This is a genomic window from Prevotella sp. DNF00663 (assembly GCF_001553265.1).
Classification (GTDB): Bacteria; Bacteroidota; Bacteroidia; order Bacteroidales; family Bacteroidaceae; genus Prevotella.
On sequence record NZ_KQ960659.1, the window covers coordinates 1 to 57,671 of the forward strand.

The window sequence follows — 57,671 nt, forward strand, 5'->3', positions numbered from 1 at the left end:
CTAAAGCTTTTCTTATCCCGAACTCGCGTATTTTTATATGTGGGTTGCACATCGGGCTGCTTACAAATCGTAAGTGAATCATCTATTCCGTCGTTAAATTCCAAATTATCGACAAGAGCGACTGGCTGAGTCGTAGCTTTCATCATTTTCTTCACTCGACGTTTCATCGCCCCGCGCAAAACCTCATAGGGAATATCACTCAAAAAACTATCAGCACCATTATTATAGAACACTTCGAACACAGCCGAATGCTCGCCACTCAGTGCCGGCCCCAGCACCGATGAAGCCTCGATCTCACCTTGAAGCGAAGTCCGAGCGCCATGCGACAGATATCGCAACAGTGTTGAATAGTTATAAGAATCGTTCATCAATGCGCCCAAATCCATCATATCACTCTCTTCCATCACCTCGTGTGCAGTCATATCGTAAGTAATGAAGCGAATCCTACTTTCAGCTTTCTGCGATGAGAGTGCCTCTGGCTGACAATCATATTCTACACGGAACGAGATAAAACGTTCGGGTGAGAAACCTAGCTGTTGCACTTTACAACGCACATAACAAAATTTCCGGTCATCGGGAAGCGAATCCAACTGCCCTACTACCGGCTGCCCTAATCGATTCAGGAAAGCCTTTCTGCTCTGTTCTACGCTTCCTGCATATTGTCCAAAAGCTATCCTGCAAAGTTTGGCTTGCAACGAATCGGCTCGCTCACCATTGAGCAAACGCGGCCATTCCAATTCCATATCCACCACGTTCATCTCTTGTCCATGTCTAAGAAACATGTGTTGGCGATCGTAACTTATCAAATATCGGGTAGCAGAGTTTTGAGAGAATGTGGCAACTGCGAATAAAAGTAGCCCACACACCATGGCAATTCGCTTCATTTATCTATCTATTTCCAAGTTATTTATCCAGTTCCATATTACCCGTAAAGCCTATCCTGTCGCGTTGACGGGCATAAGCCATTATCGACGCGCTGCCATTGTCAAACACTGACAACACATATTGCAATTGGTCTTCCTTATTATCCGTATCAATCACAATCTCTTTCAGCCCCCTTTTCACCTCTCGTTCGGTATATCCCACAATCTGAGCTACAAAGTTAAGTCCCTTCCCTCCACCATAAGGTATGTTGTAAGCACGCCCAAAATAAGGCAGATAAGAATGAAGCGTATCCCCCTTGACCGTTAAGCTATATCCGAAATCCAATCGGCGACTCGGTCCCACGGCCGGCTGCATATAGTCCACCGTAATGGTATAATGGCGATCGTTCAAAGCCTGTTCCACCTGCTGTGCCGTGCGCTGTCGCAACACCACCTTCTCTTCCGCAGTCCTTGGCGTACCGCACGAAACCAACAACATCGCCACAAAGGTCATCAAATATAATTTCTTCATCATACGTATATCATTTTAAATTTAACAATTTGTGGGTCTTCCGTGACTCCATAAGGACAAATTAAGCACATCCATACGTATCATTCTCACATCTATACCCACTCCCACAAAGATATATATTAATGTTTATAACAACAAAAAATCGCCTCGATCTTTACATCTGATAAAACAATAAAAATTAAAAACAATGTGGCACTATATATATCACCCAGCAGCCAATAATTACTTAACCTTTAACTTCATCGACTTTCATTTACAAGCACTTCACCTCTCACTCCACTATTCTTCACTCTCAAACTACTGCTACGGCTCCGCAACATCCTTGCTTCGGCTCTACAACATCGCTGCCGAGTTCATGCAACAAGCTTGAAAAGTCCCTGCAACACACTTAGAGTGAAGAGTTAGGAGTGGAAAGTGGGGATTTACAACTTTCATTATGATATGAAATATATAGCAAAAAACTAATGAGCAAGCTGATAGTGGGAAGTTAATTGCAAGATTTACAAGTAAGAATGAATACAGTTGATAACCATAATTTGATTGCGAACACAATATGTAATACTCCTACAGATTCTTATTAAGGGTAAGCTGTTATGACCTAGGAATGAAAAATTAGGAAGATAAAAAAGAAAAAGGGACTGTCAGACAGTCCCTTTTTACTTAAAATGAAGTCGGGATTACTGGACTCGAACCAGCGACCTCGCGCCCCCCAGACGTGTGCGCTACCAACTGCGCTAAATCCCGAACTCTTATTTGTGACTGCAAAGGTATGAATTAGTATAGACATCTGCAAATTTACACGCCACTTTTTCTATGCTTTTTTGATTTCAGCCACCGACTTCCACTATGCCAACACGAAAAAGCAGCAGTTTATTTTGTGTTTCATGGTTTTTCGTTTACCTTTGTATTTACATTATATATAAATAGGTAGATGAAGAATAATATATTTTTATGGCTATGTTCAGGACTTCTTTTATTGGCCTCTTGTACTAAGGACGACGTCGTGGCAACCCCTAAAACCGGCGAGCCGACAACCACCAAACAAGACGACGACAAAGCAACCATCACAGATACTTATACATATCAACTGCCCATTATCTTCCACGTGTTTTATCAAGACGCTACCAACATGACGCAACATGTGAAGGCCGAGCGATTGAAGACAATGGTGGGCTATCTCAATGAATTATATAAGGGCGGTGTTTACGGTTCGAGTAGTGCCGTCAACGTAAATTTCCAACTGGCTCAGAAAGACGAGAAAGGCAACTTACTCAGTACCCCCGGTGTGGAATATATCCAATGGACAGGCGAGTATCCCATCGACTTCCAGAAGTTTATGTCGGCTAAAAGTAACGTACAATATCTGTGGGAACCGAACGATTACATCAATATCATGGTCTATCCATTCAAGACCGACGACGGCGAACAAAAGAGCGGAACACTCGGTATCAGCCATCTGCCCCTCATGCCAAAGGCTCTGACCGACTCGCTGGAGGGCTTGAGTCGCGTGGACTATACGTCGTTGAGCAAGAAAAATCTTAGTTATCCCTTCTGTACATCTATCAATAGCGATTATATCTACGACGAATCCACGCGCTATACGGCTGCCGACAAGGGCGCCAAAGGGTATCAATTTTCATCGGTAGACGTCAATGTGACGCTAGCACACGAACTAGGTCACTACTTGGGACTACACCATGTGTTCACCGAAAACGACACAGCGACATTAGATAGTTGCGCCGATACCGACTATTGCAAAGACACTCCAAGCTACAACCGAGTGGAATACGAGAAACAATTGAAGGACTATTTAGCCACACTCAATGGCCAACAGTTCGACCTTTATAAGATGTTGGAACGCCAACCGTGTACAGGTGCACCGTTCCGAGCATCTAATTTCATGGACTACGATTTGAATCTAGGCTTTCAATTCACCGACAATCAGGTGAAACGCATGCGCACCGTGCTCTACTACGGATTACTGATTCCCGGCCCCAAAAAGCCATTAAACAAGGTTCGGGGCATCATTGCACCCCCTGAGGGCGTCGTCAATCTGCCTATGAAACTTCGTAAATAATCCGAAAGAATCATATCCTAACACATGATATACGACATTATCGCTCCGCAACAATTGCAGGCCAACATCACGCCTCCGGCTTCTAAGAGCATCAGCAACCGCGCGCTGATTATCCATGCATTGTCAGGAGGCAACATATTACCGGATAATTTATCCGACTGTGACGACACCGATGTCATCTTACGCATTATCGATGATCTGCCGGAAACCGTGGATATCAAGGCCGCTGGAACAGCTATGCGCTTCATGACGGCCTATCTAAGCGTCATGGAGGGTGAGCATTCCATTACCGGAACAGAACGCATGAAGCACCGTCCCATCAGTGTACTGGTCGATGCACTGCGCTATCTAGGTGCCGACATCACTTATGAAGGTGAAGAAGGATTCCCACCACTCCGCATCAAGGGCCATACCTTAGAAGGCGGACAGCTCGAAATACCGGGCGATATCAGTTCGCAATACATTTCGGCACTACTCATGATAGGACCGGTATTGGCTCGTGGACTTGAATTACGCATGACCGGCGAGATTGTATCGCGCCCTTATATCGACCTGACATTGTGCACAATGCGCGAGTTTGGAGCCGAAGCCGACTGGTCGGACGTGGACACTGTCACCGTCAAACCACATCCCTATACACAAAAGCCTTACCGTATTGAGAGCGATTGGAGCGCTGCCTCGTATTGGTATGAGATGATGGCACTCACGAAAGACACCGAGGCGGTCGTCAACTTAACTGGTCTGATGGATGCAAGCAAGCAAGGTGATTCTGTGGTAAAATACATATTCTCGCTCATGGGCGTGAAAACTACTTTTGAATCGACCCAACAAGGCGAATTGACAACAGTCAAATTATCACATCATCGCTGCATGTTGCCCCGACTTGATTACGATTTTACAGGATCTCCAGACCTTGCCCAAACGGTCGTTGTGACCTGTGTGCTCATGGGAATCCACTTCCATTTCACGGGATTAGCAAGTCTGAAGATTAAGGAGACCGACCGCATTGAAGCCCTCAAACAAGAACTTCGCAAGTTGGGCTACGCCATTCAATCGCATAACGACAGCGAATTGTCGTGGGAAGGTGAACGATGTGAACCAACATTCGAACCGATAGACACCTACGAAGACCACCGTATGGCCTTGGCATTTGCCCCTGCCGCCCTCGTTTTAGAGCATATCAAGATTCGCAACCCGGAGGTTGTCAGCAAGTCGTACCCGCATTATTGGGACGATTTACAAGTTGCCGGATTCCGCATTATCAAACAAGATTAACGATTATGATATATCTCATACTCATTCTTATAGCCCTAGGAGTGTTCACAGCACTGCTGGGAATCATCTCTTCCCATCGTGGTGGAGGCGACGACATCGTACATCCGGCCACGGCAAGTTGTGCCACTTGCACTGGCGATAATGATATGTGCGAACAAGATTGCATGCTCGAAGCTGCAACGAAAGATATAGAATACTTCGACGATGAGGAACTCGATGCCTATCACGACCGTCCTTCCAACCAGTATTCTGACACAGAAGCCGATGAGTTTTCGGAGATTATGTACACCATGAAACCCGAAGAAGTGAAGGCATGGAACCGTAGTCTCATCCTCAGAGGCATCAATATGCCCGACCAAATCAAGGATGAATTCATAGCATTAGCCGAATAATGGATATTCTCAGTTATAGTTTCTTCCAGAATGCACTGCTCGGTAGTCTGCTGGCGAGCATTCTTTGCGGATTCGTAGGAACGTATATCGTGACACGCCGGCTGGTATTTATCAGTGGGGGAATTACCCATGCGTCGTTTGGCGGAGTCGGACTGGGCGTGTATTTAGGTATCAACCCGATACTCTCGGCCATGATTTTCTCGGTTTTAAGTGCCTGTGGTGTACAATGGATGTCGCACCAAGGCGATACTAGAGAGGATTCAGCCATAGCCGTCTTTTGGACCTTTGGCATGAGTGTGGGTATCATCTGCAGCTTCCTAACGCCCGGTTTCATGCCCGACTTATCTTCTTTCCTCTTCGGAAGTATCCTCACCATCGACACGCCCGACCTGTGGTTACTCGGCTTGCTCACCCTTTTGACCATCGCAATATTTACCATTTTCTACCGACAGATACTCACTGTTTCGTTCGATTCTTATTTTGCGCGGTCGCAAAAGCTACCTGTCGATTTCATCGAATACATGATGATGATACTCATTGCCATGACCATCGTCGCCACATTGCGCATGGTCGGCATCGTATTGGCGATTAGTTTACTCACCATTCCGCAAATGACTGCCAATCTATTCACCTTCAATTTCAAGCGCATCGTGGCTCTCAGCATCCTCTTCGGATGGATAGATTGCTTGTTGGGACTGACACTTTCCTATAGTCTCAACGTACCATCGGGCGCTTCCATCATCTTTATGAGCATCATCATTCTTGTCATCATGAAAGTATTTGTAACACTTCGGTCGAAGTGGATTGTCCAACAAGCCCTCTCACAAAGCTGAAAACAAGTTGCCGACATATCGCCCTTACCCTGCCTATGATGGCATTTATGATCTTGGCAGGTTGCTCCACGCAGCATAATACTGCCAAGTCGAGATGGTGGCATGCTTTCAATACACGCTACAATGTGTATTACAACGGTAGCCAAGCCTACATAGACGGCTCTTTGGAAAAAGAGAATGGCAACGTAGACAACTTCACCGAGCTCATTCCTCTCTATCCTGTTAGCAACAAGAATAGTCGCGAACTGGGCAAAATGAACTTCGACAGAGCCATCGAAAAGAGCAAGAAAGCCATCCATCTGCATAGCATCAAGCGCCGACCGGAGTGGAATCCGGGACGTCATAAGACTGCTAAAGATATTGAATGGTTGAGTCGTCGCGAATACAATCCGTTTCTTTGGAAGGCTTGGATGCTCATGGGGCGTGCCCAATTCCATGAAGGTGCGTTCGACGATGCAGCTTCCACATTCGTTTATATGAGTCGCCTCTATCGCTCGCAACCCGCCATTTACGGAAAAGCACGGGCTTGGTTGGCCAAGGCCTACATTGAAGAAGGGTGGCTATACGATGCTGAAGACGTCATTCGCAACATACAACGCGACTCTATTCATTGGACAGCCCAAAAGGAATGGGACTATACCTACACCGATTACTACATCCATACGGGGGAATACGACAAGGCTATTCCCTACTTACAACGGGTGATTCGCCATGAGATGCGGCGCAAGCAACGGGCTAGAGAGTGGTATCTGCTAGGTCAACTATTGGAACTTCAGGGCAATAAAGCGGAGGCCTTAAAGGCTTATCAGCACGTAATCCGACTAAATCCGCCATACAATTTGGAGTTCAATGCACGCATATCAATGACGAAGGTAATGTCCGAAGGCCCGTCGGACAAAATGATTTCGTACCTCAAGCACATGGCCTCATCGCCCAACAATGCCGAATATCTCGACCAAATATACTATGCCATCGGCAACATTTACCTTACACGGCGCGACACCTTGCACGCTATTGACGCCTACGAACAAGGCAACGAAAAGGCTAAACGCAGCGGAATAGAGAAAGGAGTGCTCCTTTTGAGATTAGGAGACTTGTATTGGAACCGCGAGAAATTTGCTGATGCCCAGCGTTGTTACAACGAGGCTTTGGGCTTACTCGACCAAGATCGCAAGGATTATAAGCAACTATCAGAACGCACCAAGGTCCTAGACGAGTTGGTACCCCATACCAATGCCGTAGAATTACAGGATTCCTTGCAACGTTTGGCACTCATGTCCGATACCGATCGAAACAAGATTATCGACCAAATCATCAGCGATTTGAAGAAGAAAGAGCGTAAAGAACGTGACATGCAGGCTGAAATGGCCAGACAACAAAGTGGTGGTCAAACCGAATCGGGTCCAATCTCAACACCCCAAACACGACCTACAACTCCACAAAACAGCAAATGGTATTTCTACAATCCGATGGCTGTGGCACAGGGAAAAGAGACTTTCCAACGCCTATGGGGCAAGCGCGACAACGTAAACAACTGGCAACGCATCAACAAAACTGTTGTGCATGCCGACGGAAACACCAATACTTTACCTGCTGATTCTACACTCCAAAGGCAGGAATACCACACTCAAACACACCAAAATGCCGACAGTGCAGCTGCCGATCCGCACACTCGTGCTTATTATCTCGCCCAAATTCCATTATCCGCAGAGCAGTTAGCAGCTAGCAATAAGCTGTTGGCCGACGGTCTTTTCGGCTCCGGTGTCATCTTTAAAGATAAGATGGACCACCTATCTCTAAGCGAACGCACCCTCATCAGGCTCATTACGCATTTTCCAAAGTTTGAGAAAATGGACGAAGCCTACTATCATCTCTTCTTACTTTATTCTCGATTAGGACGTAAAGACCGCGCCCAAACCTACTTGGAGCTGTTGAAACACAACCATTCCAAAAGTGAATGGACGCGCCTCATAGCCGATCCAAACTTCGAAGAGAATGCTCGACAAGGCGAACAATTGGAAGATTCGCTCTATACAGCCACTTATAACGCCTTCCGTAACAACCGTTACAACGAAGTCAGCAACAATATTTCCATCTCCGACAGGCGTTTCCCCACTGGAGCCAATCGCGACAAATTCCTCTTCATCGGAGCACTTAACAAACTCAACAACGGCCATCTCGACGAGTGCCTACGCGACCTGAATATGCTCGTAGAGAAATATCCGGAGAGTCAGCTCAGCACCATGGCCGGCATGATTATCAACGGTGTGAAGGCAGGCAGGCAGGTTAGAAGCGGCCATTTCGACATGAGTGACATGTGGAATCGCCGCAGCGTGGTGCTCAACGAAAGCGACACAACACAGATACAAGGCTTCTCGACCGAGCGAAATACCCCATTCGTCTTCATGATGGTGTATCATCCTGACTCCATAAAGGAGAATCAATTACTCTTTGAACTGGCAAAATACAACTTCACCAACTATCTGGTACGCAACTTTGACATCAAGATTGAAGATGCCGACGGCCTTCGTCGTATGATGGTAACAGGCTTCCGAAACTTCGATGAAGCTTTACAATATGCTCGACAACTGCGCCAACAAGAGCATATCAACGCACTAAAAGGCAACGCACATCCTGTTATCATCAGCGACATCAATCTTCCCTTACTCGGTACACAGTTCAGTTATGCCGACTATGAAGCCTTCTATGCGAAACATTTCGCCCGGCTCAAAGTGTCGCTCTATCAACTCTTGACCGAGCCGATAGAGATAACAACAGACAAACAGCAGCCAGCCGCACCAAAAACAGAGGAAGAAATAGACCGCATACTCGATCAAAGCGACGACATCAACAATGGTATTTTCATCCCATTAGAAGATGAGAAACCTAAAACACAAGTTCCCAATACGGGCACAACGATTCCGCTTGAACCTGTTAAACCAACACAGCAGCCATCCAAGGGAGGCATCACCATCCCGATAGGTCAACCCGTAAAGCAACCAACGGTCGACAAAAACGCGCTACCAACAGTGAAACCCAAACCACTCCCCCAGCCTGCCAAACCTCGAAAAGAGAATACTGGCATCTACTTCGACAATGGTTTGCCGAAGACAGAGAGTAAGAAAAAGGGTACACAAGAGAACGAAAAAGATAAGAAAAAGTCCAAGCCGCTAGACTTGGAAGACGAATATTACGACTTAGATGGATTCTAGAATATGAGCAATGGATTGTTACTTTGGGTGGACGACGAGATAGAATTGCTACGCGCCCACATTCTCTTCCTCACCAAGAAAGGCTACGAAGTAGAGACCACCAACAACGGCAGCGACGCCATAGACATGGTTTCGCAACGCACTTACGACCTTATCTTACTCGATGAGATGATGCCCGGTCTCTCCGGATTGGAGACTTTGCAGCGCATCAAGGAGATTTCGCCGGCCACACCGGTTGTTATGGTGACGCGAAGTGAAGAAGAGAATATCATGGAACAGGCTATCGGGAAAAAGATAGCCGACTATCTCATCAAGCCGGTGAATCCCAATCAGATACTCCTATCACTCAAAAAGAACATCCATAGTCGCGAGATTGTAAGCGAAGTAACACAGACCGGCTACCAACAAAACTTCCAACAGATTTCCATGCAAATGCAAGACTGTCGTACACACGATGATTGGACAACACTTTATCGCCGACTGGTGCACTGGGAATTGGAACTAAGCCACGCCGACAGTGCCATGACCGACATGCTACGTATACAGAAAGACGAGGCCAATCAGGGCTATGCCAAATACGTCAAACAGCATTATATGGACTGGATGGAGCAATTAGCACAGGCTCGCAAGACGGGACAACAGGCCACAGACAGACCTCTGATGAGCCCCGACATTTTCAAACACAGTGTATTTCCACCGCTCGACCAAGGCGAAAAAGTGTATCTCGTGGTCATAGACAACTTTCGTTACGACCAATGGCGTACTATCATGTCCGATCTCAGCGACCAGTTTGAAATCAGCGAAGACCTCTATCAATCCATCCTACCCACTGCTACTCAATACGCACGTAACGCTATTTTCAGTGGATTGATGCCTGCCGAAATAGCTCAAATGTACCCGGAACTGTGGGTAGATGAGGAAGAAGACGAGGGAAAAAACCTGAAAGAAGACGAGTTGATAGCCACACAAATAGCGCGTTTTCGCCGTCGTGACACGTTCAGCTACCATAAAATCAATGACTCAGACGGTGCAAAAGACTTCATGAGTCATCTCAACGAACTAGAAAACTACGATCTAAACGTAGTTGTTGTGAACTTTATCGACATGCTATCCCATGCTCGTACCGAGTCGCGTATGGTACGCGAACTTGCCAAAGACGAAAGTGCCTACCGCTCCATCACACGAAGTTGGTTCAGACACTCGGTGCTGGCTGACCTCTTCAAGCACCTTGCCGGGCAGTCATGTCGCGTCATCGTTACCACCGATCACGGTAGTATACGTGCCCAAAAGCCAGTAAAAATCATCGGCGACCGCAACACCAACACCAATCTGCGGTATAAGTTGGGACGCAATCTAGCCTACGACGACCGACAACTGTTCGTCATTAAAGAGCCACGCAAGGCTCTATTGCCTTCACCCAACATCAGTACGAGTTACGTATTTGCTACAGGCGACGACTTCTTTGCCTATCCCAACAATTACAACTATTACGTGTCGTACTACAAAGACACGTTCCAACATGGTGGCATCTCTATGGAAGAGATGCTCATACCGTTGGTAACACTCACTCCACGCAAACGTTAATTCCTTGATACATGCAAGAACAACTATTATTATACTTGACACGTGGTATCGCTTTCATACTTGGTATAATTGCTGTTACCGTGATGATAAAGCGATTCATCAACAATTGGCGCTCTGTACGTCCATTGGCTTTAGGGCGCAATATCAACACGCCTGTCACATGTTACTACCCGGACAACTTGACAAAATTTCTATATCGTGTATTCTTTGACCCTCAAGATATCAATTTTACTTCTTATTATACAGCCATAGGACTGATAACTCTCTCCCCCGCCGAGTTTTTTAGTATCATGATAACTGTTAGCTTCATGCTGCTAGTCATGATATATAAATTAGGGAAACTCATTGTACACTATCGCCGGTTAAGCTCTAAGATACCCGCAGTGGAATTATCTGCCGAGGGTATCAGACTCATTACCACCCTAAACGATGCTGCTGTATGCTATATGGAAGATAGTTGGAGCAATGTAAAGCGGGTATTCCTATATCGCCATTACGCCAAGATTATAACCAAGAAGCGTACATATTATGCTTTTCATGATACCCACGACCTTGATGTCAGAGACAAAATAGCCATGCACTTCAAACGCAATAGAGATGAACTCGTGTTTGAAAAGTCCGTTCAGCCATCTTCACCCAATCTATTATTGACCGTGCTATGCTTTGTTATTGGACCCATTCTCAGTATTCCACTCTATATTATCTACAATAGAGAAGATACGAAAAGTGCGCGAATATATCTTATCGCGAGTTTAATTCTCCCAATAATTGTTAGTATATTTTACTGTGTCAGTACTTCTTAGCAATGAAACAACAAATTAAAATCACAGAATATGAAAATTAAAATCGACTCATTAGACAACATCCACGAGGCTGCCAAACAATTTATCGAGCACATGGGCGAAGGTAAAGTATTCGCTTTCTACGGTAAGATGGGTGCCGGAAAAACCACATTCATCAAAGCTATATGCGAAGAGATGGGCGTGGAAGACGTCATTACATCACCCACTTTCGCCATTGTCAACGAATATCGGTCGAACACAACCGAAGAAATTATCTACCATTTCGACTTCTATCGCATCAAGAAACTGGAAGAAGTCTACGACATGGGATATGAAGATTACTTCTATAGTGGAGCCCTCTGTTTCTTGGAATGGCCCGAACTCATCGAGGAAATACTTCCCGGCGATGCCACGAAGGTGACTATCACGACCGAAGAAGACGGTTCTAGGAGCGTGGAGTTTTAACCTCTCCCCCGTCCCCTCTCCCAAGGGGACGGGGGAGATAAAGTATCTCTTCGCAAGACAACTATTGGGAAAGATGAATACATTCTGCAACTAAATAACATGCCGACAAGTACTCCACCGTAAGCAACAATACCTTAACTTCTAACCCATAGATTCCCCACTCCTCACTCATAACCCCTCACTCATAACTCATCATTCCTCACTTATCACTCCCAAATCGTCTACTTGTCAACCTGTCAACTTATCTACTACCAGACTGCATCGTTCCGGCAACATTGCTGCCTCAACTTTGCAGCATCGCTGAACAGGCTTAACAGTAATGCTGCCACAACCTTGCAGCCAATTAAGTTTGTAAGTTTTTGATTTTAGGAGTTCTTGAGTCATAAGACAAAACCGCAGACTATATAGGGCGAGCTCTATTCTCTCCTCATATCAACACTTCCTCTTATTTTCCCCAAAACGTGCCGACGAAATTGACGGAACCATATTTATCGGTAATAACATAGGCAAACGGATGGTCACAATAGAACTTTACTTGATCCGGCCGAGGATTTTCTACCGTGGCACTCAACACAGCTATCTCGGCAGTTGTGACAGATTGTGCTTCCGTCTTCTTCTCTGCCACAATTAACTTCGACTTTTGTTTCACCTCCTTTATATAGAGTGGTACCTGACCTTCAGTCATCTTAGAGAAGTCAGCTGCCGCTCCAAAAGCAATTCCAAGCCCCATTGACACCAGATAATCATTGAGTGTATAAGACGTCTCCAATGCCATGCGCGGCAAAGCCAACTCAACCTGTGCCATTTTGTGCATATTCTTCTGTAACAATCCCCATGACTTTGTATCCAATTGACGAACGACTTTTGCCAACACTACACCCTCTTTGGGCAGTAATACATACATGTGATAACCGGCCGTATAGGGTATTTGCAAGATTCGGAAGTCACCGGCATCGTAGTATAATAACTGACGCAGCGTATTATGCATCATCTGTACCTCAGCAATCTTCTGTTCGCCATCAAAGAAAGGGGCATCGGGTTCTGTATCAGCAGCATCGAATGGATACTTCCAAAAACCGTGGAAACGAACTTCGGAAGTCAATGTGATATTCTGCTTCTCAACACTTCGCATGCTCGCAAAATAATACTTTGTTGCATTTTCTTTAAATGCGGGCGATAGAACGAGACCATCCGGCACGTCTATCGTATTGGCAACCTCTGCAAACGACCACTTTGGTTCCTGTTTGCCATGCCCCCTATAAGCTTGACTCAACATCATTTCATGCTGCAAGACACGCATCTGTAGTGAGTTGTCAAAGCCCAATACCCGCTCAAATGCCTTACGCGTATCTCCGACCGCACCATCATTGATGATACTAAGGGCATAGGTGAGCCCCTGCGGAGAAAGGAAAACAGACTTCTTCGATGTCTTATTAAACAGTTGTTTGAAGAGTTGAAAGGCCATTCGATTGTTCGTTTGCTGCACCAACGCACTGTCTTTAGCCGACGGTGCACGCGAGTCAAGAAAGTCTTGAGCAACCTTGTCAAGTCGCATATTTAGCACTGTGACACTGTCTTTATCTACCTTTTGAGTACTCATCTTTGGCTTGCAACCAATTGTCAATAGGCAACTAAGGCTCGCAAACCCAAACATAGACATGATAAACTTCATTCTTTTCATACAAAATACTGTTTTGATTACATCGCAAATATACGAAAAAGCCCAGCAAACCATAGGTTTACCGGGCATAATATCTGTTAATACGATTTACTTAACTAGAATGACAAGATACTTACTTGTACTCCAGAAGAGATTAGGATTCGTGATACGTAACACGTATTGCTTATTAGCATCCGTGGTCAAAGTGTAACTGCTAGACGGATGAGTGGTCATAACCTTAGCCGACTTGCTATACAGTTTGATGGTGTTGTCTACACGAATATCAATCTTAGTGAAGTAACTCTTGTTGAAATTGGCCTGTAATACCTTACCATCATCGAGAATACGCTGCTCTTTCAACTCTTTCTTCGTACCGAAAACATACCAAGCCGTGTTGAGTTGCTTGTCTTGTGCGCTGATGGTCTGGCTCTTAGAATTACTCTCAGAAGCCAAGTTGTTCACATTCGTATTAAGGTTATTGATGGTCTCATCAAGCTCTGAGATGTGAATATCCTTTGCATCGAGTTCGGCTCTAAGCTGTTGCAACTGTTGATCTTTCTCATCCAACTGCTTCACCAAATTCTCTATTGTACTCTGCATCTGCGTACCCTGCATACTACTTTGACTCACCTGATTACGCAATTTAGCAATGAGTTCGCGGTTACGCTTCATAGTCTGAGAGATAAACTGGATGTTCTCACGAATCTGTTGAGATTTGTTAGCACCCTCACCATCCTTGACAATGCTGACTCTATTTTCTGCCTCATTGATTTCGCGGAATCCTTCCTGAATCTCATTCAGCGTTGCCATCATATCATTCACCTCATCATCTTTCTGAGCAATGATTCTCTGAAGTGAATCGGTTTGTGCCATATCGGCGAGACCCGACTGCGGTTTACCCTGTTTGCACCCCGTCAGCGTCAACATAAATGCGCCTGCTACTAACAACAAAAACTGTTTCATATTATTTATTCCTTTGTTTTTTTATTTGCTTTTGCATCTGCTCCAGCCAATACTATCACGATTTCACCTCGTGGTTCTGTAACTGTGAAATGCTCTATTACCTCTTTTAAAGAGCCACGTACGTGCTCTTCGTGTACTTTGGATATTTCTCGTGCCACACTCACCTGTCGCTCTTCACCGAAGAACTCTGCGAATTGCTGTAACGTCTTGAGCAATCGATAGGGCGATTCATAGAACACCATCGTACGCGTCTCGGCCTGTAATGAGAGTAAACGTGTCTGCCTACCTTTCTTCTGCGGTAGAAATCCTTCAAAACAGAAGCGGTCGCAAGGCAATCCCGATGACACGATAGCCGGTATACAAGCCGTTGGCCCGGGAAGCGTTTGTACCTCTATGCCGGCATTAGCAGCCTCGCGAGCCAAATAAAATCCGGGGTCGCTGATGCCCGGTGTGCCCGCATCGCTAATGAGAGCCACGTTTTGCCCAGTCTTGAGTCGCTCTACAATTCCATCGGCTGTGCCATGCTCGTTGAACTTATGATGTGACATGAGTCGATTCTTGATGTCGAAATGCTTCAACAAAATGCCCGACGTACGCGTGTCTTCGGCAAGAATGAGATCGACCTCTTTCAAGATTCTGATCGCACGCATTGTCATATCTTCCAAGTTTCCTACAGGCGTAGGCACAATGTACAATATACCCATACTGGTCACAAATGTAGTTAAATAATCTATTACCGCAAAAAAAGCCACTGTTTCTTTGCAATTTTTAAAACGTCTTCGTAATTTTGCGTCTATATGACAAACAATATGATAGTGGAATCACACCGTCCCGGACGCATAGAAGTGGTGTGCGGTTCCATGTTCTCAGGTAAAACAGAGGAACTCATCCGTCGCATGAGACGAGCTAACTTTGCCCATCAAAGAGTAGAAATATTCAAACCTGCGATGGACACGAGATATTCTGAAGAGGACGTAGTGAGCCATGATAAAAACGTAATCAAGTCTACTCCCATCGAATCTTCGGGTTCGATACTGCTATTGGCAGAGGATATTGACGTGGTAGGTATCGACGAAGCGCAATTCTTGGACGATGGTTTGGTCAATGTTTGCAACCAATTGGCTAATCGAGGAGTGCGAGTTATCGTAGCCGGACTGGACATGGATTATCAAGGAATACCTTTCGGACCGATTCCAGCTCTATGTGCCATTGCCGATGAAGTGACCAAAGTGCACGCCATCTGTGTAAAGTGTGGAGCCTTGGCTTACGTCAGTCATAGACTGGTGAAGAGCGATAAGCGCGTCATGCTGGGCGAGCAAGAGAAGTACGAACCGCTATGTCGTGACTGCTATCAGAAAGCTTTGGAAGAAGAAGTATCAATATAAACTGAATGAGAAAGGAGATAACATTCGACAAATTCATCCGGTGGACAGGCACAGGACTGCTCATCATCGGTGTGCTCTACATGGTTAACTACCTCAGTAGTGTACTACTGCCATTCTTTATTGCATGGCTTTTCGCCTATTTATTATATCCACTGGTTAAGTTTTTCCAGTATAAATTGCACGTCAAAGTACGTGCATTAGCCATTCTACTGACCATGCTTGTGGTGCTGTTGGTTATCGGTCTCTTAGTCTATATGATTATTCCGCCCATGATTGAACAGTTTAATAAACTGGGAGATTTTATCAGTCTTTGGGCACATAAGACGGCACACACCAACAATCTCACCAATTATATATCGCATTGGGTGCAGGAAAATCAAGAAGCGATAGAGACATTTTTCAAGAGTAGCGACTTCACGGAAACTCTAAAGACGGCTATGCCCAAGGTTTTCTCGCTTGTAGGACAAACAGCTAGCATCTTGATTAGCATCATAGCCTCGCTCATCGCCCTGCTCTACATGTTCTTCATCCTCATGGATTACGAATATCTGACGACCAACTGGATTCGTATATTTCCGGAGAAGAATCGTCCTTTCTGGCAATCATTGAGCGAAGACGTAGCTCGTGAACTCAACAATTATATCCGTGGCCAAGGCATGGTAGCTCTCTGTATGGGCATTATGTTCTGCATAGGATTCACCATTTTAGACTTCCCCATGGCCATCGGTCTAGGTATTCTTATAGGAATCCTCGACCTAGTACCCTATTTACATACCTTCGCACTCATCCCTACTGCCTTTTTAGCCATGCTGAAAGCAGCTGATACCGGACAGAATTTTTGGGTCATCTTCGGCCTTGCCATAGGATTATTCTGCCTCGTTCAAGTGATCACCGATATGATAGTAACACCCAAAATCATGGGTAAGGCAATGGGACTCAATCCTGCTATCCTGCTTCTCTCCCTCTCTATTTGGGGTGCTATCCTCGGTTTTATCGGATTAATTATAGCCCTACCTCTCACTACCCTACTTATAGCCTACTGGCAACGATACGTAACAAAGGAAGAAGGAAGACTTGAAGACGCAGGTATATCGTTAAAAGATGTAAAAGAGAATAAATAGTTTAACTTCTATTTTCTCTTCTCAACAAAATTAACTACCTTTGCACACGCTTTTAAGGACTATCAAGTCTTGATCCGCTAGCTCAGCTGGTAGAGCACAACACTTTTAATGTTGGGGTCATGGGTTCGAGCCCCATGCGGATCACAAAGCACGAAAAAGGGGATTCTTCACGAATCCCCTTTTTACGTTTGATACATAGACACTTGTGTTTCAAATTCGTTAGTTTATAGGATTATCATACATCTCACAAACCTTGATGTGCCTTTCCTGACTTTGATGGATATAAAAATAATAACTTTATCATATCCGACAACCCTTAAAAGTGCGTTTCCTTTCAGTAATTATCTAACCATACTTTCATCATATCCTCGTACTTTCTCAATCTCTGGCATCTCTTGAGCAGCATCAAAATCAGCTTTGTGCCGACTATAATAGTCCTCATCCGGTGTACAAGTAACTATATAATAATCCACATTTCCTCTATCAACATCTTTCCCTAGACCAATGAGCGAACCATCCTCGCATAACATCATGGGCAAACCTTTTGATAAAAGGCGTACTTCGACCACTCTATTCATATTCCAATGCAAAGAACCCAATTTATCAAACCCACTTTGATCCGGCGCGAAAAACACTTTCTTGTATGTACAAACCAAACACCACCAACGACTGCTGGCAGAAAGAATAACAGCCTTACCATAATGTTTGTCATCATAGACATATTCTACTTTATCAAAAACAAAAGGCAAAGAGGCAAATCGATTGAAATCTCTCCAATACTCTTCCTCGGTGATACGTTCATATAAGCAGTCTTGCCGAATCATGTTTTTTATCATCCCGGCAGCATCAGCATGTTGTACAATATAAGCATACGAAAATTCCGTTTTGAAAGCATGCTCTATGACGTTTCCTTTTTGGTATATATAAGTCTTGAAATCATAATCATTGAAACGCAAGAATGATTTTATTCCAAACAAATGATATTTGTTTATCAACTCACGAATAACCGTCAATGTGCCCCCTATCACTTCCTCGCCATCATTTATTGGCACCATAACCGTGACAGAAAGAGAATGGGAATGTTGTAAACATAAAGCCTGTGCATCAAACTTGTAATGTATCTTTAGCTCATCCCATCCTTTTACAAGGCTGTCATAAATTTCTTCAAAATCGTTTTTCCAATGCTTTCGCTTCAAAGGCTGCATGACAGAGAAAACCACCTGACTCCGTTTTATTCCTTTACCTATCAGTTCAAACGAACAGTTTATAGAATCAATCGTATATTCTTTTCTTGTTTCGTTATGGCCTATCCGCTCACCGGCCAAGTTTTCTATCAACCTTACGAATTTAAATTTCGGTGCATACTCCATCCAGAGAATCAGTCCACCAACAAACAAAGCGACGATACCCGGACCTATACCACCAATAGATATAAAGTAAAAGCAGACACTCACCTTTAATATAAATGAGATGATATAGAACAGTCGGCGAAATACTGAAGACATATATGGTATTGCATTTATATTTATAATATCAGAAGTATATGCAAAGATAGCAAAAGAAAAATAATCAAAATGATTCTATCATCACCTTTTTAGGAATGTACAGCTGAAAAGACCATGCGCAGTAAACCATGTATGGGAATATGGCCACATCATATCTCTATACTACCACTCCATAACACAACAGTATAACCTTGTTACCCTGTCCTTTTTACTTATCGAAGTTGGAAGATTCATCTATTTTATCTACTTTTGTAACCTTATATACAGTATATTACATGAAAAAACAGATACTCTTATTCACTCTATTTGTCGTTAGTCTCTCGTCTTGGATGCGAGCCTCCACCCCACTATATTTCTACCACATAGGGCTGACCGAAGGCTTATCGCAAAGCACCATATTTGATATTGCCCAAGACAAGAGAGGATTTCTATGGGTAGCCACAAGTGCAGGCCTCAATAGATACGACGGTTACGAGTTTAAAGTATTCCGCCATTCAGATAGCAATCAGTATAGTATTGGCGACGACGCCATCAAAAACCTATTCATAGACAGCACAGACCAACTATGGATAGGAACCGCAACAGGTTTGGCGCACTACAATGTTGACAAGGGATACTTTGAAAACTACAAGGCTCCAAAAGGTGGAAGCATACGCCATCTTTGCCAATATGCCAAGAGTAAACTCATCGTGAACAACAATGGTGGCGTGTATCTGTTTGATACACAAAGCCGAAAATTCATTCAGAAACTCCACCTGCCGTACACTTCGTGTATGTATCAAGCCGGCCACACAGTATATATTGCAACCGTATCTGGGCTGTATATGCTCAACACACAGACCCGGAAAGTATGGAAATCGGATTTTGCCAAATGGCAGGGACGGCATATACAAGACATGTTTTTACACAAAAATCGGCTATGGATAGGAACTGAGGGGGAAGGTCTGTACTGTATTGACTTGCAAAACAAGCAAGAACGGCATTTTACAGCGAGCAATTCACCACTATGTTCCAACTATGTGCGCAGCCTGTCAGTAGATAGTGACGGACAGTTATGGATAGGAACGGTCAATGGTCTGAACATCGTTGACACCCAAGACAAATGGCAATACATAGGTAGCAACTCATTCGACGAAGGCAGTCTATCGCAAAACTCTGTCAGATGCATATTGCGCGACAATCAAAAAGGTATGTGGGTAGGTACCTATTTTGGTGGTCTGAACTACTACAACCCACAGAAGAACCGATTCACCAAGATACGCCACAATCGCAGTATCGATGCCAACAACCACAATATAACCAGCTTTATAACACAAGATTCGCATCAAAGACTGTGGCTAGGGACCAATGGTGGTATCGCTATCTACGATTATCAGCAACACGCCTTCAACTATATCACAACACGAGACGGATTACGGTCGAACGACATCAAATCCATCTACATACATCCTACCAACGGAAATATCTATGTAGGAGCCCAATTAGGAGGGTTGTGTATCGTCACCCCGATAACCAATAAGACTCAAGTCTACACTACACATACCGGAAATGCCGACGACAACAGTATCTATGCCATCACCAAAGGTACCAATGCCCATACCTTACTACTAGGTACACTCACCGGATTGAGACACTTCAACACCCTCACCCATCAATTCTCAGAAGTGCGCACAGCCACAGGTGGCAAACTACCCCAACGCAAAATCAGGGTCATAGAACAAGACGGCATGAACCGTCTATGGACCGGAGCCGAAAATGGACTGATAGTCTACGATGCCAAGGAAGCCACACTACGAGAGAATAGTATCATAAACCAGAAGCATCTACTACGCCACGTAGCCATTAACAGTATCACCCTCACCGACCGACAGGCGTGGGTGGGTACCCAACGGGGACTCTATTGTGTAAATATAGCTACGGGGGCTACCAAACAATACACCGTTGCCAGCGGTCTGCCTAGCAACATGGTTTACGGCGTTGTCGTCGATAAGCGCGGTAGTTTATGGATTAGTACCGACAACGGCCTATGTTGCTGGAACACCAAAACCCATCAATTCAGAAACTTTACCAATGCCGACGGCATCTCCAGCAACCAGTTTCTGCCCAATGCCTACTATCAAAGCCCTACCGGAGACATCTATTTCGGCAGCGTAAATGGCATTACAAAATTTAATCCGCAGCACTTTGCGAACAATCATTATGCCCCACAGCCTATACTCACCGAGCTCAGACTGTTTAATACGGTCGTCACTCCAAACGACAAGACCCACATATTACAGACGCAAATAGAACGCACCCATGCCATCACTTTATCCCCCGGACAATCCATGTTGGCCTTTAAATTTTCCGTACCCAACTTCATTGCCGGTGCACACAACACATTTGCCTACAAACTGGAAGGCTACGAAAGTGAATGGCATCAAGGAAATAAGAGCCGTATAGCATCCTATTCCAACCTTCCTCACGGCACCTATCAATTATTAGTAAAGGTAGCCAACAACGACGGTCTATGGGGAAAGGCAAAGAATATGCTCGAAATCGAGGTCTTACCCCATTGGTATCATACGTGGTGGTTTAGGCTATTAAGCCTCATTGTGATAGCGCTGGCGTCTATCATGATATTCCGTTATCTGTTAGAAAGGAAAAAGATGGAAATGCAGTTGGCTCAGGAGCGAGCCGAAAAGAGGCGCATCAGCGAAGTCAACGAGATGAAACATAAATTCTTTATCGACATTTCTCACGAGCTTCGTACGCCACTGACCTTGATAACATCGCCCTTACAAGAATTGCAAGAACGCACAACCGACCCATGGCAACAGCACCAATTACAACTGATACATACCAATACCAATCGGTTGTTGCACTTGGTAAACCAGCTACTAGACTACCGAAAGGCCGAAACCGGTAATTTCCAATTGCAGGTAAAGCCTATATCGCCGGCCAATCTATTGACAAGATTGTATGAAGTGTTCGGAAAGAAGGCTGCCAAACTAGGCATAGACTATCAAATAGATATAGAGAATTTGCCCAAAGAAACATATTGCGACCCCAATTTTATCGACATTATAATAAACAATCTACTCTCTAATGCTTTCAAGCATACCACACGTGGACAAACAATTAGCTTAATAGGAAATGTCGAAGACAAATATATGGTACTCTCTGTAGCAGATACCGGCGAAGGAATCGCACCCGAACATCAAACCAAAATATTCGAGCGATTCTACCAAACAGATAGAGACCATGCCGGAACAGGTATCGGACTTTCGCTCGTGAAGCATCTCTGCACGCTGCACCATGGCGAGATTACGGTCGAAAGCAAACAAGGAGAAGGCAGTCGGTTCACCGTTTTATTGCCTTATAGGGCAGAAGACTACCAAGAGAATGAGAAAGTTATTACCACTACTCAAGCCCAAACGGCTGTTTCAGAAAATGCCGAAACCATCATGATAGTGGAAGACAATGACGATATTAGAGAATATATCAGAAGCTCGCTAGCCCCACAATACCGTATCTTGACGGCTGAGAACGGACAAGAAGCTTTAAGTTTATTGACAACCGAACAGCCCCAACTCATCGTCACCGACGTGATGATGCCTCTGATGGATGGCTTGGAATTCTGCAAACATGTAAAACAAACGATAGAGACTTGCCACATTCCGGTCATCATTTTATCGGCAAAAACCGAGCAAAGCGAGCAGTTAGAGGGTCTCAAACTAGGCGCCGACGACTATATGCCCAAACCCTTCTCCATGTCGATACTCAAGAGTAAGATTCACAATATACTACGTACACGCCATCTAGCTATTGAACATTACAAGGGCAAAGTAAACATACAGCCTCAAGAGATAGCCGTCAATCCGATAGACCAAGACTTCTTGAAGAGTGCGCTGGAGATAGTAGAAAAGCATCTCACCGACAGCGACTTCTCTACAGAGAGGTTTGCCCGTGAGATGCTTATGAGTAGATCGAATCTTCATCTCAAGATGAAGGCCTTAATAGGCGAATCTACCAATGAGTTCATCAAGCGCGTAAAATTCAAGAAAGCTTGCGAACTACTACGTAGTAGAAGGTACAGCATCAGTGAAATCGCCTATATGACAGGGTTCAATACTCCCTCCTATTTCACTGCAAGTTTTAAATCTCGCTTCAATTGTCTACCTTCCGAGTATGCCGACAGAGACGTCACTGCCACTTCGGATTCTGCTGATACTTAGGCAATAAGTCTAAGTCGCGCTGTGGAATTGGTAGCAATTCGTGCTTGCCTTCTTGTGTAAACTCCGAACATATATAATAGGTGGCACCCTCACTGTACCAATTGACGAGGTTCTGCTCGGTCTTCTTGATACTCTGATAGTATATGCCCCAACGTACAAGATCCTGTCGGCGCTGTCCTTCGAAGGCTAGTTCGTAAGCTCGCTCATCGCGTACAGCCTGCTGGAACGAGGCATAATCCAACCCCGACAAATCGCAGACACTACTTGGAGTGGCCACAGGCAATCCATAACCACGACGACGTACCATGTTGATAGCGGTGTAGGCCTCAGCCGTGGGACGCTTATGCCATTCATTCAAAGCCTCAGCATAGAGTAGCAACACGTCGGCATAGCGCAGCACATACCAATTGACATTCGACAGATTGGCATCTACCAGATAATTATTTTCTTCCACATACTTCTCGGTATCCCACTTACCCGGACAGATATTATTGGCATACGAGCGCTTCAATTCGTCTTTAGCATCTTCGGCAAAGCTCTCTTCAAAGGTACCTTGGTTAGACAAAGTCTGTTTGCCCTTAGCTGTATAACGATAGTCGGCAAACGAGATTGCCCACCTCTTATCATTGGCATGATTCGGCCAAGAGCCTAAGAAAGTAGGTATGACACGCCAGTTAGCTGCATTACGAATACCTTTGATACCACTAGCCGATACACCGTTCCACTTCCCGATACGCCCACTGGCATCTTCTGTCCCACGTCCTGTAATCGAAGGAGAATAGAACGACACCTCAATAAGGCTTTCGGCAGAATCCCACTTGCCATTACAGGTGTTCTTCCAAAGCTGTTCATAGTCGGTAAGCAGATGGTGTTTGCCCGACTCTATCAACACCTTAGCCGTCTTAGCAGCCTCTTCCCACTTGCTTTCATCGTGTACCGGATACCCCGCCCACGTAGCATACACCTTCGTCAACAATCCTAAAGCAGCTCCTTTAGACATACGGAAAGAGTTATCAGAGCGCAGTTGGTCGTCAGAAGCGTACGGTAAATTCTGCACAGCATACTTCAAATCGGCCTCGATAAATCGGTACACACTGTCGGGAGCAGTTTGTTCGAACGTCTTAGGACTTTCTTGCGAAGCACTGGTCTTCGTTGTCAGCGTGATATGTCCATACCAACGTAACAACTCAAAATAATATAAGGCACGCAGACATCGAGCTTCGGCCATATAAACAGTGGCTAGTTTCTTATCTACATCATTATAAGTATCGACCTTACTTGACAGATTTTCCAAGAAGTCGTTGGCATTATAAATGGCCGAATACAGTTCTTTCCACGTAGCTCTCACCTCGTCTTGTGTGCTGGTATAGGCATTGGCAGGTACCAAACGAAAGCCGTTGGTACTGGAACCTTCGCATTTTGCCAAGTCGGTAGGCAGTGTAAAAAGCAACGACAGATGGTATCTATACAGTCCCTCATTGGTCATACTGCGATACACACCGAGCAAAACTTTCTCGGCATCCTTCGCACTATTCACGTATTTATCTTTTTCCACCTCAGTGAAGTTCTGCTCATTGAGCGAGCATGAGCCTAGTACTATCAAAGCTAAAAGCCCACTTGCAATATATCGAAAAATGTTTTTCTTCATGACACTATGTTTATTTATTAGAATTGTACTTCCAAACCGAATGTAAATACACGGCTCTTAGGATATGCTCCCCAATCAAATCCCGGCATCAACGGACTATTACGCATGTTCACTTCGGGGTCGTAACCACTATATTTGGTTAAGCAGAAGAGATTTTGAGCCGTACCATAAACACGCATTTTGCTCAAATGCCACTTGCGGATGAGCTGAGATGGGACGGTGTAACCGAGTGTAATATTCTTCAATCTTAGGTAAGAGCCATCTTCAACAAAGCGTGAATAGAGTTCGTTCTTCACATAGCCTTTGGCCGACGGAACCATGTTAGAAGCATGGGTAGGCGTCCATCGGTCGGCCGTTTCAGCCAATTGGTTGCTGCGTTCGTCCTGAGTTTGCGTATTAAACATACGAGTGGCATTATACACATCGTTACCACAACTGAATTGGAAGAGGATACTCAGATCGAAACCTGCATAGTTAAAGGTGTTGGTAATACCGCCATACCATGTGGGATAACCATTACCAATAACGGTACGGTCGGCAGTATCAATGACTCCATTGCCATCAATATCCTTATATTTCACCATGCCGGGAACCACTTGTCGACCGGCATGCTTGCTAATATCAGCCACACCGGGCTTCAAGGTCATCGTTCCCGATGGCGTAAGATTGAAGTCGGACATCTGATAAACGCCATCAAACTGATAGCCATAAATCTTACCAAGCGACTCACCTACCATCGCTACATAGTCGTAGCTGCTGAAATTGGAGTTGAAACGAGTAGCTGAATACATCGACAGTGTACCGTCTTGCAACGACTTCAAGGTATTTTTAACGAAAGACACATTGATATCGGTCTGCCACATGAACTTCTTGCTACGAATATTGACGGTATTCAAGTTCAATTCCAAGCCCTTGTTCTGAACCTTACCAATGTTCTGCCACTGCGATTCAAAGCCGGTTACATAAGCTAAATTCTGTGCTAAAAGCAGGTCTTTGGTATTTTTGACATAGAAATCGGCCGATAGATTCACTCTACTATCAAACAAGCCAAGGTCTATTCCGGCATTCAATGTCGACTGACCTTCCCACTTCAAGTTCATATTAGCCAACTGTTTCGGGGTAAGCACAGTTACCATCTTGTTGCCAACACCATACTTACTCTCTGTATAGAGGTCCATAGAGAGGTAATTAGAGATACGATCGTTGCCCACAGTACCCCAACCCAAACGCAGTTTCAAGTTAGAAATAGGCTTCACATTCTTCATAAACTTCTCCTCAGAAACACGCCATGCTGCTGAGAACGAGGGGAAATAGCCCCACTTATGGTTCTTGGCAAACACCGTAGAACCATCGGCACGGACAGTTGCTGTGAGCAAATAACGATTGTCGAAGTTGTAGTTAGCTCGCGCAAAGAAAGATAGTAGTTTCTTTTCATAGCGGTTAGTAGCCACCTGACTAGGCGTTGCTCCCAAACCAAGATTGTCGTTTCCTAGATTCTCAAAGGGGAAATCCTTGGCTTGTCCTAGAAGATACTCATTGCTACGGAAAGAAAATTCATGTCCCAACATCGCATCTAAATGATGTTTCTTGGCCAAGATGGTCTTATAGGTTAGGGTATTATTGGTAGACCAACGTAAGTCTTTCTGCATCTGAGTAGAACCATACGTGCCTCCACCACGATAAGCTTGGCTGGAATTCTCGCCATAAAACAAATCGGTACGCGTATTGGTGACATTGTAAGTAGCCGCACTTCTCAAAGTCAAACCTTTCATCAGTCGCACATTGAAAGCTAAATTGGCTCCCCACAATTCTGCCTGTACACGATTATTAACAGCCTCCGACTGTTTGATAGGGTTGATTTGGGAGTAACTATCGTTCTCTTGAAGCAACAAAGGGTCGAACACCGAGGTGAGCAATTCCTCATCGGTAACTTGCAAGCCACCCGTAGGACGAGCACGAAGCAGATTAGACAGCACGTTCAATGTACCACCCGTGCCGGCCGTACCGATACCTTTTTTCACCGAATTGGAGTAATTGATGGTAGCATCCATGTTGATGCTCTTGTTGATATTCTGCTTCAAACGCAACTTACCGGTATTCTTCTGAAAACTACTATTGGTGAAAATACCGTCTTCATCGAAATGAGAGAACAAGACAGAATACTGAGAATCCTTACTACCTCCGGATATACTGAAGTCATGATTCTGCGACCAAGTAGACTTAAATGCTTCTTTCTGCCAGTCGATACCGGACACATGAAGATAATCATCCAACGACTGGTAGCGATAAGGATTACCATCTGCGTCGTTTCCTTCCTTATAATAAGTGCCTGCATACTTCGTAGGGTTAATCTCCATCTGTAGTTTTGCAAACTCATAAGGATCTAACAAGTCCAAATGTTTTGAGATTGAACGCAGACTAAACGAACCATTATAAGCAATGACCGGACGCCCTTGCTTTCCCGATTTCGTCTTTACCAGCACCACACCATTGGCTGCTCTGGCACCATAGATAGCCGATGCCGACGCATCTTTCAACACATCAATAGACTCTATGTCTGAGTTAGCAAGGTAATCAATATTGCTTACCTCAAACCCATCGACGATAAACAGCGGTGAAGAATCACCATTCACGGTACCGACACCACGAATCTTTATATCAAAACCCGAACCGGGAGTACCATCAGCAGCCGTTACTTGCACGCCGGCCATCTGTCCTCCCAACGCCTCTACTACCGAACCGGTCTTGAAGTTTTGGATTTTTTGCTCGTTAACACTGGTTATGGAACCTGTAATATCGCTGCGCTTCATATTACCATAGCCCACTACTACCACCTCGTTCAACGTCGCATTGTTGCTCTGCATCACGATACGATAGTCCTTTTCAGAGGTAAGACGCATCTCTACATTCTTATATCCGATATATGAAAACACAAAAACCTTGCTCTTCACTTTCGGTATCGTAAACTTACCATCAATATCCGTAATGGTACCACCAGCTCCCGACTTAGCCCTTACGGTAACACCTATCAATGGTTCGCCGTCTTCATCGACCACTGTACCTTTCACGCCGGATTGGGCGAAAGCACTTATTGCGCCTACCAAAAGCAACAATATCATCAAGACGCTCTTCTTTTTCATATCTAGAATTATCTTTCTCATATTTCTTCTGCAATTATTTTCATTAGTATTCAGTGCCAATCCTATTTGAAATTGGTATCAAACCAGATAGCCAATGGGAATATCTGACTACCCTTAGCCACGCTACCTACATTGCCATCGTTGGTAAACGTCATCTGCCCGATGAACACCCCGTTGGCATATTCTTGGTCAACGATCCACTTGTTTGCATTTACTTGGACTGCACAATCCTTCGTTGCGTCCACATAACACAGCGTTGTGTTCAGCGCACCTTGATTATCATAGTACGACACAGGCTTACGAGCACCGGCATTCACAGCCGCACTACCGTAATAGTTTTTCCACATCGCATACATGAACGTGTTGGTAACACCGCCCTTCAATACGCCTGTCACATGCGAAGCAGGTCCACCTATATTATAGTAATTGAACGAACGACGATAGTCCATCAAGAACTTACCCTGCTTACCTCCGCTTACCGTGGGGGCATTAGAGATTCCACCAGTACGCGGATTCACCTGTAATACAAACGGAGTATAATCTACCGACACACCTTTCACAGCTTTCGAGCAATGTACAAACACCGGTGTCTTCACTGTAACCTCGGCCGATGTGCCCTTACCGGTAGTGGTAACAACCAGCACCATGAACACTTTACCGCCTTGCCACTTATTGAACGTAATCTCACCGGTATGCGAATCAATAGTCACATCTGTTGTCGACGAATTCTTAGTATCAATACTATACTCAGCCTCTACACCACTCTGAATATCGGTCGACTGCACTTTCATCACCAGCGGAGCAGCCGATTTAATGCGATATTGGCTCGCATAATTACGCACCGGAGACAATCCGATGTTGTTTCCCCAATGTACATAGGTGAAGAGATATTTATTTTTGATGACCTTCAAAGTGAACGTTGCCGTCATACTTCCCTTTGGATTCTCTGCCACCACGTTGATTGTATAATTTCCTTGAGCTATACCATTGCCTTTATCGGCAGTAATTTCTCCTGTTTGGGCATTGATATTCAACTTTCCGACCAACGCAGTAGGCAAGTCCTTAAACGAATATTTCACCTCATCGCCAGCAATAGCTTTCACCTTTTGGGTCAATGCCGCACCTTCAATCAGTTCTACTGTGGGCTCATAAGCAAACTTCGTAATAGCATGAATCAGAGGAACAATGGTGAAAGTATAGGCTTGTGCGAAGTCGGTAGAGCCATACGCATTGGTCACAGTGACCGCAACCTTACACTCTGTTCCCACCGCTAAGCTGTTCTTTGCCAACGTCAACTCGCCCGTCGTGGCATCTATGCTGACAGGCGCATTGGCCGGAACGACCGACTTCACGCTATATTTCAATCCTTCGCGCGAGCCTACCATTACCGGAATTACCGTCTTAGTCGGTTCTTCGGTGCCTTGTTCCACCTTACTGAAGTTCGGATCATAGGCTAGCGACAACGGTTTGGACGCAACATTCACCTCTATAGCGTTGGCAAACAGTCCCTCGGTCGATTCCGCATCGACCACTGCTGTCGTCAACTTCATATCAATGACATATTTACCGGGCTTCAAATTTTGATGTTTATTACCAAAAGACACCACTCCGGCATCCGATACGGCAAACAGTTCATCATTCTCTACCAGTTCACCTTCGTGTCGTACATTGGCCACAACATACTTCGTGATATGGATATGGTTTCCATCTGTAGTTATAGCAGAGGTGGGTAAATCTGATATACTCTTCGATAATACATCCTCATACTTCACATCTATCTTATTAGGTGTAGCCACAATGCCCTCCGGTACCGTACGCATCATATTCACGTGTACAATATCTTCAAACGCATAGTGTTTCCCAGCCGATTTACAAGCTACGCTCAATGCATAATTACCAATAGCTAACTGGCTGGTATTGGCAATAATAATGGCGCCCGTCTCCTTGTCTATGCCAAAGCTTTCGGTCTGTACTGCCGCGCCATCAAGCATGACGCGCGTTATCTCAAAGTCGTAAGGTTTCGCTCCAATATACGTAGGTGCATAGAGCGTCATGCTCATCGAAGGCCCTATATCGGTAACATCCGAATAGTAAAGTTGGAATTTACCACTGTCTACAGTTTCTTCCGAACACGAAACTACCATCATTCCACTGAGCAACACTATCAGTGTGCATAGGAATGTTTCCGTCATACATTTTATTCTTCGTATCATAGTCTAACTTTAAAGCGTGTATGTCAATTGATATACTTTTCCGTTTACATTCACTTCTACCGACGCTCCACCGGCGTGGAAAGTACCTGCTGCCTCTTTCGGGTTATCGGTAAACCGTGCTTCTACAGTCTGTTTTGCGTAGTCAGCAGCCGAACCGAACGGGCAAATCACGGTAATAAAGCGTGCAGCTCCCTTTTCCGGCTTCCTGATTGTATATTGATAACCGATTCTACTACCATTCACCTCGCCCAATTTATTGGAATAAGGAGAAGTAAGGTTTGCATATCCAAAGTCTTGGTTTGTCTCCGCAAATGTGCGAATAAGCATATTGTTATTATCTCCGAAGGCCGTATGTGCACCATAAACATGCTGAGCCGACAAGTCGTCTACCAGTGTTGTTTCGGCTCCCTTACCTGTTGCTAGATGGAAATTCAGGTTGATTTTATCCTTATTCCCATCTCCATAACCCTCATCTACTATCACAAAGAATCGGTTTTCTACGAAAAACACAGCTCTACGATGCGTCAGATTTTTGTACGATTTGTTCTCTGTGACCAACAACTGTGCCTGAGCTTGCTGCTCGTTCTTCAGCATTTTGCCGTTCATATAGCCTTTACCTATTACCGCACTCAAATCGGTCATCGTGTTATGCATCTTCGTAGCTGCATAAGAGTTACGAGCCACATTACTCTCATAGGTGCCACCATAAGAGTACACACCTGCATCGGGGAAGAAGTTCCGACCATTCTTATAGATGCAGAACGTGCCGTTATCGGGCTGGCAATGCCATTTGTTATTGGGATTGGCATTGTTTTTCAATACCATCATGGTAGCATCGGACTTCCATCCGTTACGCAACATATAATAACCCGACGTAGCATAAGTGCTCACCAAGCGGGTAGGCATCGTCCCTTGACGCCCTTCCGTCGCCAACCATTGTATTTCCGAATCCTCCGGATACATATCGGCATAGACGCGAAGATTCTTTAATATCACGTTCTTGGTATACGATGAGTTGCGCGTATCGTTGAAGTTGTCTAACGAATAATTGGGGAATATCAAGTCGCATACAAACCGTACTGCATTTTTCATCCTACTCGCATAGCTCGACGAGAACACATCCAGACGATTATTCACCTGTGCAAGCTTATACATAGCATTGAAGTCGCTGATAGCAGAGATATGATAACTGGGGTCAAGTTCGTTTTGTACACCATCGTCATTGAACTGATTACTCAACTCGTCGCTCACCATTGCAGCGCCTTCTTTCAACCATTCGGCCGATTTCTTAAACTCCGGCATCAACAATCCGGCTGTAGCAACCGACTTAGCCTGAGACAGTCTGATATTGCTTCCGTCGTTATAATAGCCCAATCTGATGATTTCCACCTCATCATGGAAAGCTCGCAAAACAGTGGTCAACCATCCGGCGCCAAACTTCATCGACTGTATGAAGTAGGGCAATATATCCATTCTGTCCCTTACTCGTTCGGTAGGTTGGAGTCCAACCCATGCTACGTCTTTATCGGCAGGGCGAGCTTGGGGATTGGGATATTGCGCCATCCATGCTCGATAAGTGGCTTTCCACGACTCAAGATACTTCTCGTCGCCCGTCACTCTGTAGGCTTTAGCTAATGCCGGCATCCATTGATGACGATGCAACTGGTTTTTAAATTCCTGATCGGGCATCGTAGCTGCCAGCGTTTCCCAATCTATCTTCCCATTGTTGACGAAAGAATAGTAGGTATCTACACCATTTGCCGTACTCTCTTTGAAGTTACGAATATAGAAACGATGCTGCAATGCTTGGTCGGCCATGTTTTGTTCGGCCGGAGAGATGGTCGGTGTCATCAGGTCGATGTTAGGATTTACCACGTTAGCTCGATTGCGATAATAGGTCAATAGTTCGCAAGCTGCATGGTAATACTGCCTTTGTACATACTGTTCTTTTACTTTTTCCAGTCCGGGATAGTCTAGGTTTAAAACCTCAAATAAGGCTTTATCTACCGAATCGGACGCCACAGAATCCGGGTAAGATACTAAGTCTACCACTTGTTTTTCTGTCGTACTCAAAGTGTCGTTAGAGCATCCTACACTGATAGATGCCCCTATACACAATGCCATAATAGGATAAAACGTGAAGTGTTTCATGATGGTTATTTTATTTATAGTCATTTTTCATATCTCCAATTCCGGCACCACATCTACCAAGGTCTTCCGTATCTGATTGTCCTTGACCAGTGTTTCTTCGCCTCGATATTCCACCTTGGCTCTTCCATCGCGCGTATATACACAGAATGAGCCGGACTTTTGAGCATCTAGAGAGAACTTAATGCGCCACTCTCCTATCTCCCATGTGCCGTCATCGCCCATCGTTATTTTTCTCGGCACGGCTGTCTTGGCATGTGTATCTACAATGGTGGCAAACCGGTACTGTCGTGTCTTGACTGTTTTAGCCGTAAAATGCCAATGGTTGCGATAGGTTTCCATTTTTCCTTTCTCATCGGCTCGCAACCAACTTACAGGTTCATAGAAGAATTGGTCGGTGACGTTGGTAGTCACTTTACTCGAAGAGAAAAGGTAAGCATCGCTGATACCGTGGATGTTTGAAGTAGATATTTTCACTCCATCCGGTCGTTGTTCCACCGTAATAGGCTCTAAAACAGCATGTAACAGATAGCTCCATTCCACAGGTTGGTCGGCTTCCAACTCGTCATAGATGAAGATAATGCCTGTACGCCCCAAACTCACCAAATGTCTCCGATAGGTCTTCAGATGGTTCTTGCCCCATCCGTGAGCCTCATCGAAGTGTACATCGGCCACCGCAGCACGGTTCTTCCACAATTCCGAGACTACCTCGCCATAGGCGTTAGATGCATCGCCTAGCACATAAGACACCTCTGTGCCGTCATACCAACGAGGCATCCATCCATAGCCTTCCGTACCGATGCGCTGTCCCATCCCATCAACCAAAATGGTGTTATGGGCGCGTGTACCACGATGACAATAAATACTATGCGGGTCGACAAACGCCACATGGTGTCCACTGCTATAAAACAACGACTCGCCACCATAGAATGTATTCCATGCATTCTGATTGGCCAGTGCATGCGAGGTAGACCCATACGGACTGGAACGGAAGCTCCACATAGCATTCTGCCGATAGTCGTTCCAATCGGTCATGCCCGAAGCCAGCCCCGATTCAGGGAAAATATAGCTCAGCGGCAACTTGTCCAAGCCGTCTCCAACAGGCAAAGGGCGATGACAAAGCAGGCGGAACCACGACAAGTCGGCCGACTTTCCACCGAACGCTTCTTTTAATATGGTGGAGTCTTCACGTACCGTCCGACGCACGAAATCGGCAGCATAGCCGTTATTCGTTAAACGAGCCAAGGCGTCCAAATAGCCTATTCGAGCCCCAGCGGGCTTCAGTTTCTTCTGATGAGAGCTACCATTACCACCCGATTTAGAGAAAGGCGGCTGCTGATACATTGTATAATAGACATTACCTCGATACCAAGGGTCAGCAAAGAAATCGAAGCCGGTAATCTTACTATAAAAATAGGGCAACTCTATGAGCGTGCGAGTATTCACCGTGAAATAAGAATCGCCATTATGCCATGCTCCATCGCCATTCAACCCCGGCATCCGTGTCACCCACACACCGTAGCAATAACGCAACCATTCGGTTGCTTCGGGTTTCTCACCATACACACTCACGGCAGCCATGGTCAAGATACGAAGTGTCATCTGCCACACATGGTTGTCGGCAATATGATTTTCCAATCGGTTTTGGTCGTGCTTATACATCTTTCTAGCCTTCGCACAAATAACCTCGCGCAACTTGTTTTTCTCGGCAGTTGTAAGCAAATCGTAAAACGAATCATACCCTGTTGAAGCCAGCGAAAGTAAGGTAGCATCATTAAAATCGCCCTTCACATTGGGATTCTTGTCCCAATCCATCATCACCAAAATACGTTTCACAGCCTCATGAGCATAGGCCGTATTCTTCGTCAATAGGTAGGCGCGCATCAATGCGTTGCAATTAGTTTCCTCCTTGTCGATGATACGACGACTTTCACGCGTCAGATAGGCTTTCATCTGCATCTCGTTCTTCAGATGTTTCAGCCGGTTGGTACGTATATCCTCTATCTGTTGCATTTGACCTTGCATCACTCGTTCGGCTCGTTTACAATACCATCGGTATTCGGGCATGTCTTTGCGGTTGCGCAACTGCTTCCACTCATCTTTCAACACCAACACGCGAGGATGCATCGCAGGTAGCTTAGATAGCAAAGTCTCGACAGATGGCGGACAGAAATAATCGACTGTGGGATTCATGACCACTCGCAACGTCTTGCTCCAACGCACTTTCTTTCCTTCCACGTAGCCGTATTGCCAATACCACGTACCACGTGCCAAGGTCTTCTCGGTATTGTAAAAGGGATATTTCGTGGTGTGTTCTGTGGTCTCACCACTAGGAAAAGTACTCTTACGCGCGTACCTTATTTTATAGGTAAAGGCCCTCTTAGAAACCGGGCGGTCGCTCTCTAGCCCGTCCAACCCTGTCTCTACAGGTTCTTCCACAGGCAAAGGCCATTGGAAAGCCACTGCCCGATTCGTGATTTCAGCGCCATCGGCAGGCGATGGTGTTGCTCTCATCTCGTGCATCAACGTCACATCACCAAGCACAACGCGCGTCTGTGCCTGCACTCTTGCTACACCGAGTGCCATCAAACACAGCCCTAATACTGCGATATATATTCTTTTGCTTTTCATCATAGATTCATTCTTCATGTGCTGCTGCGGCTTGGCAGCAATGTTGTCTCAATCAGGCAGCGTTGCTGTCGAGCCTTTTCAGCGATGCTGCCAAGGCCTTGCAGCAACATGCCTGTATACCTTTATCGGTCTGTGGGCAACCATTTTGCCTTCAAACGTGTAGCTCCCGACGGATGTTTTTGCATCCATTCAGCCAACATCCGCCTATGTGCCCGCAACACATCTCGGTATTTTGATGTCACAGCAAGATTGATCATCTCGCCCCTATCGTTCGACATATCGAATAATTGCTCGCGGTTTTTACCGGTATCATACATCACATACTTATATCGAGGAGTGCGCACCATCCAGCCCAATGTGCCTGCCGTCTGAGCGAAATTGGTCTCCGTCACGACGTAAGGATGAATCGTCACGCTGCTATCTCCGCGCTCCAAGGCTACACGCCAACTCTTTCCACTGCGCCCTTTGGGCATGGCTATACCGGCAAAATCGCACAGGGTGGGCATTAGGTCTTCACCGTTGTTGACTAATTGCGTCATTACCTTACCACGATTTTTACCACGAGGCATACACACTATCAATGGAATGCTGGCCACATTCTCGTAGAGTGCCGTCTTCTGATTCCACTGATGAGCTGCACAACCGTCGCCATGGTCGCTGGTAAACACCACCAACGTATTGTCCCACAGACGTTGTCGGTCCAGTTCGTCGACTATCTTACCGATCTCGGCATCCACGTTCTCCACCAATTGGTAGTAAGCATCCAAGTAATTACGCCAATCATCAGGGGTGTAATCGGCCGTAGGATACATTTTTAGACTAAACTTTTTCTCGTATGTCAAAGCCGAAGCATCGTAAGGATTCCGTGTAAAATTGGCCGGCAAAGGTGGTCGGTCATCGGCCTTTCGTTCCTCTATACGACCGGCCGGAGGATTCTGTCCGCGAGCAAACTCACATATACCATGGGGATTATTAAACGAAGCCACCAAAAAGAATGGCTTATCATGCTTACGACGCAGGAATGAAACACAAGCCTCAGCCAGCCCTTTGTCATCATGTCCATGCAACTTATCGAAGCCAAAGGCCTCTTTTGCAGGCAGTTCATTCGTATTGACATGCCACTTACCGGCGTAAGCACACTCGTAGCCGCCACTTCTTAACACCGTACCCAAGGTCTCTTGGCACAATGAATCGGGCAAGGGTTTACCGTTTTCTTGCATCCCTACCTCGCTAGGCATGTAACCGGTGAACATCGAAGCACGCGAGGGACCACTCAAAGGGAATGCACAATAGGCATTGACAAACATCATACCACGGGCTGCCAAACGGTCCATGTGGGGAGTATTGACGTAAGGATTGCCCATACACGACATGGCCATGGCCGCTTGTTGATCGGTCATGATGTAGAGAATATTAGGACGTTTCTGCGCCATAGACAATAAAGGCAATGTCACAGTCAATGAACAGATGATGATTCTTGCTTTCATAGGCATGGTATTACTATGTAGCGAAAGTACACAAAGCATTCCGTTCACACTAGCAATATTGTACAAACAATTAACAATATCGTGCAAAAATGCCTATAATAGGGCTATTACTGCACAAAACTGACATTGTTTTCAACAAATGAGTTGATATAAACGAGGCTTTTAAGCTATCTTTGCCTAAACATAAAAGTAACCATCAAAAACATTCGCAACTATGAAATTAAGAACATTCGGTGTATCGCTTTTGCTATTGATGAGCGTCGGTATCCGGGCAGCATGGGCGGGAAATGTCGACCATGTCACCGAAGAGGTATTTCAAGAGCTCAATCTTGACTATCCCGGACTGGAGAAAGTAAAGGCATACTATCAAAAGAAGAATATGAAAGGAGCGGCTAAAGAACTGCTCAAATACTATCGGTCGCGCCAAGGGATAACCGATCCCGACATAGATTTATCCAAAATAAAGCTCAGCGACAAGGAACGTAAATGGGCGCAGGAAGCACTCGACCATACTTTCTATGTACACGATGGATACCAACCTTCATTTAATTATGGTAAGGATATTAACTGGCAATACTGGCCGGTAAAAGACAATGAGCTGAGATGGCAGTTGCATCGGCACAAATGGTTCACTCCTATGGGCAAAGCATATCAGACCACTCGCAACGTGAACTATGCCAAAGAGTGGGCTCTCCAGTATGCCGACTGGATTGCAAAAAATCCACTTCTAAATATTCAGAAGAAAGTGTACGAGGACAATATCAAACTCTCAGACCAACAAAAGGAAAACGTTCGGTTTGCATGGCGTCCTCTGGAGGTGAGCCATAGACTGCAAGACCAGATACACCAGTTTGTACTTTTCCTCAACTCACCGGCTTTCACACCCGAATTTCTGACCTTGTTCCTCGACAATTATCACCGACATGCCGTGCACATCACGCGCAACTATTCGGGACGGGGAAACCATTTGCTCTTCGAAGCACAACGCATCTTCTTTGCAGGAACATTCTTCCCAGAATTCAAAGAGGCCAAGCGGTGGCAGACAGAGGGCATAGACATACTGAACAAAGAAATACATATGCAGGTGTACGACGACGGTGGACAGTTCGAGTTAGACCCCCATTATCATTTGGCATGTATCAATATCTTCTGCCGTGCCATCGAAATAGCACAAGCAAATCATCTGCAACAGGTCATCCCACAATCATATATAGACACTGTGGAAAAGATGATTGAGATGTATAGTAACATCTGTTTCCCCGATTACTCGAACCCGTGCTTCAGCGATGCCAAACTTACAAACTACAAAGAAGTCATCAAAGACTACCGAGCATGGGCAAAACTGTTCCCCAAAAACAAACAGATAGCTTACTTCGCTTCGGAGGGAAAGAAAGGCGAACTGCCACCCTATCTCTCGAAAGGATTCCTCAAATCGGGCTTCTTCGTATTCAGAAACAGCTGGAAACAGGATGCCACAGTGATGGTTGTCAAAGCCGGACCGAAGGGAGAATGGCATTGTCAGCCCGACAATGGCACATTTGATATATGGTATAACGGGCGAAATCTCTTCCCCGATAGCGGCTCTTACATCTACGCCGGCGACAGTATTGTGCAAAAACAACGCGACTGGTTCCGCCAAACGGCCGTTCACAACACGTTGACACTGAACAACCAAAACCTAGAAACTACCCAATCGAAGACCATATTGTGGCAACCCGACGGACAAATACAGACACTCGTAACAGAGAATCCCAGCTACAAAGACCTACGGCATAGGCGCACGGTGTTCTTCGTAGATCAGACTTACTTTGTAATAGTAGACGAAGCACTGGGTAAAGCAAGGGGAATGATAGACGTACACTTCCTCCCCGGCGATGGCAAACTGGCTGTCGATGAGGCTCAACACCGCGTAGCCACCTGCTATGATGGCCGGAGCAACATGGTGATACAGGCTATTGGCTCACAACCTTTCAAAACAATTCAAGAAGAAGGTTGGTACTCGCTGGCCTACAGACATAAGACAGCACGCCCCGCTATCAGCTTCAGAACAGAGAAACAGAGTGATGCTCCCGTGCGCTTCGTGACGCTCGTATATCCTTGTCAAGAACAAGGAGCAGTGAAATCTTTCAAAGCCGACATCGTGGAAGCGAGCGAGAAATCACTCAAAATCAATATCAATATTGACGGAAAGAAACGTCAACTCCAGTGGTAAACAGCTTAAAAAACTCTTATTCATCATGAAACTACAAATTATATCGGCTTGCTTATTAGTATCAACTTACTCGATAGGTGCCAATAAACAAAACGAAAAATGGGTGGACAATGCTCTACGCACCGCCACCCATCAGTTACTATACACCGCAAAAACGATTCACACACCTAACACGATGCCCCGTTCGTCGTGGCGTAGATACGACATAGCTTTCCTTGAGAAGCAGATGGAAGCAGACAGCACAGCCTTTGCTCGTGAACTAGTGAAACAGACTCCGACCGAAAAAGTGGGCACTTTACGCACTTGCGACATCTACGATTGGACCAGCGGATTCTATCCCGGCTCGCTATGGTATGCTTACGAGTTGACCCAAAATGGCAAGTTGAAAACCCAAGCGGAACGATTCACCACCATGCTCAACCCCATACGCCACTACACCCAAACCCACGACATAGGCTTCATGATAAACTGTAGTTATGGCAATGCGCTGAGATTGACCCACAACGACACCATCAAAGCCGTCATCATAGAGACGGCCGACAACCTCTGTAAGCGTTTCGACCCACGCATAGGATGCATCCGCTCATGGGATTTCGGTACATGGAACTTCCCCGTCATCATCGATAACATGATGAATCTAGACCTGCTGTTCAACGCAAGTAAGCTCACCGGCAACAACAAATACCGCGACATAGCCATCAAGCATGCACTTACGACTATCAAACATCACTTCCGTCCGGATTTCACCTCGTTCCATGTGGTAAGCTACAATGCCGACGGTAGCGTGGAGAAACAATGTACATTCCAAGGCAAAGCCGACAACTCGGCATGGGCTAGAGGACAAGCATGGGGCGTATATGGCTATACAGCTTGCTACAGAGAAACGCGCAACAACGTGTTTTTAAAGCAAGCCGTGAACATAGCCGACATGATTATGCAGCGCGTAAAGACCTCTGACAACATCCCATATTGGGACTACGACGCTCCGACCTTGCCCAATACACCGCGCGATGTATCGGCAGCTGCCATCACAGCGTCAGCTCTCATAGAACTCAGCAGGCTGGCACCAACAGGCAAAAAATATTTGGACTACGCCCAAAAGATTCTGCGCAATCTGTCGTCTCCGCAATATTTAGCTGCTAAAGGTACCAACAACGGCTTTATCCTCATGCACTCCGTAGGGTCACTGCCCAACGGTTCGGAAATCGACACACCTATCAACTACGCCGATTACTACTATCTAGAAGCTTTAAAGCGCTACATCGATATTAAGAAATAACAACCGCTCTTTAATCATACAGGGGGAGTGAGAGGATAATCCTCCTACTCCCCCTGTACTTTATATGGTGGTATTGCACTTATTTGAGATGTATCCGGCCGCAGTAAGTTCACGCATCTCTTGTTCAGTCGGCATGCGATACTTTCCCTTTGTTGCCCAATAAGCCACATCGCCATACTTAGCTTGACCGAAATCTTTTGTCTCTTGAGTGCAAGCACGATCCAAATACATCTTACCACTTATTGCTCCCGAAGCTTTCGTAGCGTAGTTATCATCTCCCCACGTGAGTGATTTCTCTCCTACTACGCCCCAATTGAAGTGGTCGTGCATCTTATTGCCTGTCTCGTCAACAGGTTCCAACTGTTCGGTATTCTTAAGAGTAATCTTATCGGGATACACTATTTTATAGTTATAAAATTGCCATTGTTCCTCAGCCAATCCCCATGAGTCATCATAATACATCAAATTACCCACTCCCCATTTCTTGCCCTTCCAAACTCAGATTCAACACCTTATCAGCCTGCATCACACTTCCTCCATTAGGATAAGGATAAGACAATGCTATCCAATCGTGCTCGTTACAACTTCCCATCCCTCTAAGTGCAACCTTGCGACCTTGAGTATCTGTAGATTCACCATCTAGATTAATGACCGCAAGAGCTCTACTGAAAACAGCCGAGGAAGTAATATTATAAGCAAGCACCTTATCGGTTTTGACCCACAGACATTCAATGCCGTCAGCTTTCTCTGTAAGAAGTGTACGGGAAAGTGCCTTGGTCGTAGGCGTAGGAGCATCTAGCGTATCACGCTCTACCGTTATGGTGAGTTCACGCTCCACTACCGTTGGCTGAGGAGTTGGTGGTGTAGGAACATCCGGCTCAACACCTTCACTCCCACCACAACTAGATAAGATAACGACCACAAAGGCCATCATCAATCTTTTCAAACTGAATTTAGAATCTTTCATCTTTCTATAATACATTGCGATTACCAAAGTTTAATCGAAGATGGAACTGTGTTTTAAGCCATCTTCACTTTCCTGTGTAAAATCAGTTACCTTATTAAAGTCACTTGTTTCCACATACCCGTTTGGGCGGGACACACCTTTGACCGACGGAGTAGAACCCGCCAATAGCTGAAAATCTAAGCAAAGCTCCAAGATTTCCATCTCAGGCTTCACATAACATCTCCGTTCCATAATAGTGATTACAAAACTATCTAAATTAGATTATTTATCCTTTAGTTATCAGTCTCTTATAGTTTGCGAAAGCACAACTCTCCATGACATTCGTGTTATCATCTGATTTATGTTACAATAATTATGAAATTTTCCCATTATATGCAACATTTATACATACTATTTTATATTATTTTAAACATAACGTATATTTTTTTACCTGCTTAACTCTTGTTTTATTTATACTAAAGTATAATGGTTGAATGGCCATTACACATAAATATTAAATAGATATAAAATATCTCATAAAGATAACGATTGCAAAAACAGATAAAAACAAAAAAAAGAAGATAAGTCTTGCACTTTATTTCTAAAACGATACTAATTTATCTTTACGCGTTCACGCAAAGACTTACGAGCTAAAATGATTCCACTATTCACTTTTTAGTATCAACTTCACACGCCAAACTCCACCTCTCAACTCTATGCAACCACTTAGCAACATCACTGTCTAGGCTTTTCAGCATTACTGCAGAGCCTAAACAGAAATGCTGCTATCACCTTGCAGCGCCCTCACCTCGCCCCTTTTCCAAGAAGAGATGGGACATATTAAGTTTCCAAGTAAATTAGAATAAAGCACATATTCTTGAGAGTAAAGCTGACAAGCCTGCTTTCTTCCTCAAAAAACAATATCTAGTAACACATCTTACATCTCATCCTCAATAAGCACAAACGAGATAACGGCACAAAAAAAGAGGGTAAGTTTGAAACTTACCCTCTTATATATGAATCGTAATTCTAGATTATTCAGCAACCTGAACAGTAGCACGACGGTTGTAAGAAACTGGTGAAAGTTCGTTTACACCACCCTTACCAGTAGTCTGGATCTTATCACGATCAACACCCATGTTAACAAGTGCATCAGCAACAGTGTTAGCACGACGCTCAGACAGAGTCTGGTTGAATGCTGGAGTACCAGTCTTGCTATCAGCATAACCTGTAACAAGGAGGTTAGTGTTGTTGTCCTTAGCATACTTAGCCAAAGCCTCAACGTTAACGAGATCCTTCTTAGAAGCTACTACGCTCTTACCAATGTTGAAGAATACAGATACAGGAGTTGTAACATATTCCTTAACAGACTTGCTCTCAACAGGCTTCTGGTTAGCCAACATATCCTTCAAACGAGCGATCTCTGCATTAGCATCGTTGAGCTGAGCATTGAGAGCATCGATCTGAGACTGTGAAAGAGCCTTGATAGCGTCAACATCTGGAGTCTTATCCCAAGATGCTTTACCCAAGTTGAAAGTCAAACCAACTTCACCATAAAGGTTGTTGTCGCGATTGTCCCAACCACGATGGCGAGCTAATTTACCAGCCTTACCATCCATATCACTGCTCATGCTGTTCCAACCAAGTTCAACGTTAAGAGCGACTTTCTTACCTACATAGAACTGATTCAAGATACCTGCACTGAAGCCCATAGCGTATTTGTTGTAAGTCATAGAGCGACCTACAGCCAAACCTGCGAATGGAACGAAGTTCCAAACACGGCTAGGATTGTAACCACAAAGCATGTTGCTCAAGTTGAACATAACCTGCTCGTTAGCCAACCAATACTTGTTACCGTTACCAGCATTGTCAGCATCAGTTACAGTCTTACCCCAAATACCCTGTACTTTAGTACGAAGACCGAGACCGGGAGTAAACCACTTACCGAGTGCTACAGAGACACCGGGATTAGAACGGAACTTCTTGATTGGGCTATTGCTCAAATTCAAGCCATGTTCTTCCTGAGAATACCAAGCATTCCAATCAGCACCTACTTGGATGAACCAATTGCTCCAGAATGAATTTGTAGCTACACTGTACTTTTCAACAGGATCAGCGTCCTGTGCCATTGTAGCCATTGATAAACCGGCGAAAGCCAGTACCATGAATAACTTTTTCATAATCTATTACTATTTATAATCAAAAAATATTGCTCTCTAACATGATTCCTCATACTATCGCTAGCTGATAATCTAGGAGCAAAGTTAATAATTAATTCCAAACAAAGAATGTTTTTATTAAGAAAAAATGATAAAAGCCACTTATTTTATTGATTTAACGCAATTTTTTGATAGTTTTTTATCTTTTCACTTCAATAGAAGTTCTATTTCACTTTGTTTCAATATACAAAGTACATTTTTGCCATCAGGTGTATAACTGGCATTCTGACAAGCGAAAAGGTTGTTAACAACGCTTTCCATCTCGTCGTTACTCAGTACTTGTCCATAGGGTATCGCTGCCTTTCGAGCCATCACCAAAGCCAACACTTCATGAAGGTCGGTTCGCATATCAATAGGTTTTTCCATGGCAGCTACTACCATTTCTTTTAATAATATAGTTATATCGACACCTTCCAACTCTGCTGGAATGGCATTAACTGCATAGCTATTACCACCTAACGCGGAGAGTTCAAAGCCCATACCATCCAAATCATCCTGAATCTTATCTAATGTAAGGCTCTCCACTGTCGACAACTGAACCGTCTGCGGGAACAAAACCTTCTGCGAGAGAGCATGACGAGTCTGTAATTGGCGCATGTATTGCTCGAAAAGAATACGTATGTGTGCCCGATATTGGTCGATAATCATCAGACCTGACTTGACAGCTGTCATGATATACTTGCCTTTATATTGATAATGTATAGGCGACTTTTCGGCCATTACATTATCATTTGACGATTCCATGGTCGCTTCTTCAGATTGTTGGGAAGCAAACACGTCTTCCTCATGAGGCTGTGATAATCCTTGATACAAGTCTTCCCACTGGCTAGGAGTCGTAATAGACTTCTCTGTTTTAAACGGATTATAGTTGGGATTGTATTGCACTTTCGGCACTTCCACTTGATGATTCTGCGTGAATACGGGAATATCGGGACGCCCTTCGGTATCAAAATCAATAGCAGGAATATCGTTGAACATCCCTACAGATTCTTTTACGGCAGCCATTAGAATCTGCCAAATAGGCTGTTCGTTCTCGAATTTGATTTCAGTCTTCGTAGGATGGATGTTCACATCAATATCTTCGGGGTTCACTTGGAAGTATATGAAGTAAGGTACTTGCTCTCCCATGGGAACCAATCTCTCAAAGGCTGTTTGCACAGCTTTAGCAAAATACGGATGTTTCATGTAACGACCGTTGACAAAGAAATACTGGTAGACACCTTTCTTACGGGCAGATTCCGGTTTACCCACGAATCCATGAATATCGCACATGCTCGTTTCGACATCCACTGGCAACAAATCTTGATTGAGACGTTTACCAAAAACATCGACTATTCGCTGTTTGAGACTTCCTCGCCGTAGGTTAAATACTTCTGAATCGTTGCTATGTAACGTGAAAGCTACATCGGGATAAACTAATACGATGCGCTCGAAAGCAGCAATAATATGATTGAGTTCGGTGGAATTTGACTTCAAGAACTTTCTTCTCGCAGGCACGTTGAAGAATAGGTTCTCCACTTTGAAGTTGCTGCCTACCGCACATGAACATGCTTCCTGATTGGTAAACTTACCCGCAGAGATGGTCAATGACGTTCCAAGTTCATCATCCGGCCGACGTGTCTTCAATTCTATCTGAGCCACAGCAGCAATAGAAGCCAGTGCCTCTCCCCTAAATCCCATCGTATGTAGCGCAAAGAGGTCATCGGCTTTACGAATTTTAGAGGTCGCATGCCGCTCGAACGAGAGTCTGGCATCGGTCTCCGACATTCCTTTCCCATCGTCTATCACCTGAATAGAGGTGCGACCGGCATCCACCACAATGACATGTATATTCTTAGCACCGGCATCCACAGCATTCTCCACCAACTCTTTGATGACGCTGGCTGGACGCTGTATCACCTCGCCGGCAGCTATCTGATTGGCCACCGAATCCGGTAGAAGTTGTATAATGTCGCTCATATATGTTCTTTCTTTTAGTCTATTACTTTAGTTTCGTTAGTTAATGTATGGACAGAAATTAGTAGAAGTTAAAGCCTATTTAAGGCTTGAAGTTAACAGACATATGTCCATTTACTCCTTTTTATGATTCCAATGTCTTGATAACATTTAACTCCCGATAACTCCTAAGTTGAGCATTCATGCGAAACGTACATTCTATTATTATATAAGGTATACCCATAGCAGCACCAAGAGTAGTATCAATATCACCAACAATCCAAAAATTAATGTATTCTCTTGCATCAGCCTGCGCTGTCTACGCCGCTGTACACGAGGCGTTGCTTGTTGAAAAGCCTGTCGTATCGTTTCTGAAGAATAGCCTTCTTCTTTTTCTATCCCCAATTCACGCTTGGCTCGTTGTTCTATCTCTGCGAGTCGTTCGCTGCGTTCATCCACATATATCATCTCATGATGGAAACCGCGTGGCTTGGGTTGTTTGAAGAAACTCATTGCTTTTCACTTTCTTTTGGTTTCTTCACTGCTGGCTTCTGCCTATTCAAATGTTGCAATGGTGCCTCTTGACGCTTCACGACCTTCAGTGTAGAATCGGCAGCTTTGCCACGCCACTCAAAGACATCGGCAGGACTAGTCGGCCGTAGTTCTTCGAACCAAGCAAACTCTGGAAGCTTATACTTGGTCGGAGGTATCTGCGTCATGGGATATAACGTACCCTGCGGTTTGGGCATCCAAATCTTTTCCAATTGCCGATTCTTGTTCATATACATGCGCATCGTGTCCGATTCCACATAGTTCAAGCCTATCAACGAAGAATCTTTATCGTCTGTAGGATAGTATATCACCTTTACATTTCCGGTGGCAACAATGCGCCGAACCACCCCGTCCGTGAAATAAGCATCCATCAATTTCGACGACACCTGATTGTATTTTTTCCCATCAGGCATGCGCTCTACAGACAGAGCCTGCCCCACTACATGGGCATCGCGTATCGTACTGTCTTGCATGTATACCAATATCTTCTCGCCTAATATCTGTCGTTCGCCATTCCAAGTTATCGGGTCCTTGTACATAGTCATACAACTATCTTGCGAATTAGCCACCAGCGAGTCGCAGATAGCTTGCATATCTACACGGTAAACCTTTACGTGATTGAAGCAATGAACCTTGCGATACATCGAGTCGGTATTGATATTAAAAGTATATATCTTCATGGAATCGGCGTGCATATAGAGCGTATCTTTCTGAGAATAATCTTTGGCGAGTACCTTTTGAGTCGCCCAACCGTAGCCGGTTTTCTCATTATAGTTCATACGCTCGCACTCCAAGCGATTCTTGTTCACCTTATCTATATAGATGACATTTCCGTATCCACGTGCCAACCCGGTATTCTTGTCATAAAACAGACTATCACCAGTAATGGTTTTATCCTTATCTACCACCGTCGAACGGCCATACATCTCTGCCTGATCGGTCTTTGTATTGAAGTAAGCATTCTCCGTATCTATCACACTTCCATTCTGTGTAATCTTCGACGGACCTGTAACATGAGCCTTCGAGCTACGCGTATCATAATGCAAGGTGTCGGTTGTGATAAGCCTACCGGCATTCGTCATACGCACATTGAAACGGAATGTGGCCTCACGTGTATCCATCCTATACTCTCCCCAGTCCGAAGACAATCGGTCTTTACCGTCTATCAATCGTCCACCCTCGAAGAAATAAGCATAATCATACAACTTGTCATAGTCCAGACTATCCGTATAAAGCGTTTGTCGACGATGCTTCAACACGACATTGCTACGCGCCATGAGCATTTGACTTTGACCATCGTACACTCCTCTATCGCATGTTAAAGAGAGTGTATCGCCCTGTTTGAACCGCACATGTCCGAATGCCTTCACCGAATTAGACTGTTGGTAGAAATACGCACTGTCACACCATAGCTGCGCACCTTGGTGTGTGAAGTGTACATGTCCCTTGACTATTTGGGCATCAGGCACCTCTCCATACATGTCAAACTTCAATTCATCCGAGTGAACCAAATACACACGGTCGTCCTGATGCGGTTTCTTGGGTGGCCGAATAGCCCACACTACTTGAAACAGGCATAGTCCAAACAGGCATAAAACCATGCCTATCATGGTTTTATGCCCGCTGTTTATATATTGTTTTCTATCGTTCAGGTTGATCATTTAACCCATCCTTGATATTCAAAGTTGCAATTTTTATAGCGATCGTTCATCCTCACATAGGTGTGTTTGATCTTATTCACTACCCAATCGTGGAGTTTTTTCTCCTTCTCTTTAGCTAAGACCACGTTCTTCATAACTTGGAAATCCTCCGTAATCTTAGCCTTATGACCCTCCGTTCTACTCTTCAGCTTCACGATAGCCACCACTTGTTTACCCTTTTTATTAATCATATCGAAAGGTGCAGAGATGTCTCCCACTTTCATTCCTTCAACTTGTCGAGCCACCTCGGTAGGCAAGTCTTTCATCTGAAATTTAGAAGTCATAATTTGATTCTGCACATCGTTGAAAGCCATCAAACCTCGATTGTTCTTCGTATCCTTATCTTCCGATATATAGGTAGCGGCTTCTTCAAAACTGAATTTACCTGCTTTGATATCATCACTGATAGAGTCTAGACGGGCATGAGCCTTTGCCAGTGCATCGGCAGACACCTTCGGCTTCATTAAGAGATGGCGTACCTTTACCTTATCACCGCGCTTGTCAATCAACTGAATGATATGAAAACCGAACTCACTCTCGCAGATTTTGGAAATCTTTTTAGGGTCGGTCAAGTTGAAAGCCACCGATGCAAAGGTAGGATCAAGCATACCACGCCCCATATAATCCATCTCTCCACCCATACGAGCAGACCCCGGATCTTCAGAATAAAGGCGTGCCAAAGTTGCAAAAGAGGTCTCACCGGAGTTCACACGTTCCGTGAAATTACGCAATTGATCTTTCACCCGGTTAATCTCAGTCTGCTCTATACGAGGCTGACGAACAATAATTTCCACTTCCACCTCGGTAGGAACAAAAGGCAGACTATCTTCCGGAACATTGCGGAAATAGTTGCGTACATCAGAAGGAGTAACCGTTACATCCTTCACAAGTTCGCGACGCATACGGTTAATCAATTCCCTATTCTTGAATTCATCGTGCATCTGTTCACGCATCTGTGCAACAGTCTGGTTACGATATTCCTCAAGTTTTTCACGCGAACCGGCACTGTTAATCCAAAAATTAATCTGCTGGTCAACGCTTTGATTTACCTCTGCCTCAGAAACCTCTATGGAATCGATAGCAGCTTGGTGCAAGAACAACTTCTGAACAGCTATCTGTTCGGGGATAGTACAATCAGGATCCCCACCCCATTTGGCACCTTCCACCTCGGCTTGCAGGCGTGCGGCCTCAACATCCGACTTCAAAATAGGCTCATCACCTACCACCCAAATGACTTCATCTACCACAGCATGCTGTGGAGCTTGGACTTCAGACTTTGCCGAAGTCGTATCTTTCTGGGCACCGAGCCACTTACCAGTCTTACCAGCGCGAGCCGACATGCCGGCCAATAACATCACAGCCAGACAGCCCATCAATATTTTATTTCCTTTTCTCATGTATCTTATGTTTCAGAATATACATTAATGTTTGTTCACGGTGAGCAACACATCGCGGTCTATAGACACTGTGTACTTCTTCCGCAAACCTTCCACCCAAGCCTTTTCCAGTTCCTCTTGATAATCGGCTACCACCAAATAGCGCACATCATCCATAGACTTGGGGACTTTCAACTTCTTTCCGTAGACAGCCATATAAGGATAACCGTCTTTCAAGGCAGACTTTCCATCAACATAACCAAACACCTTGCTATCTATCAAGGCATTGTCGTCCGGTTTGAATAATGCCTGTTCTGCCTGTACACTTACTCCCCCATTCTCTTGAAACGTACGCTTGATTGCACGCATCCATTCCTTAGAATCTGTCGATTTGAGGAGTTTCTTCACAGCCGACAGGTCTTTTTTAGTCTTCGCATAGTAGACAATGCCCTTATAACGTGGCTGCCCCCAACGATATTTCTTTTTATTTTGTCGGAAATAGTGTTCCAATCCTGCTTCATCACGAGCAGCACTATCCCAAACCGTACGGCTACACATATTATATAATAGCAGCCCCTCACGATATTCTTGTAGCAAATAAAGTTGCTCCGGCAGCATTTCCTCCAATGTCATTTGATTTTCTCTCGACATCGAGTCCATATTCATTTGCCGTTTTTCTGCCACGAGTTGGGAATTCATCCCTTTCATTCTACGCAACACATTCTGCCGTTCCACGGTCTTCAGCAATTCCGTACGCACAGCCTCATAAGGCAGATAATCGCACTTCTCCAGCAATTTGATGATGTGAAAACCTGCAGGAGATTCGAATGGCTTACTCATCTCGCCGACTTTCAATGCCGACATCTCCGCCTCAAATTCAGCCATCGTCTCCCCACGTTGCACCCAGTGTAGTTCTCCACCACGTGCAGCCGTGACCTTATCGTCAGAACAACGACGTGCCAACATACCAAAATCAGCACCTTGCTGCAACGCGCGATAAATAGAATCTATCCGCGCTCGCGCCACCATTTCTGCACTCCGAGGTTCACGTTGACCCACATGCAAGTAAATCTGAGCGACCCTGTATAGTCCACCATTACGTATAGCTTGTACCTTATCGGCTTCGTAGAGACTGCGAGCCGCAGCCTCCATATCCGTATTCGATACTCTCATCGACGCCATTAAACCACTACGATAAGAAGCCAATTCATTTTGAAATGACGCCAATGTATCTAAACGCGCATCAAGGGCTGCCTCTACCTTCAACTTGAAGTTTACAAAAAGAGGCAGATATTCCTCGACCGTTTTCTTATCTAAAACGCCTGCTGCGTTGTCTTTATTGTAGGAATATTCAAATTCCGAACGTGTAACAGCCTTTCCATTGATAGTCATCACAACAGGGTCGACAGTTTGTCCGAACGATATGCTCCCCATCAGGAGTATACCCACAAGCAACAACGCAGAAGGTGTACGCACCATCAGTTTATTCGAAGCGAGAATAGTTTGGAGCTTCACTCGTGATGGAAATATCATGAGGATGACTCTCCAACACACCGGCATTGGTAATGCGAGTAAACTTGGCCTCATGAAGCTTCTCTATAGAGGCTGCACCGCAATATCCCATCCCCGAACGCAGTCCACCGGTCATCTGATAAATAACCTCCTGAACCGTTCCCTTATAAGGTACACGACCGGCAATACCCTCCGGCACAAGCTTCTTAACATCTTTCGTATCGCCTTGGAAGTAGCGATCCTTTGAACCGTTCTTCTGCTCCATGGCCTCAAGCGACCCCATTCCACGATAGCTCTTAAACTTACGACCGTTGAAAATGATGGTCTCACCGGGACTTTCCTCGGTACCGGCTACCAACGAACCTATCATCACACTGCTACCACCGGCTGCCAATGCTTTCACAACATCGCCCGAATAGCGCAGTCCGCCATCGGCTATCAATGGCACTCCGGTACCCTTCAAGGCAGAATATACATCATAAACTGCACTCAATTGCGGTACACCAACACCGGCTACAACACGCGTTGTACAAATAGAACCCGGGCCGATACCCACTTTGATACCGTCGGCACCATTCTCTACCAATAGCTTAGCCGCTTCTCCCGTAGCCACATTACCCACGATTACATCTACTTGTGGGAACGTTGCTTTCACCTCGCGCAACTTTTCTATCACGCCTTGTGAGTGTCCGTGAGCCGTATCAATGACGATAGCGTCGGCTCCGGCCTCCACCAATGCACGCGCACGATCCAAGGTATCGACCGTCACACCCACACCGGCAGCCACACGCAAACGACCTTTCTCGTCTTTACAAGCCATTGGCTTGTCCTTAGCCTTGGTAATATCTTTATAAGTAATCAATCCTACCAAACGGTTGGCAGCATCAACTACCGGTAATTTCTCAATTTTATTTTCCTGAAGAATCTGTGCCGCAGCCGTCAAGTCGGTCTGCTGATGAGTCGTAACAAGATTCTCCGATGTCATCACTTCGTCAATCTTCTTGTCCAATCGACGCTCAAAACGCAAGTCACGATTGGTGACGATACCTACTAAGTGGTTTTCTTCGTCTACCACGGGGATACCGCCGATATGATATTCGTGCATCATTTCCAGCGCATCTCGTACCGTACGACCACGACGAATTGTCACTGGATCGTAAATCATACCGTTTTCAGCACGCTTCACGATAGCCACCTGACGCGCCTGATCCTCTATCGTCATATTCTTATGAATAACACCGATACCTCCTTCACGGGCAATAGCGATAGCCATAGCCGACTCCGTAACAGTGTCCATAGCCGCTGTAACGAAAGGAATATTAAGCGTAATGTTACGTGATAACTGTGTTTTTAACTCTACCTCTTTAGGTAGTACATTCGAATAAGCTGGAATCAAGAGGACGTCATCGTAAGTGAGGCCGTCCATTACAATTTTATCTGCAACAAATGATGACATATTGTAATTTTAAAAATTTATTGCGTGCAAATATAGTAATAATTTTCCACATAGCCCTTCTATCCTCTGAAGATTTCAAATCTTATTAATGCTATTTAACGACCATGTGCAGAGGGTATCTACAACAAGTAAATATTTCATCCTCAAGTACCGTTTTGTAGCAAGAAAGTATTATCGTCACAGCACAACAAACTAGCAATAGCGATGTGGCTTATCGACTCACCGACAACGCCAACTACCATACAACGGAACTTGATACCATTACCCACCTCTTCGGTCGCAACTATGATGGTTGTTCGTTTATCACCGGTCTTGGTGTCAAACAACTAATAGGAAAAACGACCAAGTAGAATTTTCACTCAACAAAATAGCCATCAACTGACAAGCCCCATTGACCTTCGCCCCCGCATTTGCAAGGGAATAGAGGATTCGTATCGAAAGATATGTCTTATTCTTGTTTACTTGTAAACTTGTCTACTAGTCAAATCAATAGACAAGTTCTTCCCTTCCCACTCCCCATTTGTCCTCCCTTGCTTCGGGAGAGGACTGGAGAGAGGTTATTGCAACGGCTTTGCAGCATTGTTGTAAAGCCCGAACAGAAAGACTGAAAAGCCTATACAGCAACACTGCTACGGCTCATCAGTAAATAAAGGAAAATGAGTTTAGGATGCAAGTTCTTGTCATTTTCCCGTTTATTTCTTATCTTTGCAACCCAAAACAGTAATTATTAATCACTCAAAAAAATGAACACAATTATTTTAGCATTCACTATTTTCTTTGCGTTACGCCTTGTATCATTGGCTTATTCCATCTACAACGAGAAACGAATTGTCAAGGCCGGAGCAGTGCAATACGGCAAAACAAACTCCCTGTTACTCACCCTTGCCCACATTGCCTATTATTTTGGTAGTTTGTACGAGGCCTATGTTGGCGGACATACATTCGGTACATGGGCTTGGGCAGGTGTCGGTGTCATGACATTTGCCTACATCATGCTTTTCTACGTCATCTACCAACTACGCGACGTGTGGACGGTGAAGCTCTACATCGTGCCCAACCACCACATCGTCACAAGCTTCTTATTCCGCACTGTGCGCCATCCCAACTATCTCCTTAACATCATTCCGGAGCTCATCGGTGTGGCTCTACTCTGCCAGTCTTGGTTTACATTGACCATCGGATTTCCACTCTACTGCTGTCTATTGGCTGTCAGAATACGTCAAGAGGAAAGAGCTATGGCCGATTTGTGGAAACAATAAGAAACTAATATTCATCGCATGATCAATTCAATCAATATGAAACATCTCATCACGATTATCACATTACTATTCAGTATCAATCTAGCTGTATCGGCACAGCATGCCAAAGCCGACCGAATCATCGGTACCTACATGACCGAGGGCGACAAAGGCAAGGTGGTCATCAGCAAAAACGGCAACGTATACAACGGTAAATTGGTATGGTCTATCACGCCCGGTGCACTCGACAAACACAATCCCGTTCCTGCCGAACGTACAAAAAAGCTGGCTGGAAAGAACATTATCACAGGCTTTCAATATACCGATGGCGACGTATGGGAGAAAGGGAAGATATACGACCCTGAAAGTGGGAAAACCTACAAGTGCAAGATTACCATGAAACCTAATGGCGACCTCATCGTAAGAGGATTCATCGGCATCTCGCTACTGGGCAGAAACACCGAGTGGAAACGAGCAAAATAAGAGCCCGGTATTCCTGCTATACACATAGAAATGACAAAGGCCGCAAATCGCTTCAATACGATTTGCGGCCTTTATTATAGGGAAACAACCTACTTACTTCTTGAGAAAGACTTTCGACAACCACTTACGTACGGGCATATCATAGTAATGCAACAGCACGTAGGCAAGAATAATGTTGGCGATAAGAATAGGAACGCCTACCGGCAAAGCCTGCTCCAAGGGCACATGATTATTCCATACCCACGCATAGAAGAGATAAAGCGAGGGGTAATGGATGGCATAAACAGGATAAGAGACGTCGCCCAAGAACTTACAAATCCAAGCCGAACGTTCGTCGGTAACGCTGCCCGATGCACCCAACCACACCAAAATGGGAAAGAACACAACCACGGCTACAGCATCGTAGATACCATTGGCCACAGCCGTTTCACCAAACTGCAAGTATGGCATAGCCGTCAATACCACGACAAACAGACCACAAATCCAGAAAGCACCGCGTATTTTGACCGGTCGGAACACACGCGACATGAGCAGACCGGCCGTATAACAGAAGAGCATTAAGAGCATTCCGGCATAGTGGAGGCCGTCGGCCATGGTCCAACCTACACCAAGATGGTAGCTTCCGGAACCATTTCCGATAGAGTACCAAGCCAAGCCGACACCCATCAAAGCGGTGAGAACAGCCAGCACTTTGGTTGGTAATCGGTGGATAAAGAGGGCATACAAGATATTCCCGATGTACTCCATGAAAAGCGACCAATACGGTCCGTTGAGCGGAAAAAGTTCACCATTGCCTCTAACTTCGATTCCGGCACCGGGCGCAGCGGGTATCATAAACATGGTACAAAGCATGGCCAACATCACCAAAGAGGTGGCTACATGGCTTCCATCCCACTTCACGCTGCCCTGCACGAGAAAGGAGATGGTGCCCAAAACGACACCAGCAATCACCATCGGATGCAAACGGATGAGTCGGCGTTTACAAAATTCACCTATCGACATGCGATTCCAACGGTCATCGTAAGCATAACCGATAACGAAACCGGAAAGGATGAAGAAGAAAGGAACGGCCAAATAACCGTGGTTCCAAATCTGATCGGAGGGACTGGTAGCAAATCCTTCAAACAGATGGTAGATTAAAACCATGAGGGCAGCGACCCCGCGCAAGCCGTCAAGAATGTCATAATGCGGTTTAGTGTCTGCAAAAGATGCTGCCGAAACGAGTTTAGTCATATTGTAGTTTGGCTTATTTCACAGGGATAGATACGAAACTTATCTCCTCGTAAGCATCGTTGATGCCATGTTCAAAGAGCACCCCAACGTGATGAGCATCGAGCTTTACGATGTCAGAATAAGCCGAATGACCGGGATATATGGTCGTCATCAATTGCCAATGTCGGCCTCCATCAACACTCTTATGAATGGAAAGATTCTTTCGCTGTAACGAATGAGGATTGGAAAAAAGAAGTGTATGCTTGTTGAATGCCAAGATACTACCTTGACAGACAGGTTCTATCAAGTCGTCGTGGAACTGCATCTGCCCCATCGTCTTACCCCCATCACGGCTTAAAGCATAGGCGCGGACATGGGGATGTTCTGGATTGTAGTTGCGCATATTAAGCATCAAACGGCCATCGGACAACTCTACAACGCTGCTCTCATTGCCACCTTTCTCTTCTACAAGGCCACCTAAATGCCACGTCTTACCGGCATCGTCTGAATAAATAAGATGAGAATTATAGGTATTATCGCCCAAAGAAGAGTGATTGGCAGGCACAACCAAGCGCCCACGATGCGTATATCGCAACTGTATACCATGGCAAGGACCAGTGGCATACCATCCCCACGCAGGCGATTTCACGCTATCGGTAATCTCCTTAGGGGCCGACCAATGTCGTCCATCGGGCGTAGACGTAAGCACATAAACGCGACGTGGATAGCGCGAAGAGCCTGCCATCAGCTGAGATTCGGTATCTTTGCCATCGTTCCAACAACACACCAACACCACCTGCTTGCGCTGTGAATCGTAGATGGGAACCGGATTTCCGCAAACATCGTCGCCTGCATCCCACACAACAAAGAGGTCGCTCCACGTCTTCCCATTGTCTTTAGACGACTTCATCACTATATCTATGTTCCCCGTATCGGAACATCCATGACGCCGTCCTTCGGCAAATGCCAATAAATATTTAGGAGTGCGGATGATGGAAGGTATGCGAAAACAAGCATACCCAGCCTCACCACGAGAAAAAACAGTTGACAGTTGCGCACACAAAGTCAACTGTATCATGATAAACTGTATGATTAAAAAGAGCCGTTTCAAGGTTTCTGATACTTAGTTAGTTAGCCATTTCAGACATAAACTTGATTCTCACAAGTCTGATTTCATCCTCGGAATAGTCCTGACCTAGTTCTTTTAAGGCCGCTTCCATGCCGTCGGTCTCGCTGTCATGGAAATAGTCGTAGATATCATCTACATGGTCTTCGTCCATCACTTCTTCCAAGAAGTAGTCGATATTCAACTTCGTTCCACTGTAAACAATAGCCTCTACCTCTTCAAGTAGGGCATCAAAATCGATGCCAAGAGCATCGGCAATGTCGTCTAACGCCACCTGTCGGTCGATATTCTGAATGATTTTCACCTTAATCATCGACTTCTTGGCCACCGTACGGACACGCAGTTCTTCGGGACGTTCAATGTCGTTGTCTTCGCAATATTGCTTGATAAGCTTCAAAAATTCGTTTCCATACCGGTTGGCTTTGCCGATACCCACCCCTTGGATGTTCTTCAACTCGTCCACACTGATGGGATACATCGTTGCCATCTGCTCCAAAGAGATGTCTTGGAAGATGACGTAAGCCGGTATTTGCATCTTCTGCGCGAGCGTCTTACGCAAATCCTTAAGCATCGAAAACAACAGAGGATCGAGCGCACATGTAGACTCTTCGCCCTCATCCTCGTCATACTTGTTGAATTCATTGTCCTCTACAATCATGAAAGATTGCGGATTCTTGATGAATTTCTTGCCTGCTGCGGTAAGTTTTAGAAGCCCGTAATTCTCCACATCTTTCTTGAGATAGCCGGCTATCAAGGCTTGCCGAATCACCGGATTCCATAGTTTGGAAGCGATTTCTTCACCGGCTCCGAACTCTTCTAATTGGTCGTGCTTATGCGAAACAATGTCATCGGTACCACGACCTTTCACGAAATCGATGATATACTCTTGTCTGAAATCTTCTTTCAGAACTTTCACAGCCTTCAGAATGACCAACAATGCCGTCTCACCCTCAATCTTTGTCTTGGGATGTAGACAGTTATCACAACTATGACAGTTATCATGTGGGTACTCCTCACCGAAGTAATGGAGGAGCATCTTACGCCGACATACAGAAGATTCTGCATATGCTGCGGTTTCTTGTAAGAGTTGTCGGCCGATGTCTTGCTCTGCCAACGGCTTGCCTTCCATAAACTTTTCGAGTTTCTGCAAGTCTTTATAAGCGTAGAAAGCAATGCACATACCCTCGCCACCATCACGCCCCGCGCGACCGGTTTCTTGATAGTAGCCTTCCAAACTCTTGGGAATATCGTAATGAATGACAAACCTTACATCGGGTTTATCAATACCCATACCGAACGCGATAGTCGCCACGATGACGTCAATCTTTTCCATCAAGAAGTCATCTTGGGTCTGTGAGCGCGTCGCACTGTCTAGTCCGGCATGATAAGGTGCCGCCTTGATTTCATTGGCCAGCAACACCTGAGCCAACTCTTCAACTTTCTTACGCGACAAACAATAGATGATACCGCTCTTACCGGCATTCTGCTTGATGAAACGAATGATTTGCTTATCTATTTCTTTCGTCTTCGGACGTACTTCGTAATAAAGATTTGGACGGTTGAAAGAACTCTTAAACTCTTTCGCATCCATGATACCAAGGCTCTTCTTAATATCTGTACGCACCTTATCGGTGGCCGTAGCAGTGAGCGCTATGACCGGAGCGTTGCCGATTCTAGCAATTGTTGGACGAATATTTCGGTATTCCGGACGGAAGTCATGTCCCCATTCTGAGATACAATGTGCCTCATCTATAGCGTAGAAAGAAATTTTGACGGTTCTCAAAAACTCCACATTCTCATCCTTATTCAGCGACTCAGGCGCCACATAGAGCAGCTTGGTCTTCCCCATTCTCACGTCATCTACCACCTGTTGAATGGCAGCTTTGTTCAATGATGAGTTCAGATAGTGAGCCACTCCGCCATTCTCGCTCATGCCATTGACCACATCTACCTGATTCTTCATCAGTGCAATCAATGGAGAAATCACGATAGCTGTCCCCTCCATGATAAGAGATGGCAACTGATAACACAAGCTCTTGCCACCTCCGGTGGGCATCAATACAAACGTATCGTTACCAGCCATGAGATTACGAATGATAGCTTCTTGGTCGCCTTTGAACTTATCAAAGCCGAAGTAATTTTTCAATTGTTGGGTTAGATTAACTTCTTTCGTCATGTCAATAAGCAACTACTTATCCGAATAAGGAATGTCTTTCATTGTAAAATAGTATAAAGGACTGTAGGGACTCAGCCTTAAGCCGAGGCTAGTCCCTGCAGATGAGCCTTGTCCAA

General features: G+C 45.1%; 42 protein-coding genes and 2 tRNA genes (1 of these 44 running past the window's edge). 17 read left to right on the forward strand and 27 right to left on the reverse strand.

What is annotated here, in order from left to right; genetic code table 11:
• From HMPREF3034_RS10265 to HMPREF3034_RS10275, 3 genes are all read right to left on the reverse strand, one after another.
• A partial coding sequence (locus HMPREF3034_RS10265; protein WP_156431108.1) for a hypothetical protein occupies window positions 1–884 on the reverse strand: 884 nt, incomplete at its 3' end.
• A gap of 19 nt (window positions 885–903) precedes the next feature.
• On the reverse strand, window positions 904–1,398 hold the full coding sequence (locus HMPREF3034_RS10270) for a DUF4251 domain-containing protein (RefSeq protein ID WP_052052805.1): 495 nt from the start codon (window positions 1,396–1,398) through the stop codon (window positions 904–906).
• A gap of 668 nt (window positions 1,399–2,066) precedes the next feature.
• Window positions 2,067–2,139 (reverse strand) — tRNA-Pro (locus tag HMPREF3034_RS10275).
• Window positions 2,140–2,326: 187 nt separating this feature from the next.
• On the opposite strand from HMPREF3034_RS10275, the gene HMPREF3034_RS10280 reads away from it, so the two are divergent.
• From HMPREF3034_RS10280 to tsaE, 8 genes are read left to right on the forward strand one after another with little or no spacing between them, the layout of a single operon-like run.
• Window positions 2,327–3,472, forward strand: a complete 1,146-nt coding sequence (locus HMPREF3034_RS10280; protein ID WP_062435348.1) for a zinc-dependent metalloproteinase lipoprotein — start codon at window positions 2,327–2,329, stop codon at window positions 3,470–3,472.
• Between the two features lie 24 nt (window positions 3,473–3,496).
• Window positions 3,497–4,747, forward strand: coding sequence for a 3-phosphoshikimate 1-carboxyvinyltransferase (locus HMPREF3034_RS10285; RefSeq protein WP_062435350.1), 1,251 nt, complete (start codon window positions 3,497–3,499; stop codon window positions 4,745–4,747).
• Window positions 4,748–4,752: 5 nt separating this feature from the next.
• Window positions 4,753–5,139: a hypothetical protein gene (locus HMPREF3034_RS10290; RefSeq protein ID WP_062435353.1), complete on the forward strand. Its 387-nt coding sequence runs from the start codon at window positions 4,753–4,755 to the stop codon at window positions 5,137–5,139.
• Window positions 5,139–5,972 (forward strand): metal ABC transporter permease, encoded by an 834-nt coding sequence (locus tag HMPREF3034_RS10295; RefSeq protein ID WP_036896697.1) that lies wholly within the window; start codon window positions 5,139–5,141, stop codon window positions 5,970–5,972. The genes HMPREF3034_RS10290 and HMPREF3034_RS10295 overlap by 1 nt, the downstream gene beginning before the upstream one ends.
• A 35-nt stretch (window positions 5,973–6,007) precedes the next feature.
• A complete protein-coding gene (locus tag HMPREF3034_RS10300; RefSeq protein WP_369796376.1) occupies window positions 6,008–9,184 on the forward strand; it encodes a type IX secretion system periplasmic lipoprotein PorW/SprE in 3,177 nt (1,058 codons plus the stop codon).
• A 3-nt stretch (window positions 9,185–9,187) separates the two neighbouring features.
• Window positions 9,188–10,768 carry a T9SS response regulator signal transducer PorX gene (locus tag HMPREF3034_RS10305; protein ID WP_062435355.1) on the forward strand — a complete coding sequence of 527 codons (1,581 nt, stop codon included), beginning with the start codon at window positions 9,188–9,190 and terminating at the stop codon, window positions 10,766–10,768.
• Window positions 10,769–10,779: 11 nt separating this feature from the next.
• A complete protein-coding gene (locus tag HMPREF3034_RS10310; protein WP_062435357.1) occupies window positions 10,780–11,571 on the forward strand; it encodes a hypothetical protein in 792 nt (263 codons plus the stop codon).
• Window positions 11,572–11,601: 30 nt separating this feature from the next.
• Window positions 11,602–12,015 (forward strand): tRNA (adenosine(37)-N6)-threonylcarbamoyltransferase complex ATPase subunit type 1 TsaE, encoded by a 414-nt coding sequence (gene tsaE, locus HMPREF3034_RS10315; RefSeq protein WP_036896700.1) that lies wholly within the window; start codon window positions 11,602–11,604, stop codon window positions 12,013–12,015.
• Window positions 12,016–12,460: 445 nt separating this feature from the next.
• Here tsaE and HMPREF3034_RS10320 read toward each other — a convergent pair whose 3' ends face one another.
• From HMPREF3034_RS10320 to rsmI, 3 genes are all read right to left on the reverse strand, one after another.
• A complete protein-coding gene (locus HMPREF3034_RS10320) occupies window positions 12,461–13,696 on the reverse strand; it encodes a serpin family protein (protein WP_197421761.1) in 1,236 nt (411 codons plus the stop codon).
• Between the two features lie 87 nt (window positions 13,697–13,783).
• A complete protein-coding gene (locus HMPREF3034_RS10325) occupies window positions 13,784–14,638 on the reverse strand; it encodes a Cbp1 family collagen-binding glycoprotein adhesin (RefSeq protein ID WP_036896701.1) in 855 nt (284 codons plus the stop codon).
• Window positions 14,639–14,643: 5 nt separating this feature from the next.
• Window positions 14,644–15,342, reverse strand: a complete 699-nt coding sequence (gene rsmI / locus HMPREF3034_RS10330; protein WP_062435362.1) for a 16S rRNA (cytidine(1402)-2'-O)-methyltransferase — start codon at window positions 15,340–15,342, stop codon at window positions 14,644–14,646.
• 93 nt (window positions 15,343–15,435) lie between these two features.
• Between rsmI and HMPREF3034_RS10335 the strand changes: the two genes are divergently transcribed.
• The 3 genes from HMPREF3034_RS10335 (at window position 15,436) to HMPREF3034_RS10345 (ending at window position 17,288) form a co-directional block, all read left to right on the forward strand.
• Window positions 15,436–16,023, forward strand: coding sequence for a thymidine kinase (locus tag HMPREF3034_RS10335; protein WP_036896703.1), 588 nt, complete (start codon window positions 15,436–15,438; stop codon window positions 16,021–16,023).
• 5 nt (window positions 16,024–16,028) lie between these two features.
• Window positions 16,029–17,144 carry an AI-2E family transporter gene (locus tag HMPREF3034_RS10340; protein ID WP_036896704.1) on the forward strand — a complete coding sequence of 372 codons (1,116 nt, stop codon included), beginning with the start codon at window positions 16,029–16,031 and terminating at the stop codon, window positions 17,142–17,144.
• 71 nt (window positions 17,145–17,215) lie between these two features.
• Window positions 17,216–17,288, forward strand: a tRNA-Lys gene (locus HMPREF3034_RS10345).
• Between the two features lie 197 nt (window positions 17,289–17,485).
• On the opposite strand, the gene HMPREF3034_RS10350 is transcribed toward HMPREF3034_RS10345, so the two are convergent.
• Complete coding sequence (locus HMPREF3034_RS10350) at window positions 17,486–18,649, reverse strand: hypothetical protein (RefSeq protein ID WP_062435365.1); 1,164 nt, start codon at window positions 18,647–18,649, stop codon at window positions 17,486–17,488.
• Between the two features lie 275 nt (window positions 18,650–18,924).
• Here HMPREF3034_RS10350 and HMPREF3034_RS10355 point away from each other — a divergent pair, with 275 nt between their 5' ends.
• On the forward strand, window positions 18,925–22,866 hold the full coding sequence (locus HMPREF3034_RS10355) for a hybrid sensor histidine kinase/response regulator transcription factor (RefSeq protein WP_082721767.1): 3,942 nt from the start codon (window positions 18,925–18,927) through the stop codon (window positions 22,864–22,866).
• Here HMPREF3034_RS10355 and HMPREF3034_RS10360 read toward each other — a convergent pair.
• The 6 genes from HMPREF3034_RS10360 to HMPREF3034_RS10385 all read right to left on the reverse strand — a co-directional run bounded on the left by HMPREF3034_RS10360 (window position 22,835) and on the right by HMPREF3034_RS10385 (window position 36,133).
• Window positions 22,835–24,514: a RagB/SusD family nutrient uptake outer membrane protein gene (locus HMPREF3034_RS10360; protein ID WP_062435371.1), complete on the reverse strand. Its 1,680-nt coding sequence runs from the start codon at window positions 24,512–24,514 to the stop codon at window positions 22,835–22,837. The genes HMPREF3034_RS10355 and HMPREF3034_RS10360 overlap by 32 nt on opposite strands.
• A 17-nt stretch (window positions 24,515–24,531) precedes the next feature.
• Window positions 24,532–27,675, reverse strand: a complete 3,144-nt coding sequence (locus HMPREF3034_RS10365) for a SusC/RagA family TonB-linked outer membrane protein (protein ID WP_062435374.1) — start codon at window positions 27,673–27,675, stop codon at window positions 24,532–24,534.
• A 41-nt stretch (window positions 27,676–27,716) separates the two neighbouring features.
• Window positions 27,717–29,867: a surface glycan-binding family protein gene (locus tag HMPREF3034_RS10370; RefSeq protein WP_062435377.1), complete on the reverse strand. Its 2,151-nt coding sequence runs from the start codon at window positions 29,865–29,867 to the stop codon at window positions 27,717–27,719.
• A gap of 9 nt (window positions 29,868–29,876) precedes the next feature.
• Window positions 29,877–32,042, reverse strand: coding sequence for an alginate lyase family protein (locus HMPREF3034_RS10375; RefSeq protein ID WP_231725669.1), 2,166 nt, complete (start codon window positions 32,040–32,042; stop codon window positions 29,877–29,879).
• 3 nt (window positions 32,043–32,045) lie between these two features.
• Window positions 32,046–34,664, reverse strand: a complete 2,619-nt coding sequence (locus HMPREF3034_RS10380; RefSeq protein ID WP_231725670.1) for a DUF4962 domain-containing protein — start codon at window positions 34,662–34,664, stop codon at window positions 32,046–32,048.
• A gap of 104 nt (window positions 34,665–34,768) precedes the next feature.
• A complete protein-coding gene (locus HMPREF3034_RS10385) occupies window positions 34,769–36,133 on the reverse strand; it encodes a sulfatase family protein (protein WP_052052882.1) in 1,365 nt (454 codons plus the stop codon).
• Window positions 36,134–36,386: 253 nt separating this feature from the next.
• Here HMPREF3034_RS10385 and hepC point away from each other — a divergent pair, with 253 nt between their 5' ends.
• Together hepC and HMPREF3034_RS10395 are read left to right on the forward strand one after the other, a co-directional pair.
• Complete coding sequence (gene hepC, locus HMPREF3034_RS10390; RefSeq protein ID WP_231725671.1) at window positions 36,387–38,345, forward strand: heparin-sulfate lyase HepC; 1,959 nt, start codon at window positions 36,387–36,389, stop codon at window positions 38,343–38,345.
• A gap of 25 nt (window positions 38,346–38,370) precedes the next feature.
• Entirely contained in the window at window positions 38,371–39,624 is a 1,254-nt protein-coding gene (locus HMPREF3034_RS10395; protein WP_062435383.1) for a glycoside hydrolase family 88 protein, read from the forward strand.
• 60 nt (window positions 39,625–39,684) lie between these two features.
• Here HMPREF3034_RS10395 and HMPREF3034_RS10400 read toward each other — a convergent pair whose 3' ends face one another.
• From HMPREF3034_RS10400 to guaB, 10 genes are all read right to left on the reverse strand, one after another.
• The gene (locus tag HMPREF3034_RS10400; protein ID WP_156431111.1) at window positions 39,685–40,098 is read right to left on the reverse strand and encodes a hypothetical protein; all 414 of its coding nucleotides are present in this window, start codon (window positions 40,096–40,098) and stop codon (window positions 39,685–39,687) included.
• Entirely contained in the window at window positions 40,091–40,591 is a 501-nt protein-coding gene (locus tag HMPREF3034_RS10405; protein ID WP_156431112.1) for a hypothetical protein, read from the reverse strand. The genes HMPREF3034_RS10400 and HMPREF3034_RS10405 overlap by 8 nt, the downstream gene beginning before the upstream one ends.
• 30 nt (window positions 40,592–40,621) lie before the next feature.
• Window positions 40,622–40,822 carry a hypothetical protein gene (locus tag HMPREF3034_RS10410; protein ID WP_062435392.1) on the reverse strand — a complete coding sequence of 67 codons (201 nt, stop codon included), beginning with the start codon at window positions 40,820–40,822 and terminating at the stop codon, window positions 40,622–40,624.
• Between the two features lie 782 nt (window positions 40,823–41,604).
• Complete coding sequence (locus HMPREF3034_RS10415; protein WP_062435395.1) at window positions 41,605–42,750, reverse strand: OmpA family protein; 1,146 nt, start codon at window positions 42,748–42,750, stop codon at window positions 41,605–41,607.
• A gap of 186 nt (window positions 42,751–42,936) precedes the next feature.
• Window positions 42,937–44,748, reverse strand: a complete 1,812-nt coding sequence (gene mutL, locus HMPREF3034_RS10420) for a DNA mismatch repair endonuclease MutL (RefSeq protein ID WP_036897917.1) — start codon at window positions 44,746–44,748, stop codon at window positions 42,937–42,939.
• A gap of 201 nt (window positions 44,749–44,949) precedes the next feature.
• Window positions 44,950–45,237 carry a hypothetical protein gene (locus HMPREF3034_RS10425; RefSeq protein WP_036897920.1) on the reverse strand — a complete coding sequence of 96 codons (288 nt, stop codon included), beginning with the start codon at window positions 45,235–45,237 and terminating at the stop codon, window positions 44,950–44,952.
• Window positions 45,234–46,886 (reverse strand): OstA-like protein, encoded by a 1,653-nt coding sequence (locus tag HMPREF3034_RS10430; protein WP_369796377.1) that lies wholly within the window; start codon window positions 46,884–46,886, stop codon window positions 45,234–45,236. The genes HMPREF3034_RS10425 and HMPREF3034_RS10430 overlap by 4 nt, the downstream gene beginning before the upstream one ends.
• 47 nt (window positions 46,887–46,933) lie before the next feature.
• Window positions 46,934–48,373: a peptidylprolyl isomerase gene (locus tag HMPREF3034_RS10435; RefSeq protein WP_062435401.1), complete on the reverse strand. Its 1,440-nt coding sequence runs from the start codon at window positions 48,371–48,373 to the stop codon at window positions 46,934–46,936.
• Between the two features lie 24 nt (window positions 48,374–48,397).
• Window positions 48,398–49,885, reverse strand: a complete 1,488-nt coding sequence (locus tag HMPREF3034_RS10440; protein WP_197421762.1) for a peptidylprolyl isomerase — start codon at window positions 49,883–49,885, stop codon at window positions 48,398–48,400.
• Complete coding sequence (gene guaB, locus HMPREF3034_RS10445; RefSeq protein WP_062435407.1) at window positions 49,836–51,320, reverse strand: IMP dehydrogenase; 1,485 nt, start codon at window positions 51,318–51,320, stop codon at window positions 49,836–49,838. The genes HMPREF3034_RS10440 and guaB overlap by 50 nt, the downstream gene beginning before the upstream one ends.
• 206 nt (window positions 51,321–51,526) lie before the next feature.
• Here guaB and HMPREF3034_RS12700 point away from each other — a divergent pair, with 206 nt between their 5' ends.
• The 3 genes from HMPREF3034_RS12700 to HMPREF3034_RS10460 all read left to right on the forward strand — a co-directional run bounded on the left by HMPREF3034_RS12700 (window position 51,527) and on the right by HMPREF3034_RS10460 (window position 53,041).
• A complete protein-coding gene (locus HMPREF3034_RS12700; RefSeq protein ID WP_156431113.1) occupies window positions 51,527–51,670 on the forward strand; it encodes a hypothetical protein in 144 nt (47 codons plus the stop codon).
• A 393-nt stretch (window positions 51,671–52,063) separates the two neighbouring features.
• Complete coding sequence (locus HMPREF3034_RS10455; protein ID WP_036897936.1) at window positions 52,064–52,579, forward strand: isoprenylcysteine carboxyl methyltransferase family protein; 516 nt, start codon at window positions 52,064–52,066, stop codon at window positions 52,577–52,579.
• A gap of 36 nt (window positions 52,580–52,615) precedes the next feature.
• Window positions 52,616–53,041 (forward strand): DUF2147 domain-containing protein, encoded by a 426-nt coding sequence (locus HMPREF3034_RS10460; RefSeq protein WP_036897962.1) that lies wholly within the window; start codon window positions 52,616–52,618, stop codon window positions 53,039–53,041.
• A 93-nt stretch (window positions 53,042–53,134) separates the two neighbouring features.
• On the opposite strand, the gene HMPREF3034_RS10465 is transcribed toward HMPREF3034_RS10460, so the two are convergent.
• The 4 genes from HMPREF3034_RS10465 to clpX form a co-directional block, all read right to left on the reverse strand.
• Complete coding sequence (locus tag HMPREF3034_RS10465) at window positions 53,135–54,274, reverse strand: acyltransferase family protein (protein ID WP_062435410.1); 1,140 nt, start codon at window positions 54,272–54,274, stop codon at window positions 53,135–53,137.
• A gap of 13 nt (window positions 54,275–54,287) precedes the next feature.
• Window positions 54,288–55,331, reverse strand: coding sequence for a sialidase family protein (locus HMPREF3034_RS10470; RefSeq protein ID WP_156431114.1), 1,044 nt, complete (start codon window positions 55,329–55,331; stop codon window positions 54,288–54,290).
• Window positions 55,332–55,380: 49 nt separating this feature from the next.
• Window positions 55,381–57,555, reverse strand: coding sequence for a DNA helicase RecQ (gene recQ / locus HMPREF3034_RS10475; RefSeq protein ID WP_062435454.1), 2,175 nt, complete (start codon window positions 57,553–57,555; stop codon window positions 55,381–55,383).
• A gap of 77 nt (window positions 57,556–57,632) precedes the next feature.
• Window positions 57,633–57,671 carry the 3' portion of an ATP-dependent Clp protease ATP-binding subunit ClpX gene (gene clpX, locus HMPREF3034_RS10480; protein WP_036899440.1) on the reverse strand. Its footprint extends 1,209 nt past the window's final position, so 39 of the gene's 1,248 nt are visible here — the last part of the coding sequence; the start codon falls outside the window, past its right edge; its stop codon occupies window positions 57,633–57,635.

Coding starts and splice junctions, on each gene's coding strand:
- HMPREF3034_RS10335 (WP_036896703.1), top strand. CDS start 15,436: ATGACAAACAATATGATAGTGGAATCACACCGTCCCGGACGCATAGAA.
- HMPREF3034_RS10300 (WP_369796376.1), top strand. CDS start 6,008: ATGATGGCATTTATGATCTTGGCAGGTTGCTCCACGCAGCATAATACT.
- HMPREF3034_RS10380 (WP_231725670.1), bottom strand. CDS start 34,664: ATGAAGAATGAATCTATGATGAAAAGCAAAAGAATATATATCGCAGTA.
- HMPREF3034_RS10375 (WP_231725669.1), bottom strand. CDS start 32,042: ATGACTATAAATAAAATAACCATCATGAAACACTTCACGTTTTATCCT.
- HMPREF3034_RS10415 (WP_062435395.1), bottom strand. CDS start 42,750: ATGAAAAAGTTATTCATGGTACTGGCTTTCGCCGGTTTATCAATGGCT.
- HMPREF3034_RS10295 (WP_036896697.1), top strand. CDS start 5,139: ATGGATATTCTCAGTTATAGTTTCTTCCAGAATGCACTGCTCGGTAGT.
- HMPREF3034_RS10280 (WP_062435348.1), top strand. CDS start 2,327: ATGAAGAATAATATATTTTTATGGCTATGTTCAGGACTTCTTTTATTG.
- HMPREF3034_RS10310 (WP_062435357.1), top strand. CDS start 10,780: ATGCAAGAACAACTATTATTATACTTGACACGTGGTATCGCTTTCATA.
- HMPREF3034_RS10465 (WP_062435410.1), bottom strand. CDS start 54,274: ATGACTAAACTCGTTTCGGCAGCATCTTTTGCAGACACTAAACCGCAT.
- HMPREF3034_RS10405 (WP_156431112.1), bottom strand. CDS start 40,591: ATGAAAGATTCTAAATTCAGTTTGAAAAGATTGATGATGGCCTTTGTG.
- HMPREF3034_RS10340 (WP_036896704.1), top strand. CDS start 16,029: ATGAGAAAGGAGATAACATTCGACAAATTCATCCGGTGGACAGGCACA.
- guaB (WP_062435407.1), bottom strand. CDS start 51,320: ATGTCATCATTTGTTGCAGATAAAATTGTAATGGACGGCCTCACTTAC.
- HMPREF3034_RS10285 (WP_062435350.1), top strand. CDS start 3,497: ATGATATACGACATTATCGCTCCGCAACAATTGCAGGCCAACATCACG.
- HMPREF3034_RS10290 (WP_062435353.1), top strand. CDS start 4,753: ATGATATATCTCATACTCATTCTTATAGCCCTAGGAGTGTTCACAGCA.
- HMPREF3034_RS10365 (WP_062435374.1), bottom strand. CDS start 27,675: ATGAGAAAGATAATTCTAGATATGAAAAAGAAGAGCGTCTTGATGATA.
- tsaE (WP_036896700.1), top strand. CDS start 11,602: ATGAAAATTAAAATCGACTCATTAGACAACATCCACGAGGCTGCCAAA.
- hepC (WP_231725671.1), top strand. CDS start 36,387: ATGAGCGTCGGTATCCGGGCAGCATGGGCGGGAAATGTCGACCATGTC.
- HMPREF3034_RS10425 (WP_036897920.1), bottom strand. CDS start 45,237: ATGAGTTTCTTCAAACAACCCAAGCCACGCGGTTTCCATCATGAGATG.
- HMPREF3034_RS10430 (WP_369796377.1), bottom strand. CDS start 46,886: ATGATAGGCATGGTTTTATGCCTGTTTGGACTATGCCTGTTTCAAGTA.
- HMPREF3034_RS10395 (WP_062435383.1), top strand. CDS start 38,371: ATGAAACTACAAATTATATCGGCTTGCTTATTAGTATCAACTTACTCG.
- HMPREF3034_RS10355 (WP_082721767.1), top strand. CDS start 18,925: ATGAAAAAACAGATACTCTTATTCACTCTATTTGTCGTTAGTCTCTCG.
- rsmI (WP_062435362.1), bottom strand. CDS start 15,342: ATGGGTATATTGTACATTGTGCCTACGCCTGTAGGAAACTTGGAAGAT.
- mutL (WP_036897917.1), bottom strand. CDS start 44,748: ATGAGCGACATTATACAACTTCTACCGGATTCGGTGGCCAATCAGATA.
- HMPREF3034_RS10350 (WP_062435365.1), bottom strand. CDS start 18,649: ATGTCTTCAGTATTTCGCCGACTGTTCTATATCATCTCATTTATATTA.
- HMPREF3034_RS10320 (WP_197421761.1), bottom strand. CDS start 13,696: ATGAAAAGAATGAAGTTTATCATGTCTATGTTTGGGTTTGCGAGCCTT.
- HMPREF3034_RS10440 (WP_197421762.1), bottom strand. CDS start 49,885: ATGATATTTCCATCACGAGTGAAGCTCCAAACTATTCTCGCTTCGAAT.
- HMPREF3034_RS10360 (WP_062435371.1), bottom strand. CDS start 24,514: ATGAAGAAAAACATTTTTCGATATATTGCAAGTGGGCTTTTAGCTTTG.
- HMPREF3034_RS10410 (WP_062435392.1), bottom strand. CDS start 40,822: ATGGAACGGAGATGTTATGTGAAGCCTGAGATGGAAATCTTGGAGCTT.
- HMPREF3034_RS10470 (WP_156431114.1), bottom strand. CDS start 55,331: ATGATACAGTTGACTTTGTGTGCGCAACTGTCAACTGTTTTTTCTCGT.
- HMPREF3034_RS10270 (WP_052052805.1), bottom strand. CDS start 1,398: ATGATGAAGAAATTATATTTGATGACCTTTGTGGCGATGTTGTTGGTT.
- HMPREF3034_RS10305 (WP_062435355.1), top strand. CDS start 9,188: ATGAGCAATGGATTGTTACTTTGGGTGGACGACGAGATAGAATTGCTA.
- HMPREF3034_RS10385 (WP_052052882.1), bottom strand. CDS start 36,133: ATGAAAGCAAGAATCATCATCTGTTCATTGACTGTGACATTGCCTTTA.
- HMPREF3034_RS10455 (WP_036897936.1), top strand. CDS start 52,064: ATGAACACAATTATTTTAGCATTCACTATTTTCTTTGCGTTACGCCTT.
- HMPREF3034_RS10370 (WP_062435377.1), bottom strand. CDS start 29,867: ATGATACGAAGAATAAAATGTATGACGGAAACATTCCTATGCACACTG.
- recQ (WP_062435454.1), bottom strand. CDS start 57,555: ATGACGAAAGAAGTTAATCTAACCCAACAATTGAAAAATTACTTCGGC.
- HMPREF3034_RS10435 (WP_062435401.1), bottom strand. CDS start 48,373: ATGAGAAAAGGAAATAAAATATTGATGGGCTGTCTGGCTGTGATGTTA.
- HMPREF3034_RS10325 (WP_036896701.1), bottom strand. CDS start 14,638: ATGAAACAGTTTTTGTTGTTAGTAGCAGGCGCATTTATGTTGACGCTG.
- HMPREF3034_RS10460 (WP_036897962.1), top strand. CDS start 52,616: ATGAAACATCTCATCACGATTATCACATTACTATTCAGTATCAATCTA.